27 protein-coding genes (1 of these 27 running past the window's edge) are annotated in these 57,671 nt (G+C 52.7%); 22 read left to right on the top strand and 5 right to left on the bottom strand.

What is annotated here, in order from left to right; genetic code table 11:
- The 4 genes from QZV31_RS04510 to QZV31_RS04495 form a co-directional block, all read left to right on the top strand.
- Positions 1–14,639, top strand: partial view of a hypothetical protein gene (locus QZV31_RS04510; RefSeq protein ID WP_295358558.1) — the 3' portion only. It extends 3,892 nt beyond the left edge of the window; 14,639 of the gene's 18,531 nt are visible here — the last part of the coding sequence; its start codon lies beyond the left edge, outside the window; the stop codon is at positions 14,637–14,639.
- Positions 14,584–15,303, top strand: a complete 720-nt coding sequence (locus QZV31_RS04505) for a hypothetical protein (protein ID WP_295358556.1) — start codon at positions 14,584–14,586, stop codon at positions 15,301–15,303. The genes QZV31_RS04510 and QZV31_RS04505 overlap by 56 nt, the downstream gene beginning before the upstream one ends.
- Positions 15,304–15,320: 17 nt before the next feature.
- Positions 15,321–19,658, top strand: a complete 4,338-nt coding sequence (locus QZV31_RS04500) for a hypothetical protein (RefSeq protein ID WP_295358554.1) — start codon at positions 15,321–15,323, stop codon at positions 19,656–19,658.
- A 239-nt stretch (positions 19,659–19,897) separates the two neighbouring features.
- On the top strand, positions 19,898–22,870 hold the full coding sequence (locus QZV31_RS04495) for an EAL domain-containing protein (RefSeq protein ID WP_295358552.1): 2,973 nt from the start codon (positions 19,898–19,900) through the stop codon (positions 22,868–22,870).
- 188 nt (positions 22,871–23,058) lie between these two features.
- Here QZV31_RS04495 and QZV31_RS04490 read toward each other — a convergent pair whose 3' ends face one another.
- Positions 23,059–25,674, bottom strand: coding sequence for a GGDEF domain-containing phosphodiesterase (locus QZV31_RS04490; protein WP_295358550.1), 2,616 nt, complete (start codon positions 25,672–25,674; stop codon positions 23,059–23,061).
- A gap of 386 nt (positions 25,675–26,060) precedes the next feature.
- Here QZV31_RS04490 and QZV31_RS04485 point away from each other — a divergent pair, with 386 nt between their 5' ends.
- The 3 genes from QZV31_RS04485 (at position 26,061) to QZV31_RS04475 (ending at position 34,734) form a co-directional block, all read left to right on the top strand.
- Positions 26,061–28,943 (top strand): EAL domain-containing protein, encoded by a 2,883-nt coding sequence (locus tag QZV31_RS04485; protein WP_295358548.1) that lies wholly within the window; start codon positions 26,061–26,063, stop codon positions 28,941–28,943.
- A 339-nt stretch (positions 28,944–29,282) separates the two neighbouring features.
- Entirely contained in the window at positions 29,283–32,267 is a 2,985-nt protein-coding gene (locus tag QZV31_RS04480) for an EAL domain-containing protein (protein WP_295358546.1), read from the top strand.
- A 613-nt stretch (positions 32,268–32,880) separates the two neighbouring features.
- A complete protein-coding gene (locus tag QZV31_RS04475) occupies positions 32,881–34,734 on the top strand; it encodes a GGDEF domain-containing phosphodiesterase (protein ID WP_295358544.1) in 1,854 nt (617 codons plus the stop codon).
- A 146-nt stretch (positions 34,735–34,880) separates the two neighbouring features.
- On the opposite strand, the gene QZV31_RS04470 is transcribed toward QZV31_RS04475, so the two are convergent.
- Positions 34,881–36,098: an iron-containing alcohol dehydrogenase gene (locus tag QZV31_RS04470; protein ID WP_295358542.1), complete on the bottom strand. Its 1,218-nt coding sequence runs from the start codon at positions 36,096–36,098 to the stop codon at positions 34,881–34,883.
- Between the two features lie 329 nt (positions 36,099–36,427).
- Between QZV31_RS04470 and QZV31_RS04465 the strand changes: the two genes are divergently transcribed.
- From QZV31_RS04465 to QZV31_RS04435, 7 genes are all read left to right on the top strand, one after another.
- Positions 36,428–38,605, top strand: coding sequence for a SpoIIE family protein phosphatase (locus QZV31_RS04465; protein ID WP_295358540.1), 2,178 nt, complete (start codon positions 36,428–36,430; stop codon positions 38,603–38,605).
- 118 nt (positions 38,606–38,723) lie between these two features.
- Positions 38,724–40,313 carry an anti-sigma factor antagonist gene (locus QZV31_RS04460; RefSeq protein WP_295358537.1) on the top strand — a complete coding sequence of 530 codons (1,590 nt, stop codon included), beginning with the start codon at positions 38,724–38,726 and terminating at the stop codon, positions 40,311–40,313.
- Between the two features lie 47 nt (positions 40,314–40,360).
- Positions 40,361–43,996, top strand: a complete 3,636-nt coding sequence (locus QZV31_RS04455) for a non-ribosomal peptide synthetase (protein WP_295358535.1) — start codon at positions 40,361–40,363, stop codon at positions 43,994–43,996.
- Complete coding sequence (locus QZV31_RS04450) at positions 43,989–45,752, top strand: MATE family efflux transporter (RefSeq protein WP_295358533.1); 1,764 nt, start codon at positions 43,989–43,991, stop codon at positions 45,750–45,752. Before QZV31_RS04455 ends, QZV31_RS04450 begins: the two co-directional genes overlap by 8 nt.
- Positions 45,753–45,867: 115 nt before the next feature.
- A complete protein-coding gene (locus tag QZV31_RS04445) occupies positions 45,868–46,203 on the top strand; it encodes an STAS domain-containing protein (RefSeq protein WP_093731023.1) in 336 nt (111 codons plus the stop codon).
- A 15-nt stretch (positions 46,204–46,218) separates the two neighbouring features.
- The gene (locus QZV31_RS04440; RefSeq protein WP_093731024.1) at positions 46,219–46,653 is read left to right on the top strand and encodes an ATP-binding protein; all 435 of its coding nucleotides are present in this window, start codon (positions 46,219–46,221) and stop codon (positions 46,651–46,653) included.
- 77 nt (positions 46,654–46,730) lie between these two features.
- Complete coding sequence (locus tag QZV31_RS04435) at positions 46,731–48,941, top strand: SpoIIE family protein phosphatase (RefSeq protein WP_295358529.1); 2,211 nt, start codon at positions 46,731–46,733, stop codon at positions 48,939–48,941.
- Between the two features lie 24 nt (positions 48,942–48,965).
- Here the strand turns inward: QZV31_RS04435 and QZV31_RS04430 are convergent, their stop codons facing one another.
- The 3 genes from QZV31_RS04430 to QZV31_RS04420 form a co-directional block, all read right to left on the bottom strand.
- The gene (locus QZV31_RS04430) at positions 48,966–49,751 is read right to left on the bottom strand and encodes an ATP-binding protein (protein WP_295358528.1); all 786 of its coding nucleotides are present in this window, start codon (positions 49,749–49,751) and stop codon (positions 48,966–48,968) included.
- Positions 49,748–51,001: a hypothetical protein gene (locus QZV31_RS04425; protein ID WP_295358527.1), complete on the bottom strand. Its 1,254-nt coding sequence runs from the start codon at positions 50,999–51,001 to the stop codon at positions 49,748–49,750. Before QZV31_RS04425 ends, QZV31_RS04430 begins: the two co-directional genes overlap by 4 nt.
- Before the next feature lie 98 nt (positions 51,002–51,099).
- Entirely contained in the window at positions 51,100–51,729 is a 630-nt protein-coding gene (locus QZV31_RS04420; protein WP_176760530.1) for a sigma-70 family RNA polymerase sigma factor, read from the bottom strand.
- Positions 51,730–52,341: 612 nt separating this feature from the next.
- On the opposite strand from QZV31_RS04420, the gene QZV31_RS04415 reads away from it, so the two are divergent.
- From QZV31_RS04415 to QZV31_RS04380, 8 genes are all read left to right on the top strand, one after another.
- Positions 52,342–52,707 (top strand): helix-turn-helix transcriptional regulator, encoded by a 366-nt coding sequence (locus QZV31_RS04415; protein WP_295358524.1) that lies wholly within the window; start codon positions 52,342–52,344, stop codon positions 52,705–52,707.
- Between the two features lie 340 nt (positions 52,708–53,047).
- Positions 53,048–53,689, top strand: coding sequence for an N-acetylmuramoyl-L-alanine amidase (locus QZV31_RS04410; protein ID WP_295358514.1), 642 nt, complete (start codon positions 53,048–53,050; stop codon positions 53,687–53,689).
- 158 nt (positions 53,690–53,847) lie between these two features.
- Positions 53,848–54,072, top strand: a complete 225-nt coding sequence (locus QZV31_RS04405) for a DUF1659 domain-containing protein (protein WP_295358512.1) — start codon at positions 53,848–53,850, stop codon at positions 54,070–54,072.
- Positions 54,073–54,333: 261 nt separating this feature from the next.
- The gene (locus QZV31_RS04400; protein ID WP_295358510.1) at positions 54,334–54,555 is read left to right on the top strand and encodes a DUF2922 domain-containing protein; all 222 of its coding nucleotides are present in this window, start codon (positions 54,334–54,336) and stop codon (positions 54,553–54,555) included.
- Positions 54,556–54,573: 18 nt separating this feature from the next.
- Positions 54,574–54,747, top strand: a complete 174-nt coding sequence (locus QZV31_RS04395; RefSeq protein WP_093731031.1) for a YvrJ family protein — start codon at positions 54,574–54,576, stop codon at positions 54,745–54,747.
- 119 nt (positions 54,748–54,866) lie between these two features.
- On the top strand, positions 54,867–55,217 hold the full coding sequence (locus QZV31_RS04390; protein WP_295358508.1) for a hypothetical protein: 351 nt from the start codon (positions 54,867–54,869) through the stop codon (positions 55,215–55,217).
- A 342-nt stretch (positions 55,218–55,559) separates the two neighbouring features.
- On the top strand, positions 55,560–55,784 hold the full coding sequence (locus tag QZV31_RS04385) for a type II toxin-antitoxin system RelB/DinJ family antitoxin (protein ID WP_295358506.1): 225 nt from the start codon (positions 55,560–55,562) through the stop codon (positions 55,782–55,784).
- 116 nt (positions 55,785–55,900) lie between these two features.
- Positions 55,901–57,671, top strand: a 1,771-nt coding sequence (locus tag QZV31_RS04380; RefSeq protein ID WP_295358504.1) for an ESPR domain-containing protein, incomplete at its 3' end; no start/stop codon positions are given.

Raw genomic sequence — 57,671 nt, 5'->3', positions numbered from 1 at the left:
CGATGGCGTTGATGGTCTCGAACTCAGCAACTAAGATCGGCATCGAAGTAGCGGCGGGCATGGGAACCAGCACCGGCGACGGCGACGGCACGAATGTCAACGGCGCCGGGGTTGTATATTACAATCGGGCCAAACAGGATGTTCATGCCCTGATGATTAATGATGATGTAATGGGAGCTTCGGTTTCCAATCAGGCCACCAACACTGACTTCCAGATTGCGGGCGGTCTTGCGGGGACAAAAGGAAGCGGCGCAAACACCAGCGTGGGCGTGGGCGGCGCCGTGGCTATCAGCAATCTGGAAAACAACCTGTCCAGTGCTATCATCGGCGGAAACTATACGGTCCTTTCCTCGGTAGATGTGGAGGCCCAGAAGGGTACCACCCAGATCAACGGCGCGCTGGCAGGGACCAAAGGAAGCTACGGCTTCGAAGGCGCTTTTGCTTACGGCAGCGTGAAGAACAATACCCATGCCTATATTTCCGGCGCCACCGTAACGGGCCTCGATGGCAGCGCAGTGAATGTCAAGGCAGGAGAAGTCCCTGTCATTACGACCAATACGCAACTCAACGAAGAGAAAACGAAGGTTGATAACAATATTGATAAAAGCATTGACAGCAATCCCAACAAAATCGATACCAAACATAACTACACCCAGCTTAACAGCGGGACAAAGCAACAGATAAAGACAGACCTGAAGAAACAGGCGAATGACGCCCTGGACAAAGAGGCAGAGACACAGAAAACGAACGAGAAAACCCTGAAAGACGAAGGATTCGACACCACGGGGTCGAGTTATCTCGATAAGAGCAGTAATGTAACATCCTCTCTCAACGATGATGCCTCGAATACCGATGCCGGCGCTGCTGCCGGCGATGCCGCAGGCGATGAGAACGACGCCAAAGACGAACTGGGCCAGAATCATAGTATCACCATCACCGCCGCCATGGGCGGAGGCTGGAACGGTAATGCCGGTGCAGGCGCGGGCATTTCCTACAACTATGTGAAGAACGACATCGCGACGGATATCAAAGACTCCACTATAGCTGCGGACACCGTGAACGGCGAGGCGGTCAGCGACTCCCTCATCGTTTCCGTGGGCGCGGGTGTTGCCGTTGGAGGCAAGTCTTTCAACGGGGCCGGTTCCGGCAGCTGGAACGACCTGAAGAACGATACCAAAGTTACCTTTGAAAACAACACCATTGCAGGGAAAAATATCAGCGAACAGGCGCAAACCACCGGATCCATCATCAATATCGCCGGAGAGGTGGCGGGAGGAAAGGGCATGGCCATGGGCCTGTCCCTTGCCTATAACTCCCTCAACAACACCACGGGGACCTATCTGACGGGCAATACCATTGTCCTGTCCGATGTGGCCTCTGTCAACCTCGCCACTACGAACCTGAGCAAGGCGCTGGCCGTGGCAGGCGGCGTGGACGTGAATATCAGCCAATCCTTTGCGGGTGCCGTGGGAACCGTGGCTATCAACCGGGGCGTCAGCAACACGGAAAGCGTCATCGACGGCAAGAAGGACGGGACAAACACTACGCTGGATGACCTGCAGTCGCTTTCCGTCACGGCTGAGGAACTGACGAAAAAGACCACCGTGGCGGGCGGTATTTCCGTTGGCGGCAAAAAAGTGGGCATCGGCGGCGCCGTGGCTTATTCTGCCATTGGTTCCTCGGGCAACAAGGAGAGACTTCGCGCGGAGATCAACCACGCGGACGTTACCACTACCAAAAACGGCACGATTACAGTTGCCGCTAAGGACGGCCGGATCAATGACAAGAAGGAACTGGAGAGATCCCGCATCACAACTGTGGGCGCCGGCATCGGCGTGGGATGGGGCAAGAACTACTTCAATTTCCAGGGCGCGGCTGCTGTTTCGGATAACTACAAAGACAGCCGGGCTTTCCTGGACAATACGAGTATCAACGCGGATAAAGAACATGCGGGCAATCATCCGGCCATCAATGTTACGGCGGATACCAAGAGCAAGATCAATACCGTGGGCGCCGTGGGCAATATCTCCATCACCGGCAAGGTGACGGGGACTGTGGGCATCGCCATCAACCGCATGGATCAGGATACCAAAGCGGAAATGGCGACGGATAACGGGAAGACCACCGCGGTCAATGCGGGCTTTACCCAGGTTCGGGCCACCGGCGACGGGGATATCCATTCTGTAGGGGTAGGGGCTACTGTATCCGTAGGCGAGTTTGTGACCGCCGCAGGATCCGGAAGCCACAACTACATCGGCAACGATGTGGACGCTATCATCAAAAACCAGAATCTAAAAGCGAACGGCAGCGTAGGCGTGGTGGCCCAGAGCGACGACCGCCTCTATAACTTTGCCGGCGGCTTTAACATTGGCGCCAACACCAGGGCGGCGCTGGGGGCGGCAGCCTCCACCAACAAGATCACCGGCAGTACCAATGCGCTTGTGAGCGGCGGCTCTGTTTCGGCTGCGGATTCGGGTTCTGTTAAGGTTTCGAGGCCGAAGGACGACAAGATTTTCAAAGCGGAACAGCTGAATGTTGCCGTGGCGAGAGACGGGCTCAGCTCCAGCCGCACTGAGGAATCGAAGACCGGCATCGTAGTGGACAGCTCTGCTGCCCATACTATCATATCCCAGCTTTCTTCCGGCGGCGTGGCAGCATCCAGCACCGTGGGGGTCAACCTCTCGGGTACGGTGAACCTCAATACCATTGAAGGGCAAACTACCGCCAAAATCAAGGATACGCATCTCAATTCCTCTGGCAGTTATTCCAATATAAATGTAAATGCCGTAGACTATACCAACTTCGGTTCCTTCACCGGAACGCCCGCTGTGGGCGCCGGGGCGGCGCTGGGAGTTTCTTTTGGCGTGTCCGCCAACTGGGAGACCTATGACCGGACGACGGAGGCGGAGATTTCCTCCACTTCCGCTAAAGCGAAAAAGAATGTGTACGCCAAAAACCTGACCGTGGACGCCACGGCCAAGCACGGATCTTCCGCCCTGTCCTTCGCGGCGGCTGCCTCGGGCGCTAAAATAGGGATTGCTTCCGGCGACAGCATTATGCGCCATAAGTACACAGGTACCATCAACGCGAAACTGGACAAAGTGAACGCTGTCTTTGACGGTAAGGCGGAGATCAAGGCGGAGCACCTTGGCAACAGCCATACGCAGAACATCTCGGCATCTTTGGCTGCCGGCATGATCGCGGTGTCGGCAGGGGCCGGCGTGTCTGTTATGGACAATACAACCACTGTAAAGGCGGAAGTGGCGGACAGCTCTCTGCAGGCAAAGAGCACCGGGAGCGGAAAGGATATTTCGGTCCTGGCGAAGAACGAGAACAACTGGAAGAACACCCTGGTCACCGCCAGCCTGGGCGCCGGTATCGGCGCGGGACTGGCTGCCAACGTGGGCATCTTCAACACCACCGGCGAGACTGCGGCTCTAGTGACCAATAGCGATCTGAAAGCCTACAATGTCAATGTTAACGCAACGGACAGGCTGACAGCGCATGGCACCGGCGGCGTGGGAGCCGGCGGCGTAGGCGGCGTCGGGGTAGCCGTGACCCTGCATAACATCAACAGCAGCGTCAGCGCCCATGTAACAGGCGGTACTGTCACTGCGTCAAATAATATCGACGTGAAAGCGGAAGAAACGCGCAACTTTGACAGCCAGGTGACGGGCGTGGGAGCCGGCGGCATCGGCGTAGGCGTGAACGTAGCCGTTACCTCCATCAACAAGGGCATCACGGATGCCCAGCTTTCCAATGCCAAAGATGAAAACAACAATCCCACGAGCGTCAGCGCGGACACCCAAAATGAGATCAAAAAGCATCTGAACGGGTATGACACGAAGGACGACAAGGGGAATAAAGTACATGTAAGCGGCGTAAACGAAGCGAACGGCCTCCTTGGCGACAGCGACGCAAAGTTCTACGGTTTGAAGAGCGCGGAAAAGGACGACCTCAAAGCGGCAAAGAATACGACCGTCAGCCTTGCTACGCCCACATACGACGAGGGTACGCCTGATACCCGGAAGATGGGCATCCATACGGAAGTCAGCAGCACTATTCTGAAGGCCGGGAATAATGTAAATGTAACGGCGAAGGAGACCAGCGACATTTACGCGAAAAATGTGGGCGTCACTGCGGCCGGAGCTGCGTCCATCAATGTTACGGACGCCATTATCCATACGAACTACGACACGGACGTGACCATGAACAAAGCCACTGTCACGGCCAAGAATGTCAATATCAATGCCCTGCAGACCCAGGCAAAAGATGGCTCCAGTGTGAAAGTGACTGCAGTCACCGTAGGCGCGCTTGCCAGCGTGGGCGTAGGCTATGCCGGTATCGTCAACAGGGGCGCGGCGGATATTGATATCACGAACAGTACCATCAACAGCACCGGGAATGTGACCGTCAGCGCAAAAGACGAAAGCAAGCACCGGTCCGATATCCTCAGCGTGGGCGTGGCGGCTCTGAACGTCACCACCACCTTTGCCAGCGTGGAAAATTACAGCAATGTGGGCGTAACGCTGGATGGGAAGAATGACATCTCCGCCACCGGGAACGTGGCCATTGACGCGAAGAAAGCCAACGCACTGGAAGCCCATACTCAGGGCGTGGGCGTCGGCGGCATCAATGTGGCGGTGAACCATGCCACCATCGAGGACGGGGAGAAGGACAAGGACAGCGGAAAGATCGTCAAGGGGAACGCCACGGCCAAAATTACCGGGACGAACGGCACATTCACTGCCAATTCCTTCCATCTGGGCGCTGCCAACGATACCACGGCGAAACTCAGCGCGGGCAATGTGGCTGTCTCGGTTCTGGGCGTCAGCCGGATGCGGGGCAAGGGCGTCATGGACATGGGCGCAGAGGTCGATGTGGCAGGCGGCGCGTTCAACGCCAAGACGGTGGAATTCACTTCCATGCTCGGAAATGCCAATGGCCGCACTATCGAAGGCAACGTGAAGGGGCACAATATCTCCGTCGGGGCGGTGGCCCCGGATCTGGTTACGCTGACCACCGACGCCACGGGCAAGGTCAATGTAGCGAACAGCACTTTTGGCGAGAATACCAGCCTCATTTTGGACAACGAGTCCTATGTGGACCGCAAGGCGTATATTTATGACGTCACTGCAGGCGGCGTGGCTGTGGGCAATTCCAGTGCGGACATCTACGGCAAGGAAACGCTGGAAAGCACCCTTACGGGGAAAGCTGATATGACGAATAAGCTGTCTAAGCTGCAAGTTGCGACCTATGGCGAGAATACGGGCAAAGCCTTGGCCGACGCAGGCGGCGGCGGACTGGTGGGCTACGTGGGCGCCCATGTAGATAACAAATCCACCAATAACGTAAGCAGCACCCTCGTCGGCAAGTGGGAGACCACAGGGGAAGTCTATGTTGTGGCGGCCCAGAAGGACGAAACGCGCCTCACCGCCAAGGAAGGGCACGGCGGCGTCATCGGCGTGGGCGGCACCAGTGTGGACAACACCATTAAGACTACCGCCAATGCTACGGTGGCGGACGGCACAGAAATTACCGCCGACCGGGTTCATGTGGGTACGGGAAATTCCGTTACCACCGGAGCTTATGACGATGTGGACAACAAAGGGAACAAAGATGCGCAGACCTACACACTGCAGGATCATTTCGGCGGCGTCATTTCCGGCAACCGTCTGCGCAGCTTGCTGGATATTACGGAAAACGGTACGGTTACTATTGGCAAAAACGCGAAGATTACCACTAACAAGCTGCAGGAGTTTATCGCGGCCTCCCAGAACGACCTGACGAACCATGCGTCGGCCAAGGGCGGCGGCGCAGTAGGCGTTGTGGATGCGGTAACTGAGAACATACTCACCATCAATAATAGGGTGAACGTAAATAGCGGTGCAATTCTCAGCAACGAAAAGTCGGCCTCCACGGAAGATATTATCCTCGCCGCCTATGACGAACATAAATTAAAATCCCATGCCGAGGCTACAGTAGGAGGCGTGGCCGGTGTTATGGTTTCCAAGAACCTTACCACCATGAACCGGACGAGCGAGGTGGATGTGGCGGGAAACATTGAAAGCAGCAGCAATGTGGGCCTTTATGCCGGCGCCGACGACGACGGCGTTCTCTCTAATTTGAACGTTGACCTCAAGGCGGGCGTCTATAACTATACCGCTATTCCAGTTTCTTCCCCCACGGTGCGCTATAACAAAGATGGCGACGACAAAGCTATCGGCGCGGACGACGGCATGGTGGCTGTAAGCGGTACCGTCCGCTCCACGAAGGATATCAATGTCATTGCCAGCGGCGGCAAGGAAAATGTAGTTACGGACGAGAGCAAGTGGGCATGGGTGAACGGTGGCAAAGAAATCAACAAGAAATTCCTGTCCTCTAATGCGGTCTCGACAGAAGAGGCTATGCCAAAAACGAGTACTGTCAACGTAACCGGCGCCCTGATTGCAGGTAATGCCGATCCCATCAATGTGACCATTAAAGGCAGCGTGGCGGAGGGCCTGTCTGTCGAGATTCCTGACGAGTTAGCGGAATCTAAGGCCAACCTGAGAGTGAAGAACGGTATTACCCAGGGAACCTTTGACTATGCCAATACCCTGAACGCACGGCTTACGGAACTGAAAAAATTGATTGCCGCTTATGAAGGAGACGAAACCAAAATGGCGGCCTATATCGCCGAGCGTACCAGAATCCAGAATAAAATGAGCGATATGGGACTGAGTAACGATTCCAATTGTCCCGTTTACTATGTGGAAATTCCGGACATCGCTGCCAGTGGCGGAAATATCAACGTGCAGGCCAGTGACTTTACCGGCACGGGGATACTGGAGGCCAACTCCGCTCCATCCATTACCATTACGAACGAATCAGACGCCTATCTGAAGCTGAACAACATTCTCATGGGCGAAAAAGGCGGTCAAATTATCTATAATATAGATAACGTTATTCCTCCGGGTCCGGAGAAGGGGAATGCGGAAATCAACAAATTTAATGTCCAAACAAATGGCGCAGCGTTTAGTAAAATTAATGGTACAACCGAAAGCACAGCAGCCGGACTGCAGGTGCTGAACACAAAAACCTTTAGCGGGGGCAAGACGAGTACCATAAAGTTGACGTCGAAGCTGGAACAGGAGATTGACAACAGTGATTTGACGAACGCAGAAAAGACGCAGTACAAAAAAGATATAAGTGATGGAAAATTTAAATATACCGCCATTACCGATGTGGAGGTAAACGGTAAGATTAGCAACTTCCACGGCAATGTGACCATTAATAATGCCAGTGGAGATATTCGTATCAGCAGCGGGACGACGGCTCGTCCTACCGGCGTGGAGGGGAACACGGTAACCCTTGTTGCAGCCAATGGCACCATTGCCCAGGATTACAAGGAGGGCATTGTCAACATAAACGGCGATCCGGAAAAGTACCTGGCAACACAGGCTGCTAACATGAAAAAGGCTCTTGGTCTGAGCGACACGAGTACGGAATCAAAGAGCAAAACCGAGAACTATTCTCGAACCGATTCCTCTCAGATGGCTACGGGCTATATCGCCGGACGGGATGTCTACGTGTCCGCTTCTAACATCAATGTGAACGGCCTCATTCAGAGCGGCTACAAGAGCTACAACGCCGAGGTGACCGATGCGCAGCTTGCTGCGGCGAAGACACGGCCCGCATCGAAATCGGTTGTTGTTCAGAACCGCACCATGTACAAAGTCAACGACGGCGGCGCCAAGTGGAACGCTACGGACAAAGTGTTTGACTATGTTCCGCAGGTTTATTGGGATCCCTCCACGGAAAAGTTAGTGGTGGAGGATATCGAAACCGCAGGCGGTAAGGTCTATCTGACGGGCATGATTGCCAGCACCGGCCAGGGTAAGATTCTGGCTGCGGACGGTGCGGCGGAAATCTCTGTGGTCAATAACACCGCTTTGGATATGAACATGGGCAACGTCCTCAACAACCAGCGCGTGGGTAGCATCACCATCGCCGACACGGCCAAGAACACCTGGACCGAGTACAAGAAGGGGCAGACGCGCACCATTACTGACTATTCCACTTATTTGGCCAATTTGAAGAAGCACCCGGAATGGGTCGATCCATATGATGGGGCGCAGAAATCGGACAATGATCTTTCCACCACAAAAACTATGAGCTATACTGTCAAGGGCGGACAGTCCTACAGCTGGATTAGCGGCAATAGCGTTGAGACAAACCAAACGTTTGAGCACTATGTGCGAAAGGGTTTGTGGGGCGCAATTGAGACAGTGAATGAAACTCAGCTTAAAGAGATGGCAAAGACGAAAGCACCCATTGAAAAAAACGAGGCAGCGAGATTACAGCTGCCCGAAGGTGCCGTTATTTCGCAGGGAAGCAACAATTTAGCAAGCGGCAAACTGCAATTGGATGGGAGTGCTCGTGTCCTGAGTTCGGAGATTTTAGAGAGATCGCACGAAGAATGGCGTAGCGGTTTCCTGGGCTGGTTCAAACATACCAGAGATCGTTGGAAAACCGGAACAAAAACCATTCAACTCTTCAACTACACCTTGAACGCATCCCAGCCCATCACCATCGGGTTGATTGGCGCAGAAAAGGGCAGCATCAACATCGAAAGCAAGAATACTGCAGGCGGCAGTATCAACCTGACGGGCAATGTGGCGAACTCTCATAATGAGGCTACGCTGAATATCAGCTCCAAAGCGGGGGGCATTACCCAGTTTGATAACACTACCCTGAAGAGCGAAATCGTGAACCTGACGGCGAAAAACGATATTAAGAATATCCATCTCGCTTCTGTGGGCACGGCGGTTAAAGACGCTAACGGCAAAGTCACTTCGGTGACGGACAACATCAAACTCAGCGCCGTTTCTACCGGCAATGGGGATATCGACGTCACCGCTGTCGGCGGCATACTGGAGAATCAGTCCCTTCGCGGGAACGTGACAATCGTGGCGCTTAAGAGCCAGGACGGAAACGTTGGATTCAAGAATGACGCGGCTTTGGGGGATGTGACCCTGAATGCAGCAGGCAATATCACCCAGTCGGGCAGCGGTACTACCGTAGAAGGCCGGGGCATCAACCTGACCAGCAAGGAAGGCGGCATTGGTTCTGCAGGTCAGGCTGTCAACATTGCAGGCTCGGATCTGGTCTATTCCACGGATCGCTACGGCGCACAGGTCAACGCCGGCGCCAAGGGCAGCATCTACCTGACGGAGGCGGCTGCTGGCGGCGATATGCGCGTGGGTAAAATTGAATCTAAAGAAGGGGACGTGACGCTGACCATTACAAACGGTGGCTTCATTGACGGACTTCAACGCGATGACAAATCAGGTTCCTTAGACAGCGTAGACGAAATGGTACATCGCTGGATTGATGCCGGAGTAATCGACGGCGAAAAGGATGCCAAGGGGAACTATACCTACAAGGGGGCTTACATAGAGGGTCTGGAGAAGAGCCGCGACGAATACAAGGCCAATGTGGAAGCGGCGTATGATGTCGCCAATGGCGGAAAGACCCAGGCTGAATGGAAAGCAGAATACGACGACCGGCAGACGGTGGTAAAGGGAATCTATGCTTCCGCGGAATATCGCGTCTACCTGATCGATAAGGCGAAGTACGACAAGCTTACCCCAGCGCAATGCAGAACACTGGCAGACAATGGGGACAAGGATTTCTTATCCTATTCGGAGAAAGCGGAGAAGTATTCCCAGTACGCCAATTACGCAACGGCGGATGCCTATCTGAAAGACACTGCCGCCTATAAATATTCCCAATATGCCGACGCAAATGCATATCTGGCGAATGACGTCACCTATAAGGATTTGGTAGCCAAAGCGGCGCATCCTACCTTTGAGTGGACAAAAGACATGATGCTATACGCTGTCAGCGATGCGCTGGTGAACAAAGCCAGCGGCAGCAGCGCCCAGACGAAAGGGGCCGCCAATGTGCTGGGTAAGAATATTACGCTGAAAGCTGCTAAGGGCGGCGTGGGCAGTCTTTCTGACACGACCACAAGGATTTCCGTGGAGGACCTGACCGGAAACAAGCAGATTGAAAACATGAAGAAGCTCATGAATGTGGATGCTTCCGATGTTACTGCTGTACGGGATGCCAACAACAATTTGCTAGCCTTCGAGATCAAGGGCAATCTGCCGTTGGGCATCAGGGCAACCGGTACGCTGAACGTGGAGGCCGGCGGCAACGTCTCCGTGGCGGGCCGTAAGGATGCGACAGAGCATTCCGCCATCAAGGTGGGAACGATTAACGCCACGAATAACAGCGCAAAGGGCAATGTGCGCCTGTATTCGGAAAAGGGCATCTACAATGCAACGAATGTAAATACTACCAATATCAGGGCTAACAACCTGACTCTGGCCGGCGGCAAGGAGAGCATCGGCGAAGAGAATAAGCCGCTGACCGTTTCCCTGACCGGGGATCTGACAGAGGCCCGGGCCGACAAAGATGTGTTCATTAAAAACATGAACAATAACGATTATCTCCGTTTGGGCGCCATGTTCGCAGGAAACACGATTTCCGTTACAAGCGAAAAGGGCTTCAAGATGAGCAGCGCCAATTCGGGGATTGCGGAATCCTACATCCAGGCCGGCAAGAAGCTGGTGTTCGATACGAACAAGACCACCGGCATTGTGGGCGAAGCGGGCAATGCGATCCGCATCCTGAATGACCGCGCCCCGGTGAACATCGAAGCGGGATCCGCGTATATCCGGGGCGTCCATAACGGAACCCTGGTGCTTGGGAATATCGATACCAAGGGTGAATTCGTCGCGGAAAGCGATGATAAGCTGTCCGTGGGACGGGAAGAAGAAAAGAACAGCGCCGGTATGGTTGAGAAAGAGGCGGTGAAAGGTTCCGTCAAGACCGGCGGCAATGCGACGCTTTCCGCTGCATCCAGTCTGACGCTGGACGGTACGGTAACAGTGGGCGATCTGCAGAATGCGAAGAAGACGCTGACGCTGAAAGCGGTCAGCGGGAATATCACCCAGACAGACAAGGGCGTCATTACCGCTGATACGGTCCAGACCTTCAACGGCAAATCCCTGCTGTTGGAAAATACGAATAATCAATTCAATAACATCACTGTGGACGGTATCACGACTGACAAGGGAGAAAAACCGGCCATTGACGGCAGTGTTCGCATTAAGGACAATGCCGGTGCGTTGACCGTTGCGGTCAACCGGAATGTGACAGGGGATATCTCTGTCGAAAACCTCCGCGCTAACGGTACGCTGACCAACAAGGGGAATCTTACCGCTACAGACAACATTGACCTGACAGCGAAGGGTAACCTGACGCAGGGAGCGAATACGACTCTCACCGCAGGGAAGAATGTGGCGCTGACTTCGGCAAGTGCGGGCATTACCCAGAACGCAACGGCGGGTATCCGGGCGCAAAAGGTGACTGCCGTCAGCGCTAAGAGTGTGGATTTGCAGGGTGCGGGTAACCAGTTCAGCGTTCTTGCAGTGCAAGGCGCAAACGGGAATGCGGCCATCCAGGGCAGCGTTTTGGTACTGGACAGCGCGGACAAGCTGGAACTTTCCATCCAGCCCGTGATCAACGGCAATATTACAGTAGAAAACAAAAAAGCCAAAGGCGTGCTCCAGGTCAGCTCGGAACTTCAGGCGAAGGGCAATGGAACGGACGCTAAAGGCGATATTTCGCTGAAATCTGACGGAAGCCTGCAGAATAATCGCAAGATTGCAGCGGCTAACGACGTGAAACTTACGTCTATCAGCGGAGATGTTTCCATCAATGGCGATATTTCCACCGGGAATAAAGAACCCGAAAAACTGGATCCTAATAATCCTGTACTTCTGGAGGGAACATATAATGAACTGATGGTTCATGCGGGCGGCGCCATTCAGGAAGCGGCGGACGTGAAGATCGATACGCCGGTGGTGGAGACATACAGCGGAAAAGGAGTGTCCATGGAAAGTACGAATAATACCTTTGGGTACTTCCTGGCTGACGCCCTGGAAGGCAGCTCGCTGATTGATGGCAGTGTCAAAGCTGTATCCAACTATGCCGGCGGAGAAGACAAGATCTTCACGGCAGGTTTAGGCGCAAGTGTCCGGGGGGATGCGGAGTTTACCAATATCCACCCGGACGGAGGCCTGGGCCTTCTGATATGGCATCCTGACGATGAAAACAGAGAGGTTCAGGTTCTGGGCGGGAATGGAGCCCAGGGATCCCTGATTCTTAAATCCAGTCAGGATGTGGGCCTGCTTGGGAACGCCAATGCGGCGCAGGATATTGTGATTGAAGCAGCAGACGGGGCGTTTTTCGGTCTCGGCAGAAACATGGTTGCAGGAAACGATGTCCGCGTGACAGTGGGAGAAGGGGTTTATTATGTTGGCGCAACGATCCATGCGGGACATGATATCGATATGCAGGCTTTGAAACCCGCTTCTCTGAAGGAAAACAGCGGTATCTACATTGGTGCTTTGCCGAATAATATCGAAGTAACAGACAGCTCGGCTGTGGGCAAACTAACTGCGCTTACGGCGGATAACAAGGTTCATTTTGCTGTGAATGGGAATGGAAATATCGGGTTGGAAGGCAACGTTACTGCCATAGCCGGGGACGTTGTTGCGGATATTTCCGGTGAAGGCAGCGTCGTCATTACCAAGTCTGTTGCGTCCGAGAATGGAAGCGTATCGTTAAAAACGGAAAAAGGGGATATTTTCATCGGCACCGATAACGTGAAGGATGATATGACGGTATCGGCGAAAAAGAATGTAACCATTGAAACCGACCCGGGCACCATCTATATTCTGGGCAAGACAATCACGGAAACCGGCGATATCACCATGACAGCCGGAAAGGATAAGTATGAAGAGGGAACGGCTAACGGAAACTTCATCATTCGTGATGACGGCAAACTGATCTCCGGCGGAGGCATCAACTTGAACGGCCGGAACGGCGACATCCATATTACGGACGATATTCAGGCCCGGAAAGGCATTAATGCCACAATTAAAGAGAAGGGCAGCGTCATTTTTGACAGAGATGTAAATGTTACGAATGATCTGAGTATTTCCACAGACGAAGGCAACATCTCCATCGGGAAAGCCATCAACTCGACCGAGGGAACGGTATCGCTGCAGACCAAAAACGGCGATATCCTGGTAGGCCAGGACATTACCGCCGGGAAAGACGTTGCGATTTCCACTCAGGATGGCAATATCGTCGTAGGCGATACGAAATCGGGGAACGATGGCGATATCCTGTCCAAGAACGGAAATGTTTCCATCCGGACAGACAAAGGATCCGTCGGAATCGTGAAGACCGTAACGGCTGAAAAAGGCAGCATTGAAATTTCCTCCGGGGATGGGGATATCCTCATCGGCAACAATGGCCCGGATGTGAAGACGGTTTCGGCCTACAAGGATGTAAGCCTGCTGGCGGAAAAAGGCAAAATTACAGTTTCCGGCAAGACCTCCGCGGAGACGGGGGACGCTACCTTATTGGCCGGAAACGAGACCTATGTAGCGGGCGAAGCCGGTCAGAACATTATCATCGACCATTACGGCGAGGTGAAGGCCGGCAATGACGCTACCGTGATCGTGGTGAACGGCGACATCCACATGACGGATAAGATAACCGCGGGACACGACTTCAATTTTGAAACGCGGGAGCAAGGCGATATTCTGGTCGACAAAGATATCGCCGTTGTAAACGATATGTCCATGAAGACGGAAAACGGTAAAGTCGTCGTGGGTAAGGATGACGGCACCGGCAAGATTGTTGCCGGCGGTGATGTGCAGATTGAAACGAAGAATGGCGACGCCACCGTCAAGACATCCATCACCTCCACCGGCGGCAGCGTATCCATGGATCTGGACCACGGCAATATCAAGGTTGGCGAAGTGAAGACCGAAAACGCCATCCTGGCCAAGAACGATATCAACCTGAAGGTAGCGGACGGCACTATTACCGTGAACGGTACCACCAAGACCCAGGAAGGCAGTATCACGGTAGAAGCGCTGGATGACGCGACGAACGGCACAGCTGCCAAGAATATCGTGATCACCCATGACGGTAAGCTGGATTCGGGTCTCGACCTGACCCTGCATACCTCTAACGGCGGTATCAACGTAACGGATGATACCCTGGCCAAACAGAACCTGACCGTGACGGTAGATAATGTAGGCGATGTAAACTTTGAACGGAATGTGGACGTGACCGGCAACGTGGTTGCGAAGACAGGCACGGGTAATATTACCATAGGTAAAACGATCACCACAGGTCAGGATGTAACCATGACTGCGGGCACTGGCGACATTCTGGTAGGCGAAGACGTAACCGCAGGCGGGAAGGTGAAACTGGACGTAACGACGAGTGGTAACGTTATCGTCGGCGAAGCGGACGGAACCGGCAAGATTACCGCTGCCGGAGCTGTGGACATTGCAACGAAGAACGGCGGCACAACGGTGAAGACATCGATTACTTCTACCGGCGACAGCGTATCCGTAAAAGCAGAGCAAGGCAATATCTATGTTGGTGAAGTGGATACATCAAAGGCGATCCTGGCGAAGGAACGTAACGGATGGCGCCATCACTGTGAACGGTACGACCAAGACCCAAAATGGCGATATTACTGTAGAAGCGCTGGATAAGGAAAAGAAAGGCACAGGGAACATCGTAATCACCCAGAATGGTAAGCTGGATTCGGGGCGAGACCTGACCCTGCATACATCGAACGGAAGTATTGACGTAACGGGCAATACCCTGGCCAAAGAGGATCTGACCGTAACAATCGAAAATGTTGGTAATGTAACCTTTGAGCGGAATGTGGATGTAACCGGCAACGTGGTTGCGAAGACGGGCACGGGTAATATTACCATAGGTAAAACGATCACCACAGGCAAGGATGTAAGCATGACTGTGGATACCGGCAATGTCAAGATAGGGGCCAATGTAAACGCAGGCCAAAATGCCAACATGCAGGTGGGAACGGGCCACATCGAAGTCGGCGAAGACGTAACCGCGGGCGGCAAGGTGAAGCTGGATGTAACGAAGTCCGGCAGCGTTACCATTGGCGAAACTGACGGTACCGGCAATATCCGGGCTGTCGGCGATGTTGTCATCAGCACAAAGAATGACGGTACACTGGAAAAGAATGGCACAACGGTGAAGACATCCATTACTTCTACCGGAGGCAGCGTGGACATCACTGCGCAGACCGGTAACATCAAGGTTGGCGAAGTTCCTACATCAAACGCAATTCTGGCGAAGGAGAATATCAACCTGAACGTAACGGATGGCGCCATCAGAACGTAACGGATGGCGCCATCACTGTGAACGGTACGACCAAGACCCAAAATGGCGATATTACTGTAGAAGCGCTGGATAAGGAAAAGAAAGGCACAGGAAGTATTGAGATCACCCATAACGGTATGCTGGATTCGGGCCGCGACCTGACATTGCATACATCGAACGGCAGTATTGACGTAACAGGCAATACCCTGGCTAAAGAGGATCTGACCGTAACAATCGAAAATGTTGGTAATGTAACCTTTGAGCGGAATGTGGACGTAACGGGTAACGTGACCGCAACGACCAATGACGGCAATATTACGATTGGGGAAGACATCACCGCAGGCCAGAATGTTAACATGACCGTAAAAGGTACGGGTAACATCCAGGTGGGAGTGGCCCTGACTGTGAACAGCGGCGATATTGCTGTAGATAAGACCGTGAAATCCCAGACCGGCGATGTGGACGTGACGGCAAACAATGGCAACATTAAGATTGGCGACAACAAAGACGCAGATACCATATCGGCATACAAGGATGTGAACCTGACATCCAAGAACGGTACGATTACCATCCTTGGCAAGACCGCAACGGAAACCGGCGATGTGAATGTAACAGTTGAGCACGCTGCATATAATACAGGCAACAAGAGCGTTGTATTTGATGCGAATGGCCAGATTGTGGCAGCCCAGGACGTGAAGATGTCTATAAAGAACGGCGATCTGGTTGTGACCGATGATGTCAAAGCGGGCCGTAACCTTAAAGTGGGAACTATCGGAGAGGGCAATATTTCGTTGGGCAACGATGTTAATGTGAACAACGAAATGACCATGACGACCCAGAAGGGTAACATTGAGGTAGGTAATGAAATCAAGGCCGGCACGGTTAACCTGACCACCGGTACGGGTTATATCGACGTAGGTAAGAATGTAACCGCAAGCAAAAACGTGAATATGCAGACTATCACTGAGGGCAACATTAAGATAGGAGCTGACGTAGAGGCTGGCGCCGATGTGAACATGACAGTGAAGAAAGGTGAAATCAATGTAGGAGCCAATGTAAAAGCTGCCAACGAAGTTAACATGACCATGGGTGAGGGCGACGTTACGGTAGGTTACAACGGCAAGGGAAGCGTACTTGCAACGAACGATGTGAACGTTACTGTTACGAAAGGCGACGTAAACGTTAAGAAATCCGTAGAATCCCAAGACGGCAATGTAAAAGACGGCAATGTAACGCTGAAGACCGGTGAAGGGAAAATCAACATTGATGACAGCATCAAAGCAGGCAAAAACGTGGATGCAACGGTTACCAAAGGCAATGTAACGGTAGGCGGTAACGTGAAGGCTGTCGAAGATGTTAAATTGGAAGTCGAAGACGGCAGCATCGACGTGAAGCAAAACATCGAAGCTGGCAAGAATGTGGATGCAACAGTAACTACTGGCAACATTACGGTAGGCGCCAATGTAGACGCTCGCAACGATGTAAATCTGAAGACTCTTGCTGAGGGCAACATTACCGTGGGCGCAAATGTAACTGCCGGTCATGATGTCAATATGGACATGAAGTCAGGTGAGGCTTCGGTAGGCGCCGATGTAACTGCAAGCAACGAAGTGAACATGACCGTTACGTCCGGTAAAGTTACGGTAGGCAGCAACGGAAGCGGCAGCGTAATTGCAAAGAATGATGTGAGCGTTGCGGTTACCAACGGTGCCGTAAACATTGAAAAATCCGTAGAATCTCAAAATGGAAACGTTACTGTGAAGATGGTCAGTGGCAATATCCATATCGGCAACGATCCGGAAGCAGAAGATACCGTAAAAGCTAAAGGGAATGTGACGATGGAGACGGAAAACGGCCAGATTACGATTGACGGTAAGACGTCTACCGTAGAAGGCGACATCAGGGTGAAAGCTGCTAATGCAACGTATGACCCGAACGGGGCGGAACAGAACATCGTCTTTGGTAACAACGGAAAACTGGAATCGGGCAATGACGCGTATCTGGTTGCCAAGAACGGCGATCTGGTGGTGACGAAAAACGTGACGGCAAAAGGCACGTTCCATGCGCAGACGGAAGGAAGGGGTAACATTACCCTTGGAGAATCCCTGACGGTGCAGAACAGCCTGTCCATGAAGACAGAAGAAGGCGATATTACGATAGGTCATACTGTAAAGACCGAGAAGGGCAGTATAGCGATGCAGACCGTTAAGGGCGACATTACTGTAGGCGAAGACGTAACTGCCGGCAAGGATGTAACCATGACCGTGGGCACGGGCAATGTGACGGTAGGCGAAAAAGACGGAACCGGCAAGGTGAAGGCTGCCGGCGACGTTACGATTGCCGTTGAGACGGGTAACGTAACGGTTAAGACTTCCATTACCTCTACGGAAGGAAGCGTGGCTGTAGGGGTTGCACAAGGCAAGATCAAGGTTGGCGAAGTGAAAACAGACAATGCTAATGCTATTCTGGCAAAGAATGATATCGACCTGTTTGTGGCGGACGGCGAAATCACCGTGAACGGCAAGACAGAGACCCTGGACGGAGATATTACTGTAGTAGCGTTGGAAAAGGACGGGAACGATGTAGCTGAACGGAATGTCATAATCACCCAGGACGGCAAGCTGGAATCGGGCCGCGACCTAAACATCCATACCTATAACGGCAGTATTGACGTAACAGGCAATACCCTGGCCAAACAGAACCTGACCGTGACGGTAGAAAATGAAGGCGATGTGAGCTTTGAGCAGGATGTTGACGTAACCGGTACTGTTACCGCGAAGACTGGTACGGGCGATATTACCATAGGCAAAAAGATTACCACAGGCAAGGATGTAAACATGACTGTAAACAGTGGCAATATCCTGATAGGTGAGACGGTTACCGCCGGCGGGAATATCAACATGACTGTGGACAAAGGATCTGCGGACACCGACTACGAAGGCATCATCCTGGTAGGCGAGGAGGTTACCGCCAAGGGCGACATTTCTGTGGCGATTAACAAGGGTCGTGTGCTGGTAGGCAAGAAGGTTGAATCGACGCAGGGCAGTGTAGATATCCTGTCGAAGAAAGGGTATATACTGATTGGCGACAACGGCAAGGACGTAAAGACGGTAGCGGCGTATAAGAATGTGAACCTGACGGCGGGAGACGGCGTCATTGAGATTTATGGCAAGACTTCCACGACAGTCGGTGATATTACCGTACATGCCGCCAACAAAGAATATGTGGCAGACGAGGACGGCCAGAACATCATCTTTGACCTGAACGGTAAGCTGGCTGCAGGTCAGGACGCGAGCCTGATTATGACCAACGGCGACCTGTTGATTACTGACCGTGTAACCGCAGGCCGGAACCTGACGGCGGAGACCCGGGGTACGGGCGACATTGCTATGGCCGACGACATCACTGTGAAAGAGACTGTGTTCATGAAGACGGAGAAGGGCAGCGTTGTCGTAGGTAAAGACATCTTTGCGAAGAATCTGGATATTCAGGTATCCAAAGAAGGAGATGTTTTCCTGAATCGGGATGTCAACGTTGTGGGCAATACGACCATTACGATCAATGGCTCGGGTTCAGTATTTGGACGTGACAGTAACATTGTTTCCGGCGGTACGACCCATGTGTCGCTGACCAATGGGGACCTCTTCCTGAACCTGGCGGAAGGAAAGGCCGTGGTGCTGCGGATGGAAAACAACACGGAAGCATCCCGTGTCAATACGGTATTGGCGGAAGCAAGCGGCGGCGCCGGTCTCGATGTGGAACTGACGGGTAACTACATCCAGATTGGTACGATACGCGCCAAGGGCGGCAACTCGGTACTGCAGCTGTCGGCGATGGGGGCAGGCAACCAGAAGCTGATCAGCGGTGATTTTACCGTTGAACACCTCAGCTCCGCGAACGGTACACATATGCCGTACCTCTGGGCCAACCGCGGAAATGTCCATGTAGACGAAGGAGACCTTTCCATAGACGATGTGTTTACAACGGACAAGATCCATCTTGAAAACGATCTGACGGATCTGGCCATCTACGGACGCATTCCGACCCGGGACGGGGAACAGCTGGTCTTCTGGAACAATCTGGGCAGGGCAAACAGCAAACAGCGGTCCTTCCAGCTTTATACGAATGGAAAAGTCAGGACACGGGGAGCCGTTTTGATTGATGCCGGCAGGCATTACGGCAAGCTGTACGGAGATAACCTCAGCGTAGTGGACATGATGCGGGAGCGGCTGACCAATGAACATGGACAGTACACCTTTGACCGTACATGGTTTACGAAGCCCGGCGAAGCCCTGCGTGAGAAGATGCTCTTTGGCATAGAATCCGTAGATGACGACATTCGGAAGCATAATGCATCCGCTGGTCAATTACTGTAACGTTAAGAAGTAACAACAGGTAGTAAAAAAAGAAGAAATGAACCGAATAACGCCCATACCCTGGAAACGGGGTATGGGCGTTTGCGTTTATCAAAGAGTAATTGAGCTTTTTCGTAGTAAAGCGCAGGTAAACATAAAGAAGACGCTCGTGTATACAATTGGCAGGTAATTGCCAAACGGGTTGTAATGTGTTACTATTAGCGTGTAGTATTATGTGTAAAATTATCAGGAGACATATCATGAAACCGATGCCTTCTGTTTCCAATAAGAATCGAATACTTTCCCTGTGGCTCTGTCTCACGTTGCTGCTGACCGTGCTGCTGCCTGTGTCTGCCTTTGCCACGGCGTCCGGGAGAAAGATCGTCCGGGTAGGCTGGTTCGAGTCTACGTTTAATATGACCGACCAGAACAGCAGACGGTCCGGCTATGCCTATGAGTATCAGCAGAAGATTGCTGCCTATACAGGGTGGGAGTACCAGTACGTGACCGCCAGCTGGCCCCAGCTGCTGGAGATGCTGAAACAGGGCGAGATCGACCTGTTAAGCGACGTTTCCTATAAGGAGGACCGGGCAGGATCCATACTGTATTCTTCCCTGCCCATGGGTGAGGAGGAGTATTATGCCTATGTGAATTCCCGCAACCACTCCATCAGCATGGATGACTATACATCCTTCAATGGGAAAAAGATCGGCGTGGATAAGGGAAGCGTGCAGGCGCAGAAATTTGCCGAGTGGGCAAAGCAATACGGCATCGAAGCGGAAATCGTGGAACTGACCAGCGTGCAGCGGGATACGGTGCAGAAGCTGATTTACGGTGAAATCGATGTTTATATTTCCGCAAGTATCGTGAAGGCCGATGAAAACGTCACATCCATCTGTAAAATCGGTTCTTCTCCCATTTATTTTGCCGTGAATCGAAACCGCCCCGATCTGAAAAAGGAACTGGATGCCGCCATGAACCGGATCCAGGATGTAAACCGGTACTATAACGAGTTGTTGTTTGAGAAGTATGTAAAACGGGGCCGTACCAGTTCTTTCCTGACCTTCGGGGAACGGAAATGGCTGCAGCGGAACGGAATGATCCGGGTGGGCTACCGGGCGGATTACAGTCCCTATTGCGTTGAGGACAAAGGGAAGAAGAAACTGACCGGCGCCTTACAGGAGTATCTGGACGCAGCAAGCGACAGCATAAAAAACGCGAAAGTCTATTTTGAGCCGGTGGCCTATCCTACCATTAACGATGCTCTTACCGCTTTGCGGAAAGAAGAAGTAGACTGTGTATTCCCGGTCAACATGACTGACTTTGAAGGAGAACGCATCAACGTAGTCCTGACGGATCCGCCTATGCATTCGGTCATGCTGGCAATCGTGCGGGAGGCCGACCAGAAGAAGTTTTCCCTGCGGGGCATTGTGAACGTGGCCGTAGCCAAAGGGAATCACTATCACGAAAACTTTCTGAAGGAACATTTCCCCAAATGGGGAAAAACATACTTTAATACTGCTGACGAGTGCCTGCAGGCGGTTGCCGAAGGCAGGGCAGACTGTTACCTGATCAGCATGTACCGGTTCAACCGGATTGCCGACCAGTGCGAGAAACTGAAGCTGACGTCCCAGTCTACCGGGGAAGAGATGAATCTGTCTTTTGCCCTGCGGCGGGACGAGCTCCAGCTTTATTCCATCCTGAACAAGACCGTGGGCCTGGTTTCTCCGGAAACTATCTATTCGGCTCTTGCAGCCTATTCCCACGAAGATAAAAAGGTTACCGTAGAGGACTTTGTCAAAGACAATCTGGCCACGGTCATTGCGATTATTTCTGTGGCCGGCGCTATCTTCCTTGCCCTGCTGCTGAACAATGCGAAGGCGGAGAAGAAAGCCATGGAGAGGCAACAGCTGATTTCCGTGGCGGAACGTGACGATCTGACCGGGCTGTACAGCAAAACCTTTTTCCACGAATATGTGAGCCGGCGCCTGCATCGTCATCCGGAGCAGAAAATGGATTTTGTGGCCCTGGATATTGAGCAGTTCCTTTCCGTCAATGAGCTGAACGGCCGCGAATTCGCAGACAACGTGCTGCGGACTCTGGGCGGGGAGATCCGCGAGGCTCTGGACGGAACCCGGGGAATCGCCTGCCGTGTCGAAGGGGACCGTTTTGAGCTTTTCTGCGAGCAGCGGAAAGACTATCAGGTTCTGCTGGACCGGTTCCAGAGTAAGATGAACGGGTTGTCCCAAAATGCCAATATCCGCCTGCGCATGGGCGTTATGCCCTGGCAGGAAGGAATGGGTACGGCCCTGGGCTTTAACCGGGCCTGGATGGCCTGCAACATGGTGCGGGGCACCAACCGGCACCTGATGGTATATAATGATGAAATGCGTGCCCGGGAAACTTATAACCAGCGCCTGCTGAACGATCTGCGTAAGGCCGTGGACCGTCGGGATTTCAAGGTATACTACCAGCCCAAATTCAATATCCAGTGTGACCCGCCCCGGCTGGACAGCGCGGAAGCGCTGGTACGGTGGAAGCACCCGGAACTGGGCCTGATTCCCCCCGGTGATTTTATTCCCTTGTTTGAACGGAACGGCCAGATTGAAATTATTGACAAGTATGTGTGGGCGGAAGCGGCCCGGCAGATTGCCGTCTGGAAAGAGAAATACGGGATTACCGTGCCGGTTTCCGTCAACCTGTCCCGGGTGGATATGTTCGACCCGAAACTGGAAGAGATCCTTGACGGACTGGTGAAGGATAACGGACTGAGCTGTCATTCCCTTAGACTGGAAGTGACGGAATCCGCGTATACGGAAAACACGGAAGAACTGCTGGCGGTAATGGCCCGTCTCCGCAACAAGGGCTATGAGATCGAAATGGACGACTTCGGCTCCGGCTATTCTTCCCTGGGCGCCCTGTCCTCCATGCCGGTGGACGTGTTAAAGATGGACCGCTCGTTTGTCATGAATATCGACAACGATGAAAAGGACCTGCGCCTGGTGGAACTGATCCTGGACATCGCCCGGAACCTTAAGATGCCGGTCATCGCGGAAGGGGTGGAAACGGAAAGCCAGATGACGCTGCTGAAAAACGCGGGCTGCGACTTTGTGCAGGGGTATTACTTCTCCCGTCCGCTGCCGCCGGAAGAGTTTGAAGTGTTCATTGTCCGGGATACGGGACGTAATGAAGAAAACCGGAAGCCGGTGCGTCCTATACCGGTAACACAGTAAAAATATAAAAGCAACATCGGAAACTGCAAAGCAAAACATAGTGAGCGTTTGCGTAATTTCATGAGATGAAATTCGCCGTAGTGGCGAGACTGTCTGAGGGGCGAAGTCCCGAGTTTCGAAGCCACAGGCGAATGAGTCCGTGAAATAGCAAACGCTCACGTTTTTGCGTGCTGTTTTCGATGCTGCTTTTATTTTACTCTGTTTTGTGCTTTCCGTTTCTTTCCGATTTTGACCTGGGTGTCTACGTTGTTCAGGCCGATGATCAGCTTGGGTCCTTCTTTTTCTTCCACTAACGCTGCCCTGGCGTTGATGAATACGGGCTTTCCGTCGACGATCAGACGGTATTGCATCACAAACAGACCGTTCTTCCGGATTTCCTTCAATATATTTTCTTTGGTAAAGAAATCCCGGTACATGGGCAGGTCGTCTGTATATACGAACTTTTCCCCTAACCTGCGGGCGGTTCCGAAGAAATCGTCGCCTTCTTTGGCCGGGCCAAGGGTATCATAATGCCGGGAACTGCTGTATTCCACATAATGATCTGTTTCGGGATCCACTGTATAGATGCTGAGGAAATCGCCCGCCAGAGCAGAAATACGGGAGTAGATGACCTGTTCCGCCTGCATTCGCTCCAGCGCTTCTTTCTGCCTCATCTGGGCGTCCACGTTGTTGACGCCGATGATGATATGGTTGTCGCCGGGGCCCATGCGCACAGCTTTCATGCTCACATAGGTGGGTTCCCCTTTGATCAGGAGGCGGTAGCTCAGGGTAAAGGCGCCCAGCTCGTCAATGGCCCGGACCACATTTTCCCTGGTAAAGGTGTTGATAAAATAGTCCCGGTCTTCTTTGTAAATATAATCCAGCGCATCCCGGCGGCTGGCGGCAAAGAAGTTTTCCCCCCGCCGTTCTTCATCCAGAAGATCCTCCCGGTGTTCGGAAGTGTATTCGGTAAATTGCTCCGTATCCAGGTCCACATAGTACAGATTGATATAGTCGGCGGAAAGAGCCTGGGCCACATGGGTGTAAGTGACGCCCAGGTCCGAGTTGTCCGTGATGCCCAGAATTACACTGACGCAGGCGCTGATCCCGGTGACAGGGTTCGTGGCAATGTGCCGGGCGAAGGAATAGGCGGTGAGATCTTTTGCGACTTCCTGATTAAAGAAAACGCGTTTTCCTTTTTCCCTGCACTGAAGCACCGCGTTCTTGTAGGGGGAGGTATCCGGCAGGGAAGCAAAAGGAACTTTGGCCCCCACCGGCGCGGATTTGTAATAGCGGTCGATGAAATCCCGGAAAGACCGGTTGCAACGGATAGCCCGGAAATACTCTCCGTCAAATTCAATAATGGCCATAGGCAATGTATCAAAATAGTGGCGAATGCCGTCACTGCTTGCTTCCCGGGCGATAACCGCCTGGTCGTACAGGTTGACCCTGCCAATGGTTGCATAATATTCATCTTCGTCCGGGTTTTCAAAGCCAATCTGGGTACCCTTCTCATAGCGTTCCAGGATTTCTTCCGCAGAAATGGGCCTGCAGTAATAGAACCCCTGCAGCTTGGTACAGCCCACTTCTTTCAAAAATTCAGCCTGCTCTTTGGTCTCCACTCCTTCGGTAATGGTATCGATGCCCAGGCCGATCGCCATTCGGATCAGTTCGGTGAGAATGATCTTGCTTGCGTCGCCTTTGTCGAAATTCTGCAGGAAACGCATATCCAGCTTGATCAGATCAAAACGAAGACTCTGTAACACGTCAAGAGAAGAGTATCCGCTGCCGAAATCGTCCATCCAGACCCTGAATCCCAGATCCCGGAAACGGGCGATCTGTTCTTTCATAAAATCAAAATTGGCGCCGATAATGCTTTCGGTGATCTCGATGGTAAGCTTTTCCCTGGGAATACCGGCTGCGTCTACTCGCTGCCGAATCTCTTCCACGATATCGCAGGAATCAAAATCCGCCCGGGACAGGTTCAGGGAATGAGGCACGAGATACAGGTTTGCCCGCTGCATGGTTTTCATCTTTTCCAGGACCTGGTCCAGCACATACAGATCCAGCCTGGTGATCAGCTTGGTACTTTCCAGAATGGGGATAAAATCTGCCGGAGAAAGGAGCCCTTTCACCGGATCGACCCAGCGGGCCAGGGCTTCTTCGTCGCAGACCCTGCCGTTGGCAGCCCGGATGATGGGCTGATAGTATACTTTAATCCATTTCTCCTTCAGGGCCCGGTCCAGGTTGCTGGTGATATACTGGCGGGTATTGGCCTGCTCCAGCATGGTTTTATCAAAGTAATAGTATCCGGAAGCGTACTGGTCCCGGTTCTGGTCGCAGGCATATTTTGCCCGGTCGCAGGCCGAAGACGGCTCCACCGGTTCCATCCGGTACAGGTAGATGCCTATCCGCACGGGCAGGCTGTTCCGGTTGTTCAGTTCCCCGCATTCGGCAATCAGCTTCTGTAACCGTTCTTCCAGATTTTCCTCGTCAGTGAAGGCGGCGAAATGATCCTGGGCAAAACGGCTGCACTGTTCGCTGCCAAAATAGCTTACCAGAATGTTAGCAAAACCGGTGAGGAGCTTATCCCCTTCGGTAAATCCGAACTGGTTGTTATAATACTTCATGCCGTTCAGGTTCAGGAACAGGAGAACAGGGTCTTTTCCCTGCTCCAGCAAGCGCAGCCTTGCGGCTCTTGCCAGTTCAAAGAAATAGCTCATGCTGGGCAGTCCCGTGAGACGGTCATACCGGTAAAGGGCAGAGGGATCGGAGAAGCTTTCCATGCTGTTTGCACGTATCCTGCCAGCCTGGTGCTTTTTCATGCAGTCGCCCCCTTTCTCCGGAAGACCCGGTTATGATTGAAATGTTTCATAAAATAATCCTTAACAATACTAAATACCGACAATTTTCTACTTTAATTATAGTAAATATACACGTTATTGTCAAACCGAGTCAGCGCTGTCGGGTTTTGCTATACTTTATAAATATAGCAACTGTCGCCAAGTACGGTTTCTGTTATAGCGGCCGACGACAGATGTATCTTGAAGTGATGCTGAAAACGTGATATAATAATATGAATTCTCAATAAAGATTACGGTTCGATAAATTCCGGAACATTGACGTAGTCAGTTACAAAAAGCGCCGGTCAGCGTGCAGACGAATGAATCAGTGTTTCCGTAAGTATCCCGGTAACGTATGGAGGAAAGCGATGGCCAGAAATCTGGAAGATTTCATTAAGAAAAATTATAAAAAGGCAATAGAGCGTCACGAAATCCAGGCGTACTTTCAGCCGGTCATCCGTACGTCTTCCCGTAAGCTGTGCAGCTTTGAGGCATTGGCCCGCTGGATCGACCCGGAGCTGGGCATGATTTATCCCGATGAATTTATCCCTGTACTGGAAAAGGAACGGGCGATCCACCGGCTGGACGCCGCGATCCTCCGGCAGGCCTGCGCGCGGATCCGGAGCTGCATCACAAAAGGCGAGACGCCCATTCCCATTTCGGTGAACCTGTCCCGGCTGGACTTTACCCTTTGCGACATCTTCGCCGTTGCGGACCAGGTCGTCAGCGATTACCAGATTCCCCATGATTTTATCTACTTTGAAATTACCGAGAGCGTCATGGCCGAAGAGCAGGAAATGCTGAAGGGCATTGTGGACCGGTTCCGTTCTGCCGGCTTTCAGATCTGGATGGACGATTTCGGCAGCGCCTATTCCTCCCTGAATGCCCTCAAGGAGTTTTCCTTTGACGAGATCAAACTGGACATGCGTTTCCTCCATCCCTTTAACCTCCGGGCGAAACGGATCGCCACCGCGGTGGTGGAGATGGCCAAGAGCATCGATATCCACACGCTGGTGGAAGGCGTGGAAACAGAGGAACAGTTCCGCTATCTCCGGAATGTGGGCTGCGAAAAAGTGCAGGGCTATTACTTCGGTAAACCTGCGCCCTATGAAGAAGCGCTGGCCCGGCTGCAGGAAAAGGGAATCCGGACGGAAGCGCCCCACGAACGGCGCTACTATGACGAGATCGGCCGAATCGATTTTCTCAGCGCGGTGCCCTTTATGACCCGGGAGGAACACGACGCGATTACCACCGCCAGACAGCTGAACAGTATCCCGCTGGCGCTGGTGGAATTTTCATCGGATTCCTTCAGCGTTCTGTTTCATAACAGCGCCTTTGAAGAGACGGCGTCCGGCACGGAAATGTTCTCCATCGCGTTAAGCCAGGATATGTTGTCCCAGCCCCAGCCTTATTACCTGTTGTCCGACAAGCTGATCAACCTGATCGATTCTGTCAAAACAGGTGGCGACGGAAGGATGCTGTTCACTTCCAACGAAGAATACTTTGAAGTGAAAGCACGCTGCATGGCAAAGTCCAGGGAAAAATACTGCGTGCTGATCCAGCTCACCAATCTTACCAGGGATACCCAGTCGGAGAACACCGCCTACCTGGACGAGTTCGTCCGCCGGATCAATGATATTTTCGACCGGATTACTCTCATGAATGTCCGGGACAACCTCATCCGGCCCCTGAATACCGCTGTACGGGATGATCTGCTTTCCGGCAGATACGGGATCCGGGAACGGGTGAGGGAGTACGCGGAAAAGTATATCTATCCCGATGACAGGGCGGAATTCCTTCGCCAGTTCAACCCGCAAACGGCTTTAGACCGTTTTGCCGTGAACGGATGCGTGAGTTTCTCGAAATTGTTACGGACCAGCGTGGGCCACGGGCAATATGCCTGGATGGAATATACGCTGCTCAAAATCGACCGGGACAACTATTTCCTGCTGATGCGGAACTTGCACGAAGGCGTGACCGGTTTCCTCAGAAAAAACAAGGTGAAAGTGGATGGGGACGGATATTTTACGCCTTCCCACCTTTGGAACAATCTGCTCCGGTCCAATCTGCTGCGTCTGTTCTGGAAAGACCGCGACCGCCGGTTTGTCGGGGCGAGCCAGGCCTTTCTGGATTACTACGGGTTTGCTTCCATTGAGGAGATCCTGGGCAAGAACGATGAGGAAGTAGGGTGGCATGTCCATCCGGAAGCTTATATGAACGACGAGTTTCAGGTCATCAACGAGGGCGAAACCATTCATTTCATGCCCGGCCTTTGCATGAACGAAGGGGAGAACAAGGAAATCCTGGCCAGTAAAACTCCGCTGTATGACGGTAACGGCAAGATTCAGGGTCTGCTTGGCTTTTTTATTGACAGGGAGCTGCTGACCGTCAATGACAGACGGGGCACGGAAATCCCCCGCCGGGACCTGCTTACGGGGCTGCTCAATACCCGCGGCCTGAGTGAGGAAGCGGTCGTGTTCCGTGATGAATATTTCATGCGGGGCGCAGATTTTGTCCGTGTGCATATTATGATCAACGACTTTAATGCCTACAATGAACAGTTTGGCTTCGATTTCGGGGACAAAATCCTGAACGCTCTCGGCAATGCGCTGAAAGATGGGTTTGGCCACACCTGCGCGGTGGGCCGCCACGCAGGGCTCGAGTTCGTGATACTGCATCAGGTCAAAAGCGAGAAAGAAGCACATGAGATTTGCGAAAAAGTTAAGGCAATCGGCGATTCGGTCCGTCAGGTGGACGGCGTACCGGTTACGCTGTATCTGTCTGTGGGTTGTGCGCTCTTTTCAGAAAGCCATAATCTGAAGGAACAGACTAAACGATGCGAACTGCGCCTCCATGCGGATCATGACCATACGGTTTCCGCGCAAAGCAGTCTGGCCCACGCTTCGGAGATCTTCCGCCTGTTTGACAGTCTGCCGTTTTCCTACTGCGTATACCATGTATCCCGTGACAGAATGGATGAGGCCGACGATGCCGTCATCTGTTATGTAAATCACAAATTTGAAGAAGTCGGCGGGGCGTCCTCAGGCGAAGTGTTTGGGGGCAGCGTACGGGAACTCTATCCCTATGTGGGGGAGGAGTGGTTTGCGAATGTAAAACGCGCTGCCTGGAACGATGAGAAGGCGGAGGGGATCCTTACCGGTGCGCCGGACGGAAAGCGGTACCGGTACACGGCCCGGCAGATCATCTGTCCCGGTTATGTGGCAGTAACGTATCAGGAAGAAAAATCATAATATTTATTTAACATTTATTATAATAAAATCAGCAGCAGAAAAGGCTGCGCAAAAACGTGAGCGTTTGCTATTTCATGGACTCATTCGCCTGTGGCTTCGAAACTCGGGCTTCGCCCTCAAACAGTCTCGCCACCGCGGCGAATTTCATCTCATGAAATTACGCAAACGCTCACTATGTTTTGCTGCAGCCTTTCCCGCTGCTGATTTGTATACAAAAATGAGTAATTATTGATAATAAGTTGCAAAAAGAAATATATTGTGATAAGATTACAATGGATAAAAGTACTTTTACAGATACGTGTTTATGAGTAGCTCACACCCTGCAACAGGTAACTGATTATGACGAATGTACCTCCCGTGGTAAGCAAAAAAAGCATACTGTCTTTCTGGCTCTGCCTCAGCCTGCTGCTGGCAGTTCTTGTTCCCGTGTCCGTTTTTGCGGCGGAACCGGGGAAAAAGACCGTGCGGGTGGGCTGGTACGAATCGCCCTTCAACATAACGGATGCCTATGGCGGACGGTCCGGTTATGCCTATGAATACCAGCAGAAGATCGCCGCCTATACGGGCTGGGAGTATGAATACGTTAAGACAAGCTGGCCGAAACTGCTGGAGATGCTGCAGCAGGGTGAAATCGACCTGCTCAGCGATGTATCCCATACGGAAGAACGGGCGAAGCACATGCTGTATTCTGCTCTGCCCATGGGGGAAGAAGAGTATTATATCTTTGTTTCCAACCACAACCGGTCTGTCAGTCTCGACAACTATGCTACCTTCGATGGAAAACGGGTCGGCGTGAACAAAAACAGCGTTCAGAAAGACCTGTATCTTGCATGGGCTGAAAAATACGGCATCAAAACAGAACTTGTAGAACTGACAGGAGGGGAAAGGGATTCCCTGCAAAAGCTGAGCCGCGGCAATATCGATTTGTATGTGGGTACGATTATCAAAAAAGGAAGCGACGCAGGCAGGGCCATACCGATTTGCAAGATAGGATCTACCCCGTTTTACTTCGCGGTGAACCAGAATCGTCCCGACTTGCTGAAGGAACTGGATGCCGCCATGAACCGGATCCAGGATGAAAACCGGTATTACAACCAGCAGATGTACAGCAAGTATTTTTACAACAGTGATTTCGGTGCGTACCTTACTCCGTCCGAAAACGACTGGCTTTCAAGTCATGGCAGGATCCGGGTAGGTTACCGGACCGGCTTTCTTCCCTATTGCGGAACGGATGCGGAAACGGGAAAACTGACGGGAGCCCTGCAGGATTATCTGGAAATTGCTTCCTCCAGAGTAAAAAACGCAAAACTGAGTTTCGAGCCGGTTCCGTTCGACGACGTAGACACAGCGTTAGATGCTTTAAGAAAGGGAGAGATCGACTGCGTATTTCCCGTAAGCTATACGGATTATGACGCGGAAAAAGCAGGGATTTTGGTGACGGACCCGCCCATGCATGCGGAAATGTTCGCGGTAATCCGGAAACGACATCGTAAGTATTCCCTTAAGGATATCGAAAGCGTCGCCCATGTAAAAGGGCATCACTATCATGAGAACTTCCTGAAAAAGCATTTCCCCAGATGGAAAGTTGTACCTGTAAATCACCCGGCAGTACGGTTCCAGGCGGTGAATTCCGGGGAAGCGGACTGTTTCCTGGTTACTTCCTACCGGCTTAACAGCCTGGCCGAAGATTTCAGCAGATACAAGCTGACTACCATTGCAACCGGGGTAGATATGACTCTGTCCTTTGCCCTGCAGCGGGATAACCATCAACTGTACTCCATACTGAACAAAGTCAGAAATCTTGTGCCGGACGCGTCTGTTTATTCGGCGCTGGCAGCTTATTCCCATGAGGAGAAAAAGGTCAGTTTTAAAGATTACGTGGGTGATAACCTGGCCGTTGTGATCGCATTCATCGCATCCTTTGCGGCGATACTCCTTGGTTTGTTGCTGTTTGGCACCAAAGAACAGAAAAAAGCATCCGAGAGACAGAAGCTCATTTCCGCGGCTGAGAATGATAAAGTGTCCGGCCTGTTCAACCGGGGCTTCTTCTATGAATATGCCAGACGGTTCCGGAAAGATTACCCCACCTGGAATATGGACGCCATTGTGTTGAATATTGAGCAGTTCCACATTGTGAATGAGCTGAACGGCCGGGCCTTTGGCAACAACGTGCTGCATTGCCTGGGTGAAACGATTCAGGGTTTCCTGAAAGAAAACGGGGGCATCGCCAGCCGGGTGGAAGCGGACCGGTTTGACATTTACTGCAGGCATCTGGAAGACTATCAGGCCCTGCTGGACCGGTTTCAGGAAAAAGTGAACGAAGTATCGAGTCATACCAGCATCCGTCTGCGTATGGGCGTTATGCCCTGGCAGGAGGGGCTGGAAGCGGGACAGGCCTTTGACCGGGCCTGGTCGGCCTGCAACATGGTGCGGGGCTGTAACAGGCACCTTATGGTATATAACGAAGAGATCCGCGCCCGGGAAACCTATAACCAGCGTCTGCTGAACGACCTGCGCCAGGCTGTGGAAAATCGGGAATTCAAAGTCTTTTACCAGCCTAAATACAACATCCAGTGCGATCCGCCCCGGCTGGCCAGCGCGGAGGCCCTGATCCGCTGGCAGCACCCGGAGCTGGGACTGGTTCCGCCCTGCGATTTTATTCCCCTGTTTGAAGGGAACGGGCAGATCAGCGTGGTGGATAAATATGTATGGGAAGAAGCGGCCCGACAGATTGCAATCTGGAAGAAAAAATACGGGATCATCCTGCCGGTTTCCGTCAACCTGTCCCGTGTTGATGTGTTCGACCCCAATCTGGGTGAAATCTTTGAGGGCCTGATCCGGGATAACGGACTGACCTACGATGCACTGAAGCTGGAAGTGACGGAATCCGCATATACGGATAACGCGGAAGAACTGCTGAAGGTAATGGAACGGCTCCGGAGCAAAGGCTTTGAAATTGAAATGGATGACTTCGGTTCCGGCTATTCGTCCCTGAATATGCTGTCCTCCATGCCGGTGGATATTCTGAAGATGGACAGGGGATTCATCCTGAACATTGAGCATAATCCCCAGGACTTCCGCCTGGTGCAGCTGATTCTGGACATTGCCCGGAACCTGAAACTGACTGTTATCGCAGAAGGCGTGGAAACGGAAAACCAGATGCTTATGCTGAAGAACGCAGGCTGCGATGTGGTGCAGGGGTATTATTTCTCCCGCCCGGTGCCGCCGGAAGAATTTGAACGGTTTATTATCAGGGAACATGACGAAGAAGAGATTCAGGACGAAAGCCCTGGACAGATGCGGCCGGCGCCGCTGGTGAACTGAAGTCCGAAAAACAGAACAGGAAAAGATGAAGAGGGAAACCGTCAATGGGACGGTTTCCTGTTTTTTTGGAAACGTTAATGCCCCAAAGCCGGAAGTAGTAAAATGCTTGTGGAAAACTTCAGAAATTGAGAATAGTTACTGATAATATTCAATAAATTCAGAAATGATTTTATTCGATTAAAACGTTCTTTAAATTTAAAACCGCAATTTTATCCAGTAAAAATGCGGATTTTTTGATGTTTTTCAATTTTACAAAAAAGCGCTTGACTTTTTTATTAGTAATTATTATAATTAAAATATAAAAATTAAAAAAGACTATATGGCGATAATGCAGATCAAGTTACACCTCCTTCTCCTTCTCCTTCTTCTATTTGAGAAAAACCCGCATAGGCATTGTGCGGGTTTTTCCATGCGTGGAAAGAGACGGAGAGACTGGGACTGATCTGTTTCATGATACGAATTATTCCGGGAACGGAAGGGATCCTGCGGAATGATGTTTTTTCCAAAGCCGATTGGATTGCGTTTGGCATTATACAGTTACTAAAAAATAGATTGAAAACGGAGGATGAATGCGGTATAGTATCCATAGGATACATTGAGGGGGCCATTAATTATGAACGAGCTTCTGTCGCTGCTGAAAAATGCGGAGCAGCAGGACAGTATGAAAAAAGCGGAACGGTACGTTCTTGTGACCGTTCTGGTGATTCTGATCGGTCTGGTGGCGTTGATGATGTTCGATATCCGCCGCCTGCAGGGAACGGCCCGGGTGGTCAATTATGCCGGGATCATGCGGGGCGGAACCCAACGGTTTGTAAAGCTGGAGATGACCGGATTCACGAACCAGGTGCTGGAGGAACGGATCAACAAAATCGTGCTGGGGTTACGGGACGGCAGCAAAGAGCTGAACCTTATCCAGCTGGACGACGAAGAATACCAGAAACACCTTAACGACACGATTACCATCTGGAATGCCATCCGTGATAAAATTGCTGATTTCCGTATCGACCGCATGGATAACAGGGAAGAACTGCTCTTTTTAAGCGAAGACCATTTCGTGACGGCGGATAAGACCGTGTCGCTGGCGGAGGAGTATTCGCAACGGCTGGCCAGCCGCATTGAAAAACTGGAATACGGTATATACGCCTGTTTCATTGTCATCGCGATTATGTTTTTGCGGCAGCTGATGCATATTATCTACGTGATTGGAAGTCGTAAGGACTTTCGGGAATGGGATACTGTCTGTGGACTGTACAAGAGGGATTACTTTTTTGAACATGCGGACAATGTGCTGAAAGAAAAAGATAACAGTCCCTATACGGTGCTGTGTATCTATGTGGAGCACCTTAAGGTGATGAACGAGCGGTATGGTGTCCAGAAATGCAATACCATGCTGCAGGAACTGGTGGACCTGCTGCACAAGTATATTCCCGAGTGCATCGTGCACGGCCGTTTGGCAGAGGACACTTTTGCGTTTCTGATTAAAATGCAGCCGGACGACGGCTGGTTGAACCGGATGCAGGAGGGTATCGAGCAGGATTTCTGGTATCCGATCAGCGTAAAGTACGGCGTATATGACGAAATTGCCAGGGATCTTTCCATGTCCACCACCTGCGACCGGATCATGATGTCAGTGGAAAGCATCAAAAACCTGTACGGTTCCAACCTGGTGCATTATGATGAGACCGTGATAGAGCAGGCCCGCAAACAGCATTTTATTCTGGAGAACATGGAAGCGGCGCTGACCGGACATCAGTTTAAACCGTATTTCCAGCCTAAGCATTCGCTCCACACGGACCGGACGGGAGGCGCGGAGGTACTGGTGCGGTGGATCCATCCGCAGCAGGGCTTTATGAATCCGGGCGAGTTCATTCCGCTGTTTGAAGAAAACGGGTTTGTAGCCCGCATGGACTTTTACATTTGGGAGGAAGCCTGCAAAGCGTTGCGGAGCTGGAAAGACAAAGGCTGGCCGGTGGTTCCTCTTTCCGTGAACATGTCCCGGAAAGATTTTGATGTGCCGGACGTTGTGGCAAAGCTTGTGTCATTGGTGGATACGTACGGACTGGAACACGATCTGCTGCACATTGAGGTAACAGAGTCCACGATTTCCGGAGATCCCACCAGGCTGGCAAGTATCGTGCGGGAACTTCATGAAGCAGGCTTTGTGATAGAACTGGACGACTTTGGCAGCGGGTATTCCTCCATCGCGACGCTGAATGAACTGACGTTGGATGTGCTGAAATTGGATATGAGCCTGGTGCGTAAGGATGACCCGAAGGTTGAAAACAGCGCGCTGAAGTTTGCGGTGATGATGGGCAAGATGCTGAACCTGAAACTGGTGGCGGAAGGAGTGGAAACCGCGGAACAGGTAGAACGGCTGCGGGGTATGGGCTGTGACTACATTCAGGGCTTCTATTATTGCCGTCCGTTGCCGCAGGCGGATTTTGAAGCCTATCTGCAGAAGGAGTAAGAGTTACGGTAAAATCGCTGTGACACAGTTCATGACTGTGTAGCTAAACAAAAAACAACGGGGTTACAGACTAATAACAAATCGTCTGCAACCCCGCTTCTTTTTTTACAACGAAAGGGTCGTGTTAATATGATATGACGGACGTTTTAGAAATCAACTTCCGTATCGTAGTAGCAGCACTTCAGCAGCTTCACCATTTCTTCCTGGCTGGGCTGGCGCGGATTGGAACCGGTGCAGGCGTCCAGGATGGCGTCGGCGGCGATGCGTTCCACTCTTTCCAGGAACACTTCTTCCGGCACAAAGCCTTTGTCTTCCGGCAGGCCCTTCGATCCGTAGTGGTTGATGCTGTGGGGGATGTTCAGGTCGTCGTTCATCTTCCGCAGGTAGGCGATCAGCAGATCGACTTTTTCTTCGTCGCTCTTGCCGCCTAAATGCATGTAATCCGCAATGACGCCGTACCGTTTCAGGGCGGCAGGGTCTTTGGAGTTAAATTTGATTACTTTCGGCAGGTACATGGCGTTGGCCGCGCCGTGGATGATGTGGGCGCCGTAGTCCGCGAAGGCCGCGCCGGTCTTGTGGGCCATGGAGTGAACGATACCCAGCAGCGCGTTGGAGAAAGCCATGCCGGCCAGGCACTGGGCGTCGTGCATGATGTCCCGGGCTTCCATGTCGCCGTTGTAGGATTTTACCAGGTTCGCCTGGATCAGTTCGATGGCGTGGATGGCCAGCGCATCCGCATAGGCGCTGTGGGCCGTGGAAACGTAGGCTTCAATGGCGTGGGTCATGGCGTCCATACCGGTGTGGGCCGTCAGCTTCTGGGGCATGGTGTGAACCAGGTCCGGATCCACGATGGCGATGTCCGGCGTAATTTCAAAATCGGCGATGGGGTATTTGATGCCTTTCTGGTAATCGGTGATGATGGAGAACGCCGTAACTTCCGTGGCGGTGCCGCTGGTGGAAGAGATAGCGCAGAAGTGCGCTTTCGTGCGCAGTTTGGGCAGGCCGAACACCTTGCACATATCCGCAAAGGTGGTTTCCGGATATTCGTATTTGATCCACATGGCTTTGGCTGCGTCGATGGGGCTGCCGCCGCCCATGGCCACGATCCAGTCGGGCTGGAATTCCTGCATGACGGCCGCGCCGTTCATAACGGTTTCCACGGACGGATCGCTTTCAATCCCTTCGATTACTTTGGTTTCCATGCCGGCTTCCTTCAGATAAGCCAGCGCCCGGTCCAGAAAGCCGCCGCGTTTCATGCTGCCGCCGCCTACACAGACGATGGCCCGTTTGCCTTTCAGCGTTTTCAGTGTTTCCAGCGCGCCCTTCCCATGGTACAGGTCGCGGGGTAACGTAAATCTTGACATGATAAAGACCTCCTTTTTTAAAAAACACGTAATGGTTTTCAACATATATCAATTGATAATAAGTACTGATTATGTTGCATATTATATTATATATTAAAAACCCCGTTTTGAAAAGGCGCGACGTCCGGCAATACGGTAAACTTTATGTGAAAAACTGTAATCACAGGCTGCAACAGCCGGAGCTGCGGTAGTCCGTTTCGGTCAGACGCAGGCGCGAAGGAGGCCAAAGATAAACAGGCAAAAAAGAATGTGCGAAAAGAAAAATCTGTGATATAATAATGAAGCTAATTGATGACAACGCAGGAACCCGTTCAGGGTGGAGGTGTAACTTGAAACTGGATATCAGACGGAAAGTTTTGTTACTAGTGCTTTCCGGCAGTCTGCTGACCTTTTTGCTGATCAATGTTTTTCTGTATTTCGGCTTATACCGTATCAGGGAAACGGTGGAGACGAAAAATGAAGAGCTGGGGGAGGAGACGGCTGAATATACGGAACAGCTGGTAGAAGCACAGATAAAAAAACGCATGGGGGAAATTACCCGGCTTCGGGCGCAGTATGTGGATGGCGGGTTGACGGCGACCGCTGCAGACGTAAAATATATAGCGGATGTCATGAATGCCCTCCTGAAGGGCGACGTTCAATCCGCCGGCCATCCTGTTCCCAATGCCTTATATGCCGACGTTCCTGCCGGTCAGCCTTTTATTCATTACAGTCCGGATCTTGCCAGGCAGGGCGTTTCGCCGGCTTTACAGCGTGAGATCAGGCTGACTTCGGGCTTTATTGGTTCCCTGCTGGGAATGAGCGCTTGCAGTGACTTTTATCAGGCCGTGTATCTGGGGTCAAAAAGCGGATATACGATCATGGTGCAGCAGAGGGAAGAGAAGGAAACGCTCTCTGCGTTGTGTACGGAGCCGAACCGTCATACTTACGACCCCAGAAAACGGGACTGGTATAAACTGGGAAAAGACGCTTCCAAGCCTGTTTTTACGGATGCATATATTAACCCGGTGACAGGAGAACCCTGTGTTTCCTGTGTCGTTCCCTATTATGATACAGAGGGATTTGCCGGAGTAGCCGGTATTGACTGCAGTGTCCAGGATCTTTATGAAGAGATTATGAAGACTGCGATCAGCAGTACGGAGCGGTCTTTTGTACTGGGGAACAAAGGGGAAATTATTATTTCTTCCAAAGAGAAAGGGCTTCTGTCCGTTTCTCTTGATTCACAGGATCTGCGAAAATCGGCAGAGAGCAGTATCGCCCGTGAAGCCGCAAACATGGTGGCAGGGAAAACGGATATGAAGCCGGTTACGATTGACGGGAAAGAGTATTATCTGGCCTATGCACCCATCAAGTCATTGGGCTGGAGCTTTGGTACCCTGATTGCGAAAGATGAAACACTATCACCTGCCATGGAGGCGAAAAATGAAGTACGTGACTGGATGAGTGATTTCAGAAATACCGTGCACGGTCTGATAACCGGTTATGGGGCGATGCTGGCTGCCGCCATGGCGTTGCTGCTGGTCGGCTTAATCGGTTTCGGCACATGGTCGGCCAAACGGTTTGTAAAGCCGATTCTGGAACTGGAAGACGGGGTGAAACAGATTGCCCGGGGGAATCTGGATAAAAAGCTGTCCCTTGAGACCGGTGATGAGATAGAACACCTTGCGGACAGCGTGAACAACATGGCCGCGGAGTTAAAAACCTATATTGCGGATCTTTCCAAAGTCACAGCGGAAAACGAACGCATCGCCACCGAGCTGTCGGTGGCCCGGAATATCCAGGAGGGGATGCTGCCGAAGACCTTTCCCGCTTTTCCGGATATAAGGGAATTTGATATTTACGCCTCCATGCATGCGGCGAAAGAAGTAGGCGGCGACTTTTACGATTTCTACCTGGTGGATAAAGACCATCTGGCCGTGACCATTGGGGATGTGTCCGGCAAAGGGGTGCCCGCTGCGCTGTTCATGGTCGTCGCCAAGACCGTGCTGCAAAACAACATGCTTCTTTTGAAAAAAGCGGAGGCGCTGGGTGAAGTGATGGCCCGGGCCAACGACCGGCTCTGCCGGGATAACGAAGAAGATATGTTTGTCACCGTGTTCATGGGGCTGCTGAACATCAAAACCGGTGAGTTCTGCTATGTGAACGCAGGACATAACCGCCCGCTTTTGCGTTGCGGCGCAGACGGATTTGCCTGGCTGCCCAAGGCGGACACCTGCATGATAGGTATAATGGAAGGCCTGGAGTTCCCGGTCCGGAAGCTGAAGCTGAACTCGGGTGACTGCCTGTTCTTATATACCGACGGCGTGACGGAAGCCATGGATCCGGAGGGCAACCTGTTTTCAGAGGGAAAACTGAAAGACCTGCTGGGAACAGTTCCCAGGGAGATGGAGACAAAAGACATCCTGGTCCTGGTTTCCCAGGCGGTGAAAGCCCATGCGGGAGAAGCGGAACAGTCTGACGACGTGACCATGCTGGGACTTTTGTATAAGGGACAGGAAAAACAATGATTCCGGATGCAAGTGCTTGAAAAATATGTTATAATATTATAATAAGCTTTATAAAAAATGAGATATGTATGCAACACCCGGTCAGACCGGGCGACTAAAAAAGAGGGGATGATTTCAAATGGCATTGACGATTACTTCCGTTACGGAAGGAAATACTGTTACACTCACGATTGCCGGCAGGCTCAGCGCGCTGGAAACGGCTGAGTTTGATGCTGCGTTTACCGAAAAGACGCAGGGGATGAAACAGGCGTTGCTGGATTTTTCCAATGTGGAATACATTGCATCGGCAGGTTTGCGGTCCCTGTTTTCGGCCAATAAAAAGATGGCCCGGCAGGGTGGCGAAATGAAGCTGCTGTATCCCTCCGAGGAAGTGGCGGAGGTTTTGCAGGCTACCCGTTTTGACAACCTGATTAAAATCGTCTGGCGGGAACAGGAAGACAGTTTTTCCCGGTTGTATCCCCTCCGTCCCATCCAGCGTTGGATGGTGGACACCCATTTTATGAAAGCAAAGTCCACCATGATGAATACAGGCGCCCTGGTCCGGCTGGATCCGGCTGTTGATATGGAGAGACTGGCGGCAGCTTTAAATGATGTGCTTGCGTCATATGATATTTTCCGCTGCCGTCTGGTGATCCACCCGGAAACAGGGGATATCTGCCAGCGTTTTGACGGTGACATTACCAAGGTTGTTGTGGAGACACTCTCGGACGAAGCTTTTGAACAGCGAAAGCGGGAAATTAAGCTGCCCTATGACCTGATCGATCATCCGCTGTACCGGATCTACCTGATGGAAACTTCTACGGCCAAGTATTTTTATGCGGACTTTTACCATGCAATCATGGATGGCGCCGCCATTGCCATGCTTTTCCTGCGAGAGATAGATAAACGCTATGTTCGTTCCGAACGGGGCGGCAAAGCCGGGCGCCAGTCTGCCAGCTACGCCGGGTATATCCGGGAGGAAGCGGAAATACCCCAGGCGGAACTGCAGGCAGGACATGATTACTGGACCCGAATGCTGGCAGGTTTTGACGAGAGCCGGCATTTGCCTCCTGCGGATATAGACGGAGCCAGCGATACACCGGAACACGAAATAGAAGTCCCGTTTCCTGTGATTGAAAAGGACTTTTTTAAAGGCCGGGAGTTTACTGAGAATACATTTTTCATGGGGGCGTCACTGCTGGCCCTGGCCAAATCTGCGGGAAGCCGGGAAGCCATCATGGGCTGGGTTCACAACGGCCGGGTGACGTTGTCCGAAAAGCGCCTCATGGGCCTGATGCTGGACCAGTTCCCCATCCGCTGGGATTTTAACGAAGATATTACGGCAGCCGCCTTCCTGGGCGGGCTGGAAGCCAGGGTAAACGAAGGCATGCAATACCGCAAGAGCCTGGACATGGTTTACGGAAGTGGGCTGGAAGACGAGTGCGCCAGCTTTATCCTGCAAAAAGGCAATCTAGGGCGCCGGGGCACGATAAAACTGGGGGGCACGGAAGGATTGATCGAGGAAATGCCTGCCAATGAGATTTCGGCGGCGGAAAATACGCTGGACATTGAAGTAAACGCCCATGATGACAGTACATTCTCCCTGGTGTTGGATTATGACAACAATCGGTACAGCGCGGCAGCCATGCAGCGGTTTGCAACGATTATGAAAGAGATGGTCGTCGCCCTGCAGGACGGGGACTGTGTAGTAACGGAACTGCTGAAATAAGCAGGCTTTCCGGCATGGGTAACGATATAAGAAAGGGTTTATAACATATGGATAAGCAGGAATGGTGTACTACACACTTCGGCTCGGAGTTGCCGGATTGTTTGCCTCTTCCCGAGTTGCGGGAAAAAGAGGGCAGAACCTGGAACCGGTTTTCGCTTCCCTTGGCTACACGTCCAGAAGCGGCCGAACTGGCTGCAACGGTGTTATACCTGCTGGGCGTATACGGCGGACTGAACGAAGCCGGTCTTCTGGTGTGGAACGGAAACGGCTGTCAGCCGCTGCGGCAAGAATGGAAGCCGGATATGACGCCCGGCCAGCTGACGGAACTGGCAAAGAACCGGCTGCAGGAAGGAGGAGCCTTTTCCTGGGATGAAGGCGAAGCAGTCGAAGTCCTGGGAGTAGAAGCAGGACGGCGTGTGGCCGTTTCCCTGACCGGGGAGATTCCCCCGGCACAGTGTGAAGGGTTGGCGCTGGCGTTTTGCCTTGCACCCCGGGGGCTTGTCATTTCCTATGACAATTCGCTGTATACAGAGCCCTTTATCCGGGTGATGGCTCTTTCCTGGCGGGAAATCATCGTGAGTTTTTCCACCGCCGGAACACTGGCCGGCGTTTGCATTACGGCAGAAGAAACCAGGGGAGTTCTGGACCGTTTTAATGAGACGGTCCATGCCTATGATAAAACAGCTACCATCATTGAGCAGTTCTGTGCCAGAGCTGCGGAATATCCGGACAACATGGCGGTGACTTACGAAGAGAAGGCTTACACCTATGCCCGGGTGAAGGATCTGGCATTCCGGCTGGCGGGCTATGTGTCCCGGAATGGATTGTGCCGTGGGGATGTGGTGGCGATATTCATCCCCCGTTCCGAATATATGGTGATCGCGTCCCTGGGCGTCATGCGGGCGGGATGCGCCTATGAACCCCTGGACCCGAACTATCCGGATGAACGCCTGTCCTTTATGGTGAAAGACGCCGGGGCACGGCTTATTATTGTTGCGGATGAACTGTTGCCGCGGTTGCAGAATTTTACAGAATTTAACGGAACGGTCCTGCGGGTGTCGGAGATTTCCTCCCTGCCGCTGCCGGATGCTGCTGTGCTGGCAGAGATACAGGTGCCGCAGCCGGACGATCTGTTTATGCTGATCTATACCTCCGGTACTACCGGCGTGCCCAAAGGGGTTCGCCTGTTACAGAAGAATCTCATGGCCTATGCAGCCTGGTACCGGCGTTTTTTTACGCCTACGGAGAAATATCGCGTAACCTGTTACAACAGCTATGGCTTTGACGGATCCCTGGCGGATATGTATCCGGCCCTTACGGTAGGCGCCGGCATCGTCGTCATTCCCGAAGAGAAAAAGCTGGACCTGCCGGCTCTGGCGGAAATTATAAATAAGCATCATGTTGTGGTGGCGGACCTGCCGGCCCAGGTAGGGCGCCAGTTTGCCCTGACCATGGACTGTCCGGAACTGAAATACATTGTAGTAGGCGGGGAAACGCTGGTACCCTTTAAGCCGGTGCATCCGTATATTGTGGCCAATGAATACGGACCCACGGAAGCTACGGTTTCCATTACCTGTTACAGTATGACGAAATACGAGCCGGATATTCCCATCGGCACGCCCATGGATAATACGGCTATTTATATGGTAGACAATTGCGGGCGGCGTGTGCCTCCCGGCGCCCTGGGAGAGCTTTGGGTAGCAGGGATCCAGGTGGCAGGCGGGTATCTGAACCGGCCGGAAAAGACAAAAGAAGCGTTTGTGCCCAATCCGTTTTCGCAGGAACGCGAATACGAAACGGCCTACCGCACAGGGGACATGGCCCGTTACCGTCTGGACGGGAACATTGAGTTTATCGGCCGACGGGACGGCCTGGTGAAAATTCGCGGGTTCCGGGTGGAGCTGGCGGAAGTGGAAGGGGTCGTACACGATTTCCCTGCCGTGAAAAATGCAGCGGTGGTGGCCTGCGATAATCCGGCAGGAGGGAAATTCATCGCGGCCTATGTAGTGGCGGATGAACCCATCGACCGGCAAGCCCTGGCGGCCTTTATCCGGGAACGGAAACCGCCCTACATGGTACCGGCGGCAATCGTACAGCTGGATGCCATTCCCCGGAACCAGAACGGCAAATTAGACCGGCGGGCTTTGCCCAAACCGGAAGTCTACGTGACCGAAACGCCGTATGTAGCGCCCCGTAACGAAACGGAAGCAGCACTGGCCAGAGGCTTTGCCGTGGCCTTAGGCATGGAAAAGGTCAGCGCGGAAGAAGACTTCTTTGCGGCCGGGGGCGACAGCCTCAGCGTGGTGCGGCTGTTAGCCGAATGCCGGAATCTGAAGCTGAACTTTAATCTGGTCTATGAAGGCAAGACGCCTATCGGTATTGCGAACCTGCTGGCACAGCGGGAAGCGCAGGAGCAGAACCGCGTGATCCACAGGGATACCCATTTCTTCGGCCCTCTGCAGGAGCTGCACTATGAGTGGGGTAACGATCTGGAAGAAGGCTACGGCCTGCACTGCGACGCCCATGTATATCTGGCGCCGGAAACGGATATGGAACGCCTGGCGCTTGCCATCGAAACGACGCTGCTGGCCCATCCCGCCGTGGATGCCCGGTTGACTGCCACTGCCGACGGAACCCTTCGCTGGCGGCCCGGCGACCTGCAAAATCTGAAACCGGTCGTCGAGACGATCACCCGGCAGGAATACGAAGAATTAAAACCGCACCTGCGTCAGTCCATGAACCGTCCCGAGACCCGCATGTTCGTCATGCGTCTCTTTGCCATTACCGAAGCGGACGGAACTGTGGCGAAAGAATTTTATTTTGATTTCCTCCATCCCATCATCGACGGCGACTCCATCAACATCTTCCTGGAAGACGTGGATGCCGCCTATGGGGGTGAGGAGCCGGCAACGGAAGAATACAGCATCTTTGATTATTATGACCGGATCGAGGATACCCTGGAAACGCCGGCGTACCAAAAGGAGCAGCAGTGGAATGCTGATTTTGTACGGTCCTTTACGGCACGGGCCGGAGAACTTACAGGGGATCTGGATCCCGGTGAGGAAAACGTCACAAAAGATTTGATGGTGCCGCTGCATGTGGATCTGGCAAAGGTGGATGCCTTTACCAGGGCCAACGGCGTTACGGACGGATCCATCCTGGCGGCCGCCTTCGGCCTTTTGCAGAGCCTGGCCAACGGGGAGCAGGCTTCCGCCGTACTGACCATATACAACGGCCGGGACGATATCCGCTATGAACGGACCATGGGTGCGATTTACCGGCATTACCCGCTCTGCACCCGCTGGCAGGCGGATATGACGGCGTCCCGGTTTGTGAAGGAGACCCAGGAGAATATTCTCCTTTGCCGCCGCCACGCGCTTTATGAAGGGGACTGTGTACCTCTTATCGCAGCGTTCTCGTATCAGGGCGAAGATATTGAAGACGAGTTTACCTTCTGCGGCGGCCCGTCCCGCTACGAAGAAATCGAAGATTATGAAGACGAGGTGTTTGATTTCTTCCTGCATCGCCGCAGCGATGATTTCTATGTGAACCTGACGTATAATACCTTAGCTTACAGCGAAGCGTTCACAGACCGGTTCCTGAAAAATTATGCGGCTGCGATACACGGTCTGGCAGCGGGCAAAACGATCGGAGAAATAGTAAAGGAGATTCTGCGTGGATAAAACAGTCGATTATGCGTATTTTACCCGTAAAATGTTTATACACTCGGTCCTGCCGGCTCCCCTGGCAGGTATCGGGCTGGCCCTGGCGGAGATCGGCGACACGATCCTGGTAGGCCATGCCATCGGCATGGACGGCCTGGCGGCCATCGGCTTCATTTCCCCCCTGTTCCTGCTGGCGGCCTTCCTTGTGTTCGGGCTTTCCATGGGCGGGGCCGTTGTGTACAGCAATCTGATGCATGAGGGAAAAAAGGAAGAGGCCCTGGGCATCTTCAATTTTTTCATGCGGATCAGCGCAGTCATCGGCTTCGGCATCCTGGCAGGAGGTGTTCTGTTTGAAAATGAGCTGCTGGCTTTTCTGGGCACCCATCCAGATGACGGCGCGGTGTACCAGATGGCGAAAAGCTATCTCTTTTATATCCTGCTGGGCATTCCGTTTGAGATTTTGATGGAAGTACTGACTGCCTACCTGCGCAATGACGGGGAGGATACCTTCTCCACGGTGGTCCAGACTGCCACCGGGGTAGGTAACCTGATCATCAGCGCCATCCTGCTGCTGTTCTTTAACTGGGGCATCGCCGGCTGCAGCTTCGGCTTCTTTATTTCCAACGCGGTGGCGGTGCTGGTCTCCGTGGGATTACTCGCGACGCGTTCCGAGGGCCAGCTGGCGCTGCAAAGACATGCCGCCTCTTTCAAGGAGGCGTTCAAAGGGCTGCGGCTCGGTTTCTCCACCTCCTCCGAATATATTTTTGACGCCATCTTTTCGCTGGTGGTGATCCGTCTGCTGTCGGATATGGCCGGTACGGACGGCGTGGCGGTGTTCAGTATCATTGAAAACCTTTCGGTGCTCTTTATCTTTTTATATGAATTCATCGGCAAGACTTCCCAGCCGTTTTTCTCCATGTTTTTTGCCGAATGCAATTTTAAGGAGCTCCACCGTTTTTTCCGGTACGCGCTGGGTTATGCGCTGGTTGTAGGCACCCTTTCCATGCTGCTGGTCATGGTCTGGCCCCAGATCCTTGACCTGCTCTTCGGTCTGGAGGACATAAAGGACGCAAATCAAGCCTATTATGCGGCCCGGGTCTTCTGCGCGGGTTCCATCTTTATGGGCGTAGCCCTGGTGCTGCAGAATTACCTGCAATCGGAGGAGGACGAGAGATCGGCTTTTCTGGTGGTGTTCATGCGGCGTCTGGGCGCCAGCCTGCCGATTGCCCTTGTGCTGGCAGAGTATGGTTATTATGTGTTCTGGCTGGTGTATCCGCTGTCAGAGATCGTTACGCTGGTGGTGCTTTATTTCTACAAGCGCATACGGGGAGAACGGCATGTCATCGATCCTGCCCGGGTCTATAACGCATCCTTTTTGGGCCGGGTGCAGGATGTGGCCGAGCAGCTGGATGCGGTGGAACAGTTTGCCCTGTCCTGGGGAGCCGATGCCCACTGCTGTAACTCCCTGCGTCTCGCTATGGAGGAAATCTGCGGTGTGATGAACGAGCGGGCCGGCTCCCTGAAAGGCGACGAGCCGGTATTGGCCCAGCTTACCGTAATCGCACAGGAAGACGGAACCTTCAAGCTCCATCTCCGGGACAATGCCAGGGAACTGAATCCCTTCCAGCTTTCTGACAAGGCGCTGCAAGTCCTGCCGGAACAGACGGAAGACATAGACGAAAGGGCTCTGGTCCTGCATGCGGTGAAAACCCACGTCCGTCAGTATCTGTACCGCAACTACCACGGGTTCAACACTGTCACGCTGACCGTGTGAGGCGGCAGTTGCTGCGGCGAAGCATTGCGACAACAAAACAGGCCGGCAAAAGGCCGGCCTCATATAAAAGAGTTTACTTTAAATTTGATTATTATTTACAGGAGGAACAATAACCATGGAAAAAGAATTTTTACAGACAGAAACCGCAGGAGCCAACGGCTGGACGGTCTGGAGCGTGAACGGGCGTATCGATATGGTGACGGCGGAAAAAGCCTACGCCACGGGGGAAGACATCGTAAACCGCAACGAGAAGACGGTTCTGGACATGTCCGGCATGGACTACCTTTCCAGCGCCGGTCTCCGGGTACTGCTGCGCCTGAACAAGCTGGCAAAGAAAAGCGGGAAGGAGTTTACCCTGTGCGGGCCTTCCGGCATTGTGAAATCAGTACTGGAAGACAGCGGTATGGACGCTTTATTTACGATCTATGCTTCCCTGAATGAATTAGCCTGACGGAGGTGCTGTTCTATGGCAGACGCGAAGAACGGAAGCTGGAAACGGTTTGACGCCGAAATGAAATGGTACGAACGCATCCGGGACGAAGTTATGGCTGCGGCGGAAGAAGCCGGCGTATCCATGAGGCAGCAGCTGCGGCTGGAGCTTGGCTTTGAAGAAGTCCTGGTGAATATCATTTCCTATGCCTATGACGACCCGGGCTATGTCTGGTTGAAAACGTCGGAGGAGGGCGACTGTTTCCGAATTGAGTTTGCCGACCATGGCAAACCCTTTGACCCGCTGGAGAAGGATTGCCGTCCGCCGGACGATTTGCCTTTGGAAAAAAGGAAACCCGGGGGATATGGCATTTTCCTGGTAAAAAAGAACTTTAAATCCGTAGAATACAAATATGAAGAACTGTTCGGGCAGATGGCCAACCATTTGTCCCTGCTGCTGGATAAAGAATAAAAGAAATACGGTTCCGTGAGCCTTTGTTGCCATTACAATGACACGGGAACCGGCAATCCTGACAGGAGAGTTTCACCTTGAAGTTAGAAAAGCAAAACATGAGCCTGCGTCACAGGATATTCCTGCTGCTGCTGGCAGTGGGACTGGCGTCCTTTATTATTGCAGGCGCCGTGTCCCTGGCAGGCATGTATGCGATTCGCGAAAATATAGATAAAACCGGCGCTCTTCTGGCCGATAACACGGCTTCCTTTACGGAAAATTTTGCCGAAATGCAGGTTAAGAGACGGCTGTCCGCCGATGCGGCTGCCACGGCGAAGCTGATCCGGCATGAAATGAAGACAACAATGGACGACGCCCGCTATATTGCCGAGCTGATGAGCAAGATGCTGAAACATCCGGAGCTTTATCACCCGCGCCGCCTGCCGGATCCCCATACTGACGTAATCCCTTCCGGTAAGGCCTATGTTAATTTCAGCCGGGAACTGGTGCGGCAGTACGGGGCAGGGGCTTATGCGTCGGAAATCGCGCTGGTTTCCAATATCGCAGACGACCTGGAACTGATGCCGGAATGGTATACCGCTGCCTTTGCAGGCTCGGCTCACGGTTATCTCATCGCCATGGATGTGACGCCGGACAAGTCGGCCAAGCAGTTCAGCCCGGCGTTTCTGGAAAGCTATGACCCGCGGAAGATGGGTTGGTACAAGCTGGCGGCAGACGGTAATAAACCCGCTTTTACCGGTATCTATACCGATACCAACGGCGCCCGCTGTCTGACCTGTGTGGCTCCCTATTACGACGCCGCGGGTCTGGCGGGGGTAGCCGGGGTTGACTGTAACCCCGAAACCCTGTTCCGCCTGACAGACAATGCGGACACCGTGGACAAGCTCGATCAGGACCAGGACATCACAAAAGCGGAACAGTCCCGGTTTTTGCTGGACAATGCTACCGGCAGTGTTATTTTCTCAACCTTTACGGATGGCCCGCTGGCGGTTCCCCAAAGCGTCTCCGATCTGCGCCAGAGTCCGGAAAAAAGTATCGCCCGGGCTGCCTCCGCCATGGTGGCAGGGCAAAAGGATGTAATGCTGGTCACCGTAGGCGGCGAGGATTATTACCTGGCCTTTGCCCCCGTGGACAAGCCCGGCTGGAGCTATGGCATCCTGAATAACAAACGCGCGGTGGTGTATCCGGCCGCCTATGCCAGGGATAATGTTCTGTCCCAGATGGAAGGCTTTGCCGACATGCTGCACAGTTCCTTCCGCTCCAGTCTCCGTTGGGCGCTTCTGATCTTTTTGCTCATGCTTGTGCCCCTGTTCTTTGTCAGTTCTGAAGTGGCCAGACGTTTTGTGACCCCCATTCTGACCCTGGTCGATGGCGTGAAGCGGATTGCCCAGGGCAATCTGGATGAGAAGGTGGACGTCCGCCGGACGGATGAACTGGCATTACTGGCGGACAGCGTCAACGATATGGCCGGCGACCTGAAGAAACACATAGAGACCCTTTCCAAGGTTACCGCAGAAAAGGAACGGATCGCTACCGAGCTTTCCGTAGCTACGGATATCCAGGAAGGAATGCTGCCGCGTAATTTCGGGGAGATTGCCCAAAACAAAGGCTTTGACCTGTTTGCCACCATGGCTGCGGCGAAAGAGGTGGGCGGCGACTTTTACGATTTTTATATGCTGGACGACCGCCGGCTGGTCATCACCATTGCCGACGTATCCGGCAAAGGCGTTCCCGCCGCGCTCTTTATGGTCATTGCCAAGACCATCCTGAAGAATTCCGCGCTGTCTGCCGGGGAAGAGGAAACCTTTGCGGATGTGATCCGACGCGCCAATCAGCAGTTGTGCGAAAACAATGAAGAAATGCTGTTCGTAACGGTTTTCTTCGGCGTTCTGGATATCCGGACCGGCGACTTTACCTATGTGAACTGCGGCCACAACCCGCCGTTGCTGCGGCAGGGTACGGACGGGGCGTTTACCTACCTGCGCCCTGCGAAGAAGAACCTGATGATGGGCGTGGAAGAAGACCTCCGCTTTACCCAGGAAAGGCTGCAGATGTCTCCCGGTTCGCTGCTGTTCTGCTATACGGACGGCGTGACGGAAGCCATGAACGAAGCCGGTGAAGTGTATTCGGAAGGACAGTTGCAGGCGGACCTTACGTGCATACCTTCCGGAAACGGTGTGCCTGTGGCGGATGTGCTGGCCGCACTGCGCAAAGACATCACCGCCCATGCAGGGGGAGCCGAACAGTCTGACGATATCACCATGCTGGCCATCCGTTACACCGGATAAAACCCATAAGACGAAACCGCTGGATTAATTTCCGGCGGTTTTTTTATGTTGCGGGCCAGATGGCGCCGGAACCGGTTGACAGGGAGCGTCCTGCACGGCGGTCTCCGGTCGGTCCGCAGGCGACCCAAAAGCGGGAAGGGGCTGCTGGCTGGCCGCGCCTTTTACCAGGGCTTCCGCTTTCTGTTTCTGCTGTAAGTTACGGTTGCGGCGCGCCACGGGCATCGGCACGGTGTAGTTGATGTTCCGGTTCAGCAGCCGCGTAAGGGCCATGATCCGTTTTTCGTTGCCGCTTGCTTTGAGCAGCGCGTCTTCCGGATAGGGCGTGGTGATGATGACGGGAATCGACTTGGACAGGCAGGTGGTCACGATCTGGATGAAGGTCTGGTTGGTGTAATAGGTTTCCACTTCCGAACCCAGGTCGTCCAGCACCAGCAGGTCTTTGGCAAATATCTGGCAGAACAGGTTGCGCCGTCCTTCCAGTCCCAGGGTGCTCAGTTCCGTCATGATGTTGTTCATGCTGGTGAACATGCAGTCGTAGCCCCGGTCGGTGAGTTCATTGACGATGGCTGCGGCGGCATAGGTCTTGCCTGCGCCGGGACTGCCGAAAATGAACAGGCCGGTGCCGTCCTCCAGTAATTCCCCAAAGTGGTTCGCATACTCCCACATCACGTCGGTGGTAAGGGGACTCTGTCCGTTGTCGTGGGCAAAATCCCAGTGGCATAGATTTTCCTGCCCCAGAGCCCGGCGGCGCTTTTCGTATTTTATGATCTCCTCCACGGAGCGCTCTACTTCACAATAGTTCTGCATCATGCTGTCTCCTTTCTGAATCCGGGCAGCCCTACCAGACGGGCTGCTTTTAACTGGGCCGGGGTGGTGGGGATATACAGGTCACGGATCGCCTGTTCCTGTTCCTCCGGCGTAAAGCGTGTTTCTCCTTCCCCGGGCAGGTAGAAGGGAAGGCGTTCCCCGGGATGCCAGGCGCTGCCGTTGCTATTGTCGTATTTGCCTTCCCAGTATTTTCCGGCCAGCACGTTGGCAAAGTGCTCCGGTTCCAGCAGCCAGCCCAGGGAAACCGACCAAGTCTTGCCGAATTTTTTGCCTAACAGGAAAGCGTTGTCGGCAATGCCGGCAATGGTTTTACAGAGGGTGGCTTCCCCGTAGTGTTTCAGCAGGTAATGCAATTTGTCCCGCAGGTCGGGGAACAGTCCCTTGTATTTCGGCAGGGGAAGACGGTTCCATGTATCGATCACATTCCGGTCTACTTCCGGCAGTTCGTTCCGGGGAATAAACTGATCATACGGGCTTACCGGCTTATGAGCCTGTGAAGCATGTAAAGGATGGTAAGAATTTACATTCCTATCATACATAGCCGTGTTGTCACGACTGTCACGCTGGGTGTCACGCAGGTCGCGCATTGGCGTAACGGCAGTGGCCGTGCGGCTTTGCATGGTTGTGTCACGCCTGTCGCGCTGATTGTCACGCAGGTCATACATCGTGTCACACCTGTCACGCTGAGTGTCACGCTGGTCACGCCTGTCGCGTTTTGTGACAGTATTACCTGAACCTGACGCTTCTGCCTGTTTCAGCCGTGCCCGCCGGTTTGCCTGACGGATCCGCCACTGCTCCCGTTTTCTGGCCAGGGCTTCTTCGCTTACGGAAGAGCCGGACGCGTTGCCGTTTCTCGCTGCGCCTGCCGCTGCCTTTTTCTGTAAAACCGGTCTGTTACTTTCACATAATTCCTGATTCTCATTCCGGTTATGCTCATCCCCAAGGGCCTGTAAGCGAATCAGCCCGTCTTTTACGGTGAGACGGCGCAGTTTTGCAAATACGGAAACCGTTTTTTCCACAAGAGCTTCCGGGCAGCGCAAAAAGCCGGCCAGGGCTGCCATATCCATGGACAGGCCGGGCATCAGGCGCACACAGCCTTCCGGGTCTTCCCGGGCCAGTGTTTTCATGCAGTTCCAGGCGCCGAGGATAGACAGGCTCTCCTCTCCTCCCAACGCCAATACGGCGGTCATGGTTTTGTAATCCAGTGCAAGGTTTGTGTCTATCGAATTCATCGTGTCCTCCGTTTCATCGGCAGTACCCGGCGGCGTTAGGAAAACGCCGCTTGCACGCAATTATTCCGGGTAAGGTTGTCATCGCTGCCGGTGTGTTTTTAATCTGAATCCTTCAGCAGAATCTTCAGCTTGTTCAACGCGTTGTGTTTTACCATAATTACATAGCGGCTGGTGCAGTGCCACTGTCTCGCAATTTCGCTGCTGCTTTTATTCTCCGCGTAAATTGCCCGGAGCACTTCCTGTTCCTTCGGATTCAGCATTTTCAGGGCATTTTGTATCCTGCTGCTGCGTTCTGCGGAAAGGAGAAGCGTTTCCGGCGTTTCCCCGTCCTGCCATCCGGTCTGGAATGAATGGCCTTTATCTCCGTCATTGTCCTCCGAAACCTGGCTTGTATCAGGCACTTCATACCGCTGGCGCGTCTGTAGACGCCGCGCCTCGTCATACAGCCTGCAACGGATTACACGGCGTAACAGATACGGGATCTCCCTGTCCGGGGTATCGCCTTCATATCCCATCATGAATTCCAATGCGGCCAAGGATGCCATACTGCGGGTATCCTCTGCAGAAAACAGGCTGCGGAACATCCCGTTTCTGCTGAAACCCTCTACAATCGGCCTTATTTCCTCGCATAACTCGAGAACGGAACCGGTATCGCCCTGCCCGGCCTGCCTCATCTTTTCTTTCCAGGGAAAGACGTTTTCTTCCTTTTCGTTTTGGTTATCACTCACGTTGGTTACACTCCTCTCAGAAATTATACTTACAAATCTTAAAAAACAACAAAGCCATATTATCACCTTTTCTTTTTGAAGTCAAGCATTAATGCTGTATTAAACACTTTGAAACAAATGTAAAAATTGCATAATGATATACTTATAATTGAATAATTTGCACAATATTTTAGGCAGATGTTACAAACCGGTGCGTACAAATAGCACAAAATAGTCAGACCGGTTTCAAAAAAATGGTCCGAACGTTTTCTGTCATTGCTGTTTCGGTATCTGATACAATGATAAACCAGTATCAATGCAGATTTTGGCTTTTCATTCCTTCATTAATCTGAGAAATGCCATACTTTTGTCACACGATCAACGGAAGCAATCTGGCATTATGTGTTGACATACTGGCTGAATCTTTTATAATTATTCTTGTCGCCTGTAGCTAATACGTTGTGGCAGATGAAATTCCCATTTAAATAAATCTTAAAAAGGAGAGTAATCTCAACATGAAACATCATGGTATCATCAGTCAGTTCCCGGATATATTTATAAATGGCCGGGACGGTTTCGCAGTGAACCGATTTATTTTTGTCAAATTTAACAATAAGGAGATGAATAATTACCATGAAAATTGGTAATAAGATTAAGAGAGCAAGAAAGGCCAGGGGCCTGAATCAAACCCAGCTTGCAGGTAAACTGCACATTAGTCGCGGTACCATGTCGCGTATTGAAAACGATAAAACCACGGTTTCTGAAGATTTGCTGAACGATATGTATGTAGTATTATTTGGTGACCGCTCCGGACCGGCGTATCCGGAAGGCACAGAGAAATCGGATCTTACGCCGGGGCAGGGCGGGTTCGCGTACGCGGTTGCGGAGGCTGACTACCCCTGCTGTCACTGCCCTAACAACAGTACAGTGCCGGGATCAAATCCGGAGGAAAATCCCTGCAGGGTATGCAGGTATAACCGGCGGAAAGCGTATCGCTAACCGATTGTCACGGTAATTAAAATTGAATAGTAACGGGGATACAATCTGTCATGCAGGCGATCCGGAATCGTTCCGCTTTTGCGGAAGTTCCAGAAAAATGCCGCAAGGCGCACCGGCGCCGTCCTATCCTTTCGGGGAGGGGCGGCGCTTTTTTAATGCCTGTGTTTCTGAAAACCGCAGGCACACCGACAGGCTGTTGCGGTAATGGCAAAAGCCCCGGGATGAAAAAACGTAAAAATTTTACTTCCGATTTTGCGGCCTCAAACGATTATAAAAGTGTGAGTGGAATTCGGAACCCCAAACAGAAAAATGATTCAGTGATGCAAAGGAGAAAACACAAATGTCGGAATCAAAGGGAATCGTGATTGAAGAACAGGAACTGAGGGAGATGGCGCGTTCGGCCCGGGGCTGCATACAGCACATCTACCTGCACTGGTCCGGGGGCCATTACGGCGCCAACGAAGACGCCTACCACCTGTGTGTGGACCGGGATGGGCAGGTGTATGTGAACTGCAGGAAGCTGACTGAGGAAAAGGCCCACACCTGGCTGCGCAACAGCAATGCGGCTGCCATCAGCCTGCTGTGCGGTTACGGCGGTGATTGCTGGCCGCCGGGAAACGGAAACGTGCGTACTGTCCACGCTGTGTATGTGGGAGACGGCTGCGCGGATCCGGACGATGCCATCATCCGCTTTGGCAACGAACCGCCGACGGAGATTCAGATCGAAGTGATGGCAAAGCTGACCGCCATCCTCTGTGAGGAGCTGGGGCTGGTGCTGGACAAGGACACCGTGCAGACCCACTGCGAGATCGCCTTTAAGGATCACTACGGTCCCGGCAGCGGCGATCCGTACACCAAGTGGGATCTGTGGTTTCTGCCGGATTACATCCACGGCGGCGAATTAATTCCCGGCGGGGCGCTGCTCCGGGGAAAAGCGCTGTTCTATCTGCATGAAATGAGGCAGGAGCATAAAACGGCCTGAGGGTGATTTGACCTGCGGATCCCGGTTTTTCACCGGGAACCGCGTCAGATACAGCGGGCGCGCAAGGCGGCATGCGGCAGAATCGTAGGGCCTGCAGATGTAGGTTGGCTGAGCGGTAAGTCCCGCAGCGAATCATCGGAGAAAGGAGGTGAAATCCAATGGCAGCAGTAATGAACGTAACCAAACGTACCTTATCCATTTCCATCCTGCGCGGTCAGAACGCAGATGGCAATCCCGTAAGCAAAAGCTATGTCTATTCCAACGTGAAACCGGATGTGGAACCGGACAAACTGATGGTGGTAGGCAAGGCTCTGGGCGGTCTGTTCGATAATGAGATGACCGGACTGAACGTAGTGGAACGGGCGACTTTGTCCGAAGACTAAGGCGTCCCTCTGGTACCGCCTTCGCTTGCAACCCTAACGCTTCGGAGTCGCGTTGAAGGGCAACCCGCTTCCCACTTCCTCACTGCGTACGCTCAGCAAGCTTCGCGTTGCTCGGTGTCGTCAAACTGGGACCCTTCCGGGTTGCCCTGTCAACGCTCAACGAAAAATAGTATTCAAATCCTCGCGCCCTGCGGGGCACGGGTTGCAGCGCTCAGGTGGTATCATTCGGGACTAAACTAAAGAAAAAAGGAGGAAACCATAATGTCTTCTGATACAGATTTGCATTTAATCTTTAAGAACGCGGCGGGCAAAAAGGTGATTCTGAAAATCGAGAACCCTAAGGCCGGCGTAACGAAGGCGGAAATCGACGCCGCCATGCAGGCAGTGGTGGAAAACAATGTTTTCACTTCTACCGGCGGCGATCTGGTGGAAGCGGTAGAAGGTTACCTGCGTACCACCACTACGGACAAGATCTCCGCGTGATGAAACGGGGGCCGCGACATGGAGACAACGGAATTATTCAGCTTCATTAAAGACTTCGGTTTTCCCGTAGTGCTGAGCTGGTTTTTGCTGGTGCGCATGGAAAACAAGCTGGCCGGGCTGACCGAGGTGATCGGCGAGCTGAGCTGCAACATCGCCGCCATGCGCGGCGACGCGGCAAAGAAACAGGCGTAACGCCAACGTTGCGGGATAAACCCGCAAACGGGAATCTGCGCCGGGGCGAAAGGCTCCGGCGCATACAAATCATAAGCAGTCTGCCGGAAAGGGCAGGCGCAGGGAGGAACAAAAGGCAAATGAAACGGAACCAGATGATCAGACTGATGGAATACCCGCTGACCGATGCGGGCAATGCGGCGCGGTTGCATGAATTATTCGGCAAAAAATGGGTGTATATGCCCAAATTCAGGAAATGGATGCAGTGGGACGGCCATTGCCTGCAGACAGTGAAGGCAGAAACACTTTGCCTGGCGGCGGCGGAAGCCTTTGAGAATCTGGCTGCGGGCATTTGCCACCTGCCTGCCACTGCCGATCCGCAGGAACAGAAACAGCGGCTGGCCGCTTTGAACTGGCTGCTGCGGTCCCGGGTGCCATTCCACACAAGGTCGGCAGTAAAAGAACTGAAAAAACTGCATATGGAGGAGTGAAGCGAAACGCACGAAGGCGCGGCTTGTCAGAAATGGCAGGCCGCGTTTTTTTGTCTGCTTGTCTCCTGCGACGCCTGTACCTGAAAATGGTGCAGGTGTTTTTCTTTTCAAAAGTCCTTTTCCTGTACCTGCATTTCGTTTTACAAACTGGCTTCTTGAGCGGCTTCTTGATTTACAAGTGAGCAACAATCTACAAAACATTTACCTGCCGCTTGCTTTAAAAGTATAAATCATATATAATGTAAATACACAAAACGGTTTATCTATGGACACTGAAAAAGTGAAGAACACAAGGCGGGCGCCCCCGGGCGCCATTCAGGTAAGGCAAGGAGGAAAAATATCATGGCAGATACCGTAATGTTCACTCTCCGTATGAACAAAGAAACCAAAAAGAAATGCGAGAAGATCTACAGCGAGCTGGGCGTAAGCCTGTCCGCGGCCATCAACGTATTTCTGCACCAGTCCGTCTACGCCGGCGGATTCCCGTTCGATGTGCGGCTTGACGCATCCACGAGGGACAAAGTCACGGCAATGGCAGAGGAAAAGAAGACTGCGGAAGAAAAGTAGCAGGCAAAGAAACCGAAAACGTAAACACGAACCCGCGTGAAGCTAATGATAAAACGCAACAAACCATAGCGACATCGCCGGAAAGATAAACGAAAGAACACAATGGAGGAACGACGATGAATAAGATTTACAAAGTAATTTGGAGCAAGACGAGAAACTGTTACGTGGCGGTAGCCGAATTTGTAAAACGAAACGGCAAGGGCGGGTCCGTGCTGAACCGCAGGCACATAGCCGCTGCGCTGGCGGCGGTGGCGATCTGCGCTGCGCCGGCGGGTGTGCTGGCTAACAGCGGAGGACATTCTGAAGACGATGGCGATTACTATGGAGATGATCCTTATAATGTTGTCATCAATGAAACTGTAAACGGATATGTTTATGGGAGGTGCGCCCCCGGTCCTGATGGTGTCGTTTCCGGGGCAACGGTCACGGTTGAGGCAGGAGCCACGGTAAGTATTAACGTTTATGGCGGGTATGCCTTGAATAACCGTAACGCTGAAGACAACACTGTGTCCATCACTGGCGGCACAGTAAATGTTGCCGTGTACGGCGGGTGTTCTGAAAGCGGTTCTGCCAAAGGCAACACGGTGCGCATCACCGGCGGCACGGTAGAAGATGATGTGTACGGCGGGTATTCCATGGAAGGCGATGCCACAAACAATACGGTAATCCTGTCCAAAGAAAAAGAGGCCCCGGTTCTGGGAAGAATCCTGTATGGCGGATATAGCGGAAGTGGCGGCGACGTGTCCGACAACACCCTGCAGGTGGAGGCTGTCGGCCTGTCCGCGAAGCAGATTCGGAATTTTGAAAACTACAAATTTGTATTGCCGTTCGATATAAAAGCGAATGACACCATGCTTACGCTGACAAATCAGTTTTTAGACGTATCGATTGACGGAACCAAGGCAAGCGTCAGCATGGCCAGCGGTACGGTAGCGGACATCGGCCTGAATTTGGGCGAGAGCGTGACGCTGCTGGAAAAAACCAGCGGGGACGGCAAGTTTACGGTGGATAATACAAATTCGGTGGTATATGCGAAACCGTTGGACGATGTTACCGGAGGGTTACCGGTAGACGTCTACAGAGTGACTGCCCCCTCAGATAAACTGAACGTAACTTATACCGAACACTACCTCTACGGCGACGGCGGGACCAACACGCCCGGGCAGCGTGAAAAAGGCAATACGCTGACCATCAACAACGGCAAAGCTGACGTGGCCTTTGGCGGACGCGCAGCCACTGGCGCCGTGACGGAGAACAAAGTCATCATGACCGGCGGGGAAATTTTAAAGGAGAATCGCATTGACATAAAAAACGAATATGCAGGAAACATAAATGTGTCCGGCATGTTGTTCGGTGGTTTCGCGGATAACGGGGATGTGGAGAAGAATACCGTGGAGATTTCCGGCGGCACGGTGAACAGTTGGGTGATTGGCGGATTTTCCTGGGACGGCAAGGCTGAAAACAATACGGTAATCCTGTCCAAAGAAAAAGAAGCTCCGGTTCTGAATGGCACGCTGTTCGGAGGGTATGGTAACCGCACGATTTCCAACAACACCCTGCAGGTAGAGGCGGTGGGCCTGTCCGCCCCGGAAATCCGGAAATTTGATAATTACAGGTTTGTATTGCCGAAGGATATAAAGGCCGGCGACACCATGCTGACACTGAAAAGTCAGATAAATAATTTAGAAATTGACGCGGCTAAGGTCAGCGTTTCTTCCAATGTCGGAAAGACGGGCCTGAACCTGGACGAGAGTGTGACGCTGCTCCATAAGAAGGATGGCAGCGGCACGTTTAATGTGGAAAATCTGACCGGCGCAGTACAGACGTCCAAACTGGACGGCGAAGCGGGCGGTTTTGACGTGATGAAATATACGCTGGACAAACCTG

This window comes from uncultured Succiniclasticum sp. (assembly GCF_902793885.1).
In the GTDB taxonomy this organism is placed as follows: Bacteria; Bacillota; Negativicutes; order Acidaminococcales; family Acidaminococcaceae; genus Succiniclasticum.
Note: the sequence above shows the minus strand (reverse complement) of the source record. Positions and strands in the feature narration are given on the sequence as shown.

Coding starts and splice junctions, on each gene's coding strand:
- QZV31_RS04495 (WP_295358552.1), top strand. CDS start 19,898: ATGAAACCGATGCCTTCTGTTTCCAATAAGAATCGAATACTTTCCCTG.
- QZV31_RS04490 (WP_295358550.1), bottom strand. CDS start 25,674: ATGAAAAAGCACCAGGCTGGCAGGATACGTGCAAACAGCATGGAAAGC.
- QZV31_RS04485 (WP_295358548.1), top strand. CDS start 26,061: ATGGCCAGAAATCTGGAAGATTTCATTAAGAAAAATTATAAAAAGGCA.
- QZV31_RS04480 (WP_295358546.1), top strand. CDS start 29,283: ATGACGAATGTACCTCCCGTGGTAAGCAAAAAAAGCATACTGTCTTTC.
- QZV31_RS04475 (WP_295358544.1), top strand. CDS start 32,881: ATGAACGAGCTTCTGTCGCTGCTGAAAAATGCGGAGCAGCAGGACAGT.
- QZV31_RS04470 (WP_295358542.1), bottom strand. CDS start 36,098: ATGTCAAGATTTACGTTACCCCGCGACCTGTACCATGGGAAGGGCGCG.
- QZV31_RS04460 (WP_295358537.1), top strand. CDS start 38,724: ATGGCATTGACGATTACTTCCGTTACGGAAGGAAATACTGTTACACTC.
- QZV31_RS04455 (WP_295358535.1), top strand. CDS start 40,361: ATGGATAAGCAGGAATGGTGTACTACACACTTCGGCTCGGAGTTGCCG.
- QZV31_RS04445 (WP_093731023.1), top strand. CDS start 45,868: ATGGAAAAAGAATTTTTACAGACAGAAACCGCAGGAGCCAACGGCTGG.
- QZV31_RS04440 (WP_093731024.1), top strand. CDS start 46,219: ATGGCAGACGCGAAGAACGGAAGCTGGAAACGGTTTGACGCCGAAATG.
- QZV31_RS04430 (WP_295358528.1), bottom strand. CDS start 49,751: ATGATGCAGAACTATTGTGAAGTAGAGCGCTCCGTGGAGGAGATCATA.
- QZV31_RS04425 (WP_295358527.1), bottom strand. CDS start 51,001: ATGAATTCGATAGACACAAACCTTGCACTGGATTACAAAACCATGACC.
- QZV31_RS04415 (WP_295358524.1), top strand. CDS start 52,342: ATGAAAATTGGTAATAAGATTAAGAGAGCAAGAAAGGCCAGGGGCCTG.
- QZV31_RS04410 (WP_295358514.1), top strand. CDS start 53,048: ATGTCGGAATCAAAGGGAATCGTGATTGAAGAACAGGAACTGAGGGAG.
- QZV31_RS04405 (WP_295358512.1), top strand. CDS start 53,848: ATGGCAGCAGTAATGAACGTAACCAAACGTACCTTATCCATTTCCATC.
- QZV31_RS04400 (WP_295358510.1), top strand. CDS start 54,334: ATGTCTTCTGATACAGATTTGCATTTAATCTTTAAGAACGCGGCGGGC.
- QZV31_RS04395 (WP_093731031.1), top strand. CDS start 54,574: ATGGAGACAACGGAATTATTCAGCTTCATTAAAGACTTCGGTTTTCCC.
- QZV31_RS04390 (WP_295358508.1), top strand. CDS start 54,867: ATGAAACGGAACCAGATGATCAGACTGATGGAATACCCGCTGACCGAT.
- QZV31_RS04385 (WP_295358506.1), top strand. CDS start 55,560: ATGGCAGATACCGTAATGTTCACTCTCCGTATGAACAAAGAAACCAAA.